Source organism: Neobacillus kokaensis (assembly GCF_014656545.1).
Classification (GTDB): domain Bacteria; phylum Bacillota; class Bacilli; order Bacillales; family Cytobacillaceae; genus Neobacillus; species Neobacillus kokaensis.
Genome location: NZ_BNDS01000002.1, coordinates 1 through 57,671 on the forward strand (window position 1 = coordinate 1; position 57,671 = coordinate 57,671).

A 57,671-nucleotide genomic window follows, 5' to 3' on the forward strand; every position below is an offset into this window, starting at 1 on the left:
AATTATTTTCACAGAAAAAAGCGCCAATGCAGCGGTAAAAATTATCGATATGATTGAAAGATCTTGCATTTTAGTCACATCCTACAAAAACTTTTTGCGTTCTTCATCAATAATAGAAGATAGAATCTCATCTTCTATTTCATCCTCAGTTTTTTTAGTTTCTGCCTCCGGTTCATCGATGCTCTTTCGTTTTACCCATTTACGAATGACAAAGGCTATCGCCGCAGCTGCAACGGCAATCACCACGAACGGGAGAATCCAGGCAGTTAAACTAAAGCCGCTTTTCTCCGGCGAAGTTAGAATTTCTTCTCCGTAAATATTGACATAATACTTACGGATTTTATCTTTATCCCAGCCTTTACTCATCATTTCGACTAAGTCCTGTTTAAAGTCTTTTGTCAGGCTGCATGTATTTGGATCACATTCATAGTGGTCCTGACCGCAGCCGCACGTACAGGCAAATTGGGAAGCAACTGCCTTAAATTCTGCCGACTTATAATCGAAATCTTTTGCCTCTGCTTGAACAAAAGAACCTTGAAAGATTATCACTATTAAGAGGATCCCAAGATAAATTTTATTCCGCATATTAAGACACCTCTTTACGAACTCCGGTGTATCTTGGAGTGACATTTCCGTATTTTCCATTCGATATGGCAAACAGCGCACCAATAACAATCATGAAGGAACCAAACCATAGCCAATTCATCATTGGATTTACTTTGACGATAAAGGTTGCTTTGCCATCATCCTCCCATGCACTCAAAACGATGTATAAATCCTCTTTCATTGATGAAATAATCGCCACTTCAGATGAAGGCTGTTCCCAATTTCCATAAAAAACTTTTTCCGGCTGAAAGGTTCCTAGTTTTTTACCATTCTTAAAAACTGTTAAATCCGCATAGACGATATCATTAATTCCTTCTCTCTTTTGATCCAGACGTTCATAATTTAGTTTATAATCCTTTACCTCAATGGAGCCGCCTAATGGAACAGTTTTCATTGTTTCTTCATCAAAGTTTTGCGAACCGATGATTCCCATTGTGATAAAAGCGATCCCTAGGTGAACAATATATCCTCCGTAGCGGCGGCGGTTTCTAATCATTAACCGGTATAGAGCTGTAAAATGCTTCTCCTTGGTCATCTTCCTTCTCGCTTTTACTCCTCGGTAAAACTCTAGGTAATGCGTAATGAATAATAGAATAATAACCCCGTATCCAATAACTGCCCACGCTTTTTGAATCCCTAACACCGCCATTAACACCATGCCAAGAACTGCTAATATAGCCGGTAACATGAAGTTTTTCTTAAGATTTTTCACAGTAGATCTCTGCCATGCTAAAAGCGGACAGACAGCCATAACAAACATCATTGATAAGAGAATTGGCGCTTCTACTTTATTAAAGAATGGCAGGCCGACGGTTACCTTTGTACCGCGAACGACTTCAGACACTAATGGAAAAATCGTGCCCCAAAACACTGCAAATGCTGCTCCGACAAGTAACAAATTGTTAACCAAAAAACTGCTTTCCTTAGACACAAATGAAGTAAATTCCCCTGCGCTTCGTTTCAGCAGGCTATATCTGCTCATCAACACATACAGCGCACCTATAACGGCAATTGCCATAAAGATTAAAAAGTATAATCCGAGATTTGAATTTGCAAATGCATGAACAGAGGTAAGGACACCGCTTCGTACCAAGAAGGTCCCAAATAATGTTAAGGCATAAGAAACGATTATTAAACTTATATTCCAAATCTTCAGCATATTTTTTCTTTCTTGAATCATTACAGAATGCAAAAACGCTGTCGCTGTCAGCCATGGCATAAAGGAAGCATTCTCCACCGGGTCCCAAGCCCAATATCCACCCCAGCCAAGCTCAACATAGGCCCATTGACCGCCAAAGATATTTCCAAGACTTAAGAATAACCAGGCAATAATCGTCCACCGTCTTGTCATTTTAATCCAGAAGTCATCAACATTTTTCAAAATCAAAGCAGACATTGCAAAGGCAAATGGAACCGCTAGTCCAACATAACCAAGGTAAAGAGTAACCGGATGAATAATCATTCCTGGATTTTGCAGCATCGGATTTAACCCTTTTCCTTCAAGCGAAACCTGGTCCAATAGAACAAATGGTTTGGCAACAAAAGCTAAAATAAAGAAGAAGAAAACCGCATTGGCCATTAGAATGGCTGAAATATATGGAACCATCGGGTTGCCCTTCATCTTCCTCGAAAAGGCAGTCATTAATGCATATAAAGTTAAAAAGAAAGTCCATAGCAATAATGATCCGGCATTACCTGCCCATAATGCAGTGAGTTTATAAATAACCGGCAGTTCGCTGCTCGTGTAATCATAAACATATTCGTATTGAAACTGGGAAGTTGCTAGCAAATAAAACATCGAGAGCATCGCCAGCGCGGCACAAATAAATAAGGAGATCATTCCACCCTTACCGCTGTTTACTAATTTTTGATTTTTTGTGCTAATTCCCAGTGTTAAAATGAGAAGTGAATAAATTGCAACTGCAAAGCCTATGTAAATGGTTGCATTAGCAAATAAATACATTTTGTCACCTTCTTATGTTTGCCGTTATTTTTCTTTCGGTGGCTGATTCAGCTTTTCCTTATGTGTTTCAGGGTCATAGTTTTCCCTATCTTTTCCTTCATATTTGGAAGGACATCTTGTTTTAACAGTTTCCGCCTTAAAGGTGTCCTTTGTGGTTGGAGAACCCTGCAGAATCGTAATCACACCTTCTGAAAAGTTGTCCGGCTTTGGCCCATTATGGATCACATGCATGATATTACCGTCATTATCTTTAACGTCGAATTTCAATTCTATTTTGTCAGGGTTCCATTTGATAGACTTTTCAATTAGCAACCCTTCAAAGGTAACAAAATCATCCTTATGCTGATCCTGCGTTGCTGACAATTCTTTCAACGTCAATTCAATGCCGCTCGAACCAGGAGTTGCAGCCATCAACAGAAAAATAATAGCCCCGGCAATGATAAAACCACCCAGCAAAACCATCGTGTTCTTTTTCAATCAACTCACCCCGTTAAATTAATTTTTTCATTTCCTCTTCATACGTTTCTTGATCCATTTTCCCTGTCAGCAGTTTTTTTCGAAGTTCCTTTTTAGCCTCGGCGGCATCTATTTTGCTATTTTTTTTGGTGGAGGCTGGCCTCTTTTTGTGATATTTATTCTTCCTTGTTACATGCGCTGTATCCTGGGAATTTGCTTTAAACCCTAAAAAAACAAAGATACCGGCAATAATGACTGCGATTCCAATAATGAAGGCACCGCCTATACCGATTAGTGGACGCTTTAAATTGTTTATTGGACCTGATGTTCCCTTTGTTATTTGGTCGGTTGCCGAACCACTGACACCCGAGTGGTTTGCGTCATTAGGCACCTGTACTTTACTCATGACCTCCATAGAGGATTCCGTCCCATCTTTTTTATAAGAGAATGTATACTTTAAGGTCCTCCCTGCTTTGATATTCTTATATTGGTAGAAAAATAGATTTTCACCGTATTCATTCTTGGAACTCTCATGTGCTTTTGGCTCCATTTGTATCTGTTTAGCGTTCATTGGCGCATAATAAATGACTTCCAGCTGCTCTATGTCGCTATTATTCTTAAACTCATATGTAAAACTCTTTATGTCCTTAACGTCAATTGTTTCGGTGTAGTATTCGATCACGAACTTATAACTCTCATTTTTTTTTATTGGTTTAGAAGGTTTCCAGCTGATGATGCCATTTTCCTTATCAACATCATATGGCCGTTGAACTTCCGGCTTATTTTCCTCAGGAAATTCTGCGACTAAAAAGGCTTCAAATCCTTTATCTTTTGCTGGAACAGAAACTTCAAATTTACCGTCAAAATCATGACCACTTTTATTGATGATGGTTCCATATTCCCCAACAAGTAATGCAGGAATATCTCTTGACGGCCAGTCGTCCGGGTAGTCAAATTCCGGCATAACTTGAATCTGCATTTCCTTGATAGGAAACTTTTCAGCAGGATAAGCGGTTGCAGCATCAGCTTTTAAAATCATTAGGTTTGACAAATAGAATGCAATAACAAATATGAACGCCCACTTCTTTTTTAGCATAGTTATCCTCCCTGCCCTATGAATCTACATTATGATCTTGCTAATTTTTTACTATAGTCCTCTTTGAAATAAATAATAATCTTAATTTATTGCTAGTGGCCAAAGGACTCTTGAACATTTTGTTAAAGGGTGAAAAACGTTACTTTTTCGTCAAAAAATAACCACAAAATGTTCACATATTCCAATAATGGAGCATTTATCCGAATAAAAAACCTGAATCCAACGAATTCAGGTTTTTTCGTACTATTTAGTTTTCTCCAAAGATCGAATATAGCGAACTATATCACTAATATCCTCTTTTTTTAATTGACGAGCGCCTTCAAGCCCCTTTAAAGACGGGCCCATTCTAGTCTCTTCCCGTCCAAAAGCAGTGGCAGTCCAAATTTGACGATCGGTCGTATACTTTAAATATTGTGGGTTCGCAAGTGCTGTTCCCATTTTTATTTTTCCTGCTCCGTCTTCCCCGTGGCAGGAAAGACAATACAAATTATATTGCCCTTTTCCGCGTTCTGGGTCACCGGTAATTGTTGTTGGTGCCTCTAACGAGATCTTCTCCGTTTGCCATTCTCTTATGAAAGACACAAGATTATGTAAATCTTCATCCGACAATTTTTTGGCATATGCAGGCATATCTGTTCCTTGTCTGCCGAATTTAACATAATTAAATAAATCTTGATTAGAAATAGAATTTAGAAAATGTTGATTATTAATCGCTGTTCCGGCTCGTTTTCCTTCACCTTTTCCCGTTCCACCATGACATGCCAGACAATTCTCATTATAGAGCCTTTCTCCTGCCGAAATAGCCTTTGATTTTTTACTGTCAAATAGCTGCCCATTAGTGACAGCATAAATGACAATAATTGCAATTGTAATATAGCTTCCAATTAGAATTTTTTTCATAGAAGGGCTCACCTTCTTATTTTGGTTCAGGCGTTGGAGTTGGTTCTCCAAAATCCTCATATTTCTTTGTTATATACTGATATATTTTCTTAGGATCTTTTCCATCCAGATGCATATCTATCGCCTCCCGGGCAATATCGATACAGACATCTCACGATATACTCATCGCATCCCATTCTTCAACGGCATTATTTTCGCCAAAATGGTCGATATAACAATCTAAATTGCTTTTATGACCGTCCTGTGCAAAGCAGCCGCAGTAACAAGGAACATTTGCTACAACTTCCGGATAGTTTGATACCATGATATATGTTTCTTTAATTTTCTCTGACGAATTCAAGACATAATCCGGCAGCGGCTTATGCTTCTTATCGAGTGTTACATTTGCCTCATTAGAACTGCAAGCTGCCACAATATGGATCATTGTCATGCAAATTATTATTAATGAGAAAAGCCTTTTCATTCTTATGTCACCCCTTCCATAATCATTATGTATTTCCATTTCATTTTAACAAATAGGAATTCGGTTAAAGCGGGCTAAATATTACTATTTCGTGAAGATTTTTGATAGAAAAAGAAAAAAACCTTAGTCCAAATAAAATGATTTGGACTAAGGTTTTTTAAACTTAGGCTCTGGATACATATGTTCCTTCAGATGTGTTGATGATTAATTTGTCACCTTGGTTGATGAAGAATGGCACTTGAACAATAAGTCCTGTTTCCATAGTGGCAGGTTTCGAACCGCCGGAAGCAGTGTCACCCTTAATTCCAGGTTCTGTTTCAGTTACTTCAAGCTCAACAGTGTTCGGCAGTTCTACTCCAAGAGTTTCGGTCTGATACATCAAGATATGAACTTCCATGTTTTCCTTTAAAAACTTTAGTTCATACTCAAGGTTTGATGCAGGAAGTTCTACTTGCTCATAAGATTCCATATCCATAAATACATGCTGATCGCCGCTTGCATATAAATATTGCATTTTACGGTTGTCGATTTGAGCTTTCTCTACTTTCTCACCAGCACGGAAAGTCTTCTCTTGAACAGCTCCATTACGAAGATTACGCAGCTTGGAACGAACAAACGCTGCCCCTTTTCCTGGTTTAACGTGTTGGAAATCCATAACCCGCCAAATACTGCCGTCTACTTCAATAGTTAACCCTGTACGAAAATCGTTAACTGAAATCATGCTTAAATTCCTCCTAAAAACATTACAAAATTATTAAATCTTTGGTTGAATGAGTAAGGACTTCATTATGGTCCTTTGTAATAAGCGTATCATCTTCAATCCGCACGCCGCCAAGCCCTGGGACATATATCCCCGGTTCACATGTTACGACCATTCCCGGTTCAAGGACTAAATCAGATTTTTTGGAAAGGGCAGGTCCCTCATGCACTTCTAGTCCAATCCCATGACCAGTAGAATGCCCAAAGTTCTCTCCAAAGCCTTTTTCAGTTATGTAGTCCCTTGTCAATGCATCAGCCTGTTTCCCTGTTAATCCTGGTTTCAGGCCATCCATACAGCGCAGTTGTGCCTCAAGAACAATTTGATAAATATTTTTTAACTTACTGTCTGGTTCTCCTACAGCAACTGTTCTGGTAATATCAGATACATACCCTTTATAATAAGCACCAAAGTCAAGTGTAACCATATCCCCTTTTTCAATAACCTTCTCTGTTGCAACACCATGTGGAAGCGCTGAACGAACTCCTGAAGCAACAATGGTATCAAAGGACGAAGATGTCGCTCCAGCTTTTCTCATAAAGAATTCTAACTCATTCGACACTTCCATCTCCGTTTTACCTGGTTGGATGAAGTCTAAAATATGTTTAAAAGCAGCATCAGCAATATCCGCAGCTTCCTTTATTATCTTAATCTCTGCATCAGTCTTAATCAAGCGTAACTTTTCAATTACTCCTGCGATTGGTACAAGTTCAGCTTTCACTTCTTCTTCATATACTTTAAATAAGGAATAAGTTATATAATCTTCCTCAAAGCCAAGCTTTTTGATTCCTAACTTTTTAACCTGTTCGGCAACTTCTTTTTGAATAGTATCTGAAAACTTAATGACCTCAAAGCCTTCGCATTGCTTTGATGCCTGTTCAACATAACGGAAATCAGTTATGAATTGTGCATGATTAGCACTTATTAACACAACACCAGCTGTACCGGTAAAATTAGATATGTAGCGGCGGTTATAAGGACTTGTGATTAACAGCCCCTCAATTCCATATTCTGCAAATTCTTTCCTTAGTTTTGCTAATTTCTCCATCGTTCCCACTCTCCTTTATCTATTCCGCAGACAGACACAATTATTTTATCACAACCATTCCTTGCCGACTAATGTCAACTTAGCTGGCCGCCTCTTTTTCCTGCTCTTTTTTATTCTGATATTCATAGTTGATGGAATAACCGATAAACATCCCATAAATGATAAATAAACAAAACGACGTAATAACAGTATTCCGATTTAATTTTAAAAGCGGTTTTATATCAGGAAAGAGCGGATGTAAAAGCAAAAATACGATAAAGAACAATATGATACCATATCCAATACCAAACCATAAGCCATTAAATCGTTTTAACAGGGCTGAATATATGAAAGCTACACCAATTGAAATAACTCCAAGAAATAGGATGGAGACAACGGTTCCCACCCAGTCGTATTTCCAGTTTCCAAGTGCCCATGGAATGAGGATAACATTGGGGCGGATTTCTGTAAAATTTAAATAATAGGTGATAAAACCGACCGAAGACCAAAAAATTCCCCCAAATAGGCCAGTCCAAAAGACCATTACAGGGAAAGCCATCGGTTTAGGATATTTAGCTGCTTCATTTTCGTTAGTCATTGTAACAACCTCCAATACATTTTCATGCCTATTATGCCCTTAGCAAACGTAACACTTGCATAAAAAAATATTTTTCGGAATTTAAATGGAAAGATTATGACAATCCTAGAGGATTTTTTGTTTTTCTAGTAGAATACAATTAAGTACATACAGATTTTACTCTCTGCTCATGTGCAACTTTGTATATAGGTTGGTGTCAAATACATGTCCAATTCTCAAAAACCAGTATACGGCGGTCAAGCCGTCATTGAAGGTGTCATGTTCGGCGGTAAACATCATTACGTTACCGCAGTTAGAAGAAATGATCATTCCATTGATTATTTTCATGTACCAAGAAAAGTAAATCCTGTCCTTCAAAAATTAAAAAGGATTCCGTTTCTTCGCGGGATTATTGCGATAATCGAGGCAAGTGGGAACGGCTCAAAACATTTGAATTTCTCTTCAGAAAGATATGACGTCGACCCAAAAGATGATCATACAATAAAAGAACAGGAAACTTCGAAATTAACTATGTACCTTGGAGTAGCAGTAATCGGCGTGATTTCCTTTATCGTCGGAAAATTGGCTTTTACAGTACTCCCAGCTTTATTAGCAGCATTAACGATACCGATTTTTCCATCACATGTGGTTCAAGTGGTCGTGGAAAGTGTGATAAAGCTATTTCTGCTACTTTCCTATATTTATTTTGTTTCGTTAACCCCCCTGATCAAACGGGTATTTCAATATCACGGCGCTGAGCATAAGGTCATTAATACGTTTGAATCCGACGTCCCGCTTACGGTAGAAAATGTTCAGGCCCATTCCAGGCTTCACTACCGCTGCGGCAGCAGTTTTATTTTATTTACTGTCATTGTAGGACTATTTGTCTACTTGCTTGTTCCGACAACACCGCTTTGGCTGCGGATTGTTGACCGGATATTGTTAATTCCAGTCGTATTAGGAATTTCCTTTGAAGTCCTGCAATTTACTAATAAATTAAGAAATGTTCCTGTACTTAAATACCTTGGTCTGCCGGGACTCTGGCTACAGCTTTTAACAACGAAGGAGCCAAATGATGAGCAGGTAGAAGTGGCTATTCTTTCGTTTCAAGAATTATTAAAAAAGGAATCAGAAACCGAATCTGGTGCGAAAAATGAAGAAATTGTCTAAATTTTTATCTTTAGTTGTTTAAAAGATTAAAAAAATGCTTATGATGCTCATAGAGGGAGGTGGCTTTCTTGAAAAATCGGACATCCGTCCTAATTGTAGGGGGACTTATTATTCTTGCCTTAATAGGTATTGTTGGTTCAATCACAGCTAACCCCGCTGGGTTTATTCAGAAAATAGCCATTATGGCTTTAATCGGATTTGCAATATTTTTTGTTGTTCGAAAGTTTTCAAATTCGAGCCCTCAAAAAAAAGATCAGCGGGCATTTTTGAAAGCTGCAAAGCAGTCAAAAAAACGACTGCAAAATAAAAGCGGTGAACCTAATTTGAAGAGTTCTTCACTTGGCCCAATAGCTACTTTAAAGAAAAACAAGAGCAAAAGGAAACCTCCTGCACATCTCACTGTTATTGACGGCAAAAAGGGGAAAAAGAAAAATCGAGCGTCACTATGAACGCTCGTTTTTTTATGGGTAAATTTTGTTAATAAGTCCACTTACTTAAAAATCGTCTGGCATGCTCCCTACCGAAATCAAAGAGAGCCTGTTTCTTCTCATCTGTTAATTTAAATTCTGTTGTTACAATTCCTTCCGTTGGTATAAAGATAATGTTTTCAGCATGTTTTTTTGAAATGTACCGTGAATCATGGGCATCCTTCATTGTTTCAAACAAGGCGCCAAACAATTCAATTCCATTATTAATTTTATGTTTTTGATGTTCATATTCATTCGCGCTTAACTTAATTCCTAATACAGGTCTCACTTTCTTTACATTATCTTTATCAAATAGCCACATCGGAAAATTACTTAACACTCCGCCGTCTACCAGAATATTGATACCGTCAATCGAGCGCATTTTTACAGGTTCAAAAAAATAGGGGATACTGCAGCTCATCCGAATCGCCTTGGCAATAGAAAAGGATTCGGGTGAAATACCATATTTACCCAAATCCTCAGGCAATACAACCATTTGACCGTTCGAAAGGTCTGAAGCAATCAAACGTAATGCTTGGGGGGGCAAATCAGAAAATGTCCTCAGTCCCTTAGCTGCCAGCTTTTCTTCTAACCAGTGCTCCAGTTCATTCCCTTTATACAGTCCTAATTTCCAATAGAGTAAAAGCCATTTTGCAAATTTAAACGGAATAATTGTTTTTCGAGGATCTAATAAATTTGTTGGGTCAAGCTCATCCACCAGCTGATAAATTTCTTTACTTGTGTAGCCTGCAGCAATTAAAGCAGCAACAATAGCCCCGGCGCTGGTCCCTGCTACTCTGACAAACTTAAAGCCGCGGCGTTCAATCTCTTCATAAGCTCCAATCATCGCAAACCCTTTTATACCTCCTCCAGAAAAAACTCCATCTATATTCATGGCAGCCACCCCTAAGATGAAAGTCATTGTTACATCTTTAAGCGGCTGCTTCCTAAAATAGTACCACGGACAAGGTAAAAATTTTGATATCAAAGCCTAAAAAGGAAAGAAGACTGAGAATTTCTGTCAGTCTTCTTGAAAACTAGAGTTCTTTTATAGTTTCACTTTCTGAAGCCGTAAAGCGTTTAAAACAACAGATACGGAACTGAATGCCATTGCTGCTCCTGCTAACCATGGTGCTAAGAAGCCGAGTGCAGCAACCGGGATGCCCAGCGAATTATAGGCAAGGGCCCAGAAGAGATTTTGTTTAATATTGGTGATTGTTTTCTTACTCATAAAAATGGCATCCGCGATACTGTTTAAATCACCGCGAATTAGAGTAATATCAGCAGCTTCCATTGCCACATCGGTACCGGTGCCGATGGCCATCCCAATGTCGGCAACAGCCAGTGCCGGGGCATCATTGATTCCATCGCCAACCATCGCCACTTTTTTTCCTTGAGCTTGAAGTTTCTTAATTTCTTCTGCCTTTCCTTCTGGCAACACCTCTGCAATTACATGCTCAATGCCAGCCTGTTCAGCAATCGCTATCGCCGTTTTCTGATTATCACCGGTAATCATAATGACATCCAGCCCCATTTTTTGAAGACGTCTTATGGCTGCTTTTGAGGTAATTTTAATGGTATCCGCAACAGCAACTGTACCGGCGTAACGACCGTTAATAGCAGTAAGCATAGCCGTCTTGCCAGCTCTTTCTAAACTATCCATTTTAGCAAGAGCTCCTGCAATTGCCACATTATATTGGTTCATGAGTTTTCTCGTACCGACTAATAATTCATTTCCATCTACGACGGCTCTTATTCCGAACCCAGGAATCGCTTCAAATTCAGTTACATCTATTAAAGTAATTCCCTTCTCTTTAATGCCTTGTACAATTGCCTGTGCAAGCGGGTGTTCCGATTGCTTTTCAGCTGAACCCACCAAGGACAAAAATTCGCTTTCTGTAAATTCTTTTTCGATCATGACATCGGTTAATACCGGCGTCCCATTTGTTACCGTACCGGTTTTATCTAATACGACGGTGGAAATACGGTGGGTCATTTCCAAGTGTTCACCGCCTTTAAATAGAATTCCATATTCCGCCGACCTTCCTGAACCGGCCATAATAGACGTTGGCGTAGCCAAACCTAATGCACAAGGACAGGCTATAACAAGGACAGCGATTAATTTTTCTAATGCCTCTGAAAAATCACCAGGCGAAACTACAAAATACCAAATAATGAATGTTAAGACTGCCAAACCAACGACAATGGGTACAAACACTCCGGAAATTTTATCAGCCAGACGCTGGATTGGAGCTTTAGACCCCTGAGCTTCCTCTACTACTTTAATAATTTGAGCTAATGCCGTATCCCTGCCGACCTTAGTTGCCTCAACTTTTAAAAATCCATTTTTGTTAAGTGTTGCACCGATGACCTCATCCCCAGTTTTTTTATCCACTGGGACACTTTCACCAGTAAGCATGGATTCATCGATGGCTGAACCACCTTCGATAATTTTTCCGTCGACCGGGATCTTTTCCCCAGGCTTAATATGAAGGATATCACCGACTACTACCTCTTCGAGCGGGATTTCCTGTTCCATTTCACCCCGTTCAACAGTAGCAGTCTTTGCCTGAAGACCCATTAGCTTTTTAATAGCCTCTGAGGAGCGTCCTTTTGCTTTTGCTTCAAACAGCTTTCCTAAAATGATTAATGTAATCAGCACAGCACTTGTTTCGTAGTACAGTTCAACTTGGTGGGCGTTTCCTGAAAGCGACAAGATTGATAAATATAAACTGTAAAAATAGGCAGCAGATGTACCTAAGGCAACAAGGACATCCATATTGGCACTTTTATTTTTCAAGGCTTTATAGGCGCCTATATAGAACTGTCCGCCAATAATAAACTGGACCGGTGTTGCCATAAGCAATTGAAACCATGGATTCATAAATATATCGGGCACCCAGATGAATGAAGTAAATGAAAAGTGACCGACCATTGCCCATAAAAGCGGGAATGAAAGAATCGCAGAAAAAATAAATTTCCTTGTTTGTTTTTCAATTTCCTTTTGACGATGATCTACGGCTTCCTTCGTATCTTCTTTTAGTTGCGCACCATAACCAAGGTTTTCAACTTTTTTTATGATGTCGTTCGTAGAAAGCGCTGAACCATTAAATTCCACAGTTGCTTTTTCCAGTGCCAAGTTCACACTTGCTTTTACAACACCATCAAGTTTGTTGAGGCCTTTTTCAATTCTTGCAGAACAGGCTGCACAGGTCATGCCAGTAATATCAAACTCCGCTTTTTCCGTTACCACATCATAGCCTAAGTCCCTGATTTTCTTTTCTAAATCCTCAACCTTTATTTGCGAAGGATCATATTTAATTGCTGATTTTTCCAAAGCTAGATTTACAGTTGCTGACTCTACACCTGTAATTTTATTTAATCCCTTTTCAATTCTCGTAGCACATGCAGCGCATGTCATACCGGAAATTTGTAAATTTGTTTCTTTCACATTTTGAGCCATGGAAGCCAACTCCTCATACCCCATATGGGTATATATTTTTGTAAAAAGAACGTGCTAGCAGCTAGCACGTCTTTAAAATATTTACTTTACATCATATCCTTGATCATCAATTGTATCTTTAATTTTATCCAAGGAAACTTTTTCAGGATTAAATTCAACAGCAACAGTTGCATCTTTTAGGTTAACCTTTACAGTATTCACGCCATCAAGTGTACCAACGCTTCCCTCTACTGCTTTCACACAATGATTACAAGACATTCCTTGTACGTTTAAAGTTACTTTTTCCATCTATATCCTTCCTTTCATAACTTAAAAAAGTAAATTATTTTTTATAACACCAATTTACCATACCCCCCCATCCTATGTAAAGAAGTTTGTTATAATTTTCATTAATTTTTTTGGCTTTTTCGAAATTAACACATTATTCGATTTAAACATGATCTTCCAATTTTAATCATTAACTTGTCCATAAATTGTACTTTTATATTTCAAGAAATACTAGTCCACTTATTTATTCATTATTATAATACTTCAATATAAGGAAAAACTGTGTCTAAAGTTACAAAATTTTATTACAAATTATTGAACCCTCAATATATCAAACGAAAACAATTATCGTCATAATATCGACAAACAATATCCATTAATTCTGCAAAATTTAGCGTTATGATTAAGATAATAAAAGAAAGGAGTTGTACGATCATGAAAAAACTTGCAGTTGGAGTTTTAAGTGCTGCGTTGGTTCTTGGAGCCGGAACAGCCGTATTGGCGGCTGGCAATAACGATTCTAATGTTGGTTTAAGCTTTGAAAAAATGCTTCCTTTTATGCAAAAAATGCATCCAGACTTCTCTAAAAAAGATTTACAAAAAATGTACAAAGCCTGTCATGGTGAAGGTGGCATGATGGAAGGAACAAACGCCAAAAATATGATGAATAGATTTTAACACTAACAAAATAATGAATTTACATTAAAAAAGAACGAATTCAATCTTTATTATCTCGATTTCCTGTCCGACAATTGGGACACGCTATCCGACAATTAAACTGCCTTATCCGACAGTTGGGGATCGCTTGGCGACAGTTCCTTCAATAAAATTTTAAAGAAAACGTGCCTAGACAGGGTACGTTTTCTTATGATGCTATTAACCGCTTTTTACTTTTTCCTGTTAGCTGGTTACCTTTTTCTAGGAAACCAGCTAAGCGAAAATGATATCATTTCAAAATCATGCAATAGAAAATCATAATGACCAATATGTTAATGTATCAAATATTCCTAAAATAAGCATAAAGATACCCGCAATTCGTTGAACAAATATGCCGATTTTCCGCCCTTTTTTCATTAACATACCACTGCCACCAAGATACCATATGATGAAAATAACAATTAATAGCGGCAAGGCTGTTCCAAGAGCGAATATGGACGGGAGAATAATTCCATAAGAGCTTGACAACACAACCGGCATTAATGTTACAAAAAACAGGATAAACATGGTTGGACAAAAAGCCAGCGAGAAACTAAGGCCGAGCATAAAAGACCCAAAACGACTTTCTCTCTTGTATTCCTTGGGTTGTTTAAACAAGTTTAATGTCCCTTTCAACTTTATTAACCCGAGCATATAGATTCCTACAATAACTAATATAGGTCCCATAATTTTCCGCAGCCATGGAAAATACAGTGTTAGATTTTGTTCAATTCCTTTACCCAATAGCCATACTAACCCACCTAAAAGAGAAAAGGCCACTACCTTTCCCAAGGTAAAGCTGAAAACATCCTTCCATACTATTTTCTTTTGAATAGAAGTGTTGCCGTACAGCGTGATTGCACTAATATTCCCGGTAAGCTGACATGGCGCAAGTGCTCCAACTAGACCTAGAATTAGTGCAAAAACAATCGGTAAGGATTCTAAGCTATTTGCCATAGTAAAAAAGGGCTGACTTAGGAAGGTACTTATTTGGCTAAATAAATTATACATAATATCACCCTAAGTTTATTTCATAGGATAAGAATATCATAAAAATGTGCAATAAGTTTGAAGATAGGAGATTGTTCAAATAAAAGTCGTTTATTGAACTACTTGCGGTGAAAGTTTAACCAATCACAGGTGGGTTATATATTACTGTAGAACTTGAAGATAGTTAAAGCACGGATCATAGTGATTCGTGCTTTCCCTTTTTGCCTATATATTGATCATTTCTTACTTTTCTTTTTGATTTTCCAAATAATCGTGATTAAAGTAATTATGAGAAGGCAGAGGATCATCATCTGAGAAAACCAGAAATACATGTGATGAAACATCATTTTCTTCCCCATCATCATCCCCATGCTAGTTGGGGGAAACCAAACCATTTTTAAGACAAATATCAAGGAAGATATCCCTAAAATAATAATCAAAATTAAAAACATGGTAGCTATTAGTCTTTCCATATTCTCACCTATTCTACTTTATATCCAATCCCCCAGACTGTTTTAACAGGCTGCTCATGTACACCAGCAGCTTTCAGTTTATCTCTAAGATTTTTAATATGAGAATCCACTGTTCGATCTTCCCCTAAAAACTCAATTCCCCAAATTAACTCAACAAGCTGCTCTCTTGTTAAAACATTTCCTTTATGTTCAAGGAAGACTCTTAATAAATCAAACTCTGTTTGTGTAAGACTTATTTTTTTATTCATGTAAATCACATCGCGAGCTGCGAGGTTCACCGAAATCCCATTATGTCTTAACAGGTTTTCCGTTTCTTCATTTAGATGCGTTCTTCGCAGCAATGCCTGAATCCTTGCTATCAATTCCTCTGCATCAAACGGTTTTACTAAATAATCATCTGCCCCTTTTGACAATCCTGACACCTTATCTTTCACGGTCCCTTTTGCTGTTAACATAATAACCGGCATATCTGTTATTTTTCGAACTTCTTCAAGTGTCTGCCATCCGTCCATGAGCGGCATCATAATATCAAGAATCATTAACTGATATTCATTTTTTATAATTTTTTCATAAGCTTCCTTTCCGTTTTCTGCTTCTTCCACAACAAAACCTTCTTGCTGTAAATAAAGCCGCAAAAGCTGGCGCATTTCAAACTCATCATCGACAAGCAATATTTTAATCATCTTTTTTCTTCCCCTTATCATACCATTTAAATTTTTAATTTTATGGTGAAAGTTGAACCTTTGTTTTCTACACTGTCAACCTTAATTTCACCCTCATGCGCTTGAACGATTTGTTTTACGACATATAGTCCCAGCCCGGTCCCCCCTGTTTTCCTGGCCCGCGATTGTTCAATACGATAAAAACGCTCGAAAATTTTCGATAACTCATCCTTTGGGATACCAATCCCTGTATCTGTAATTTTTATTTTTACAAATTCGTTTTTCATATAGGAGTTAATCGTAATCTCCCCCTGATGAGTATACTTCATAGCATTTTCTATTAGGTTATAAAGGACCTGCTCGATTCTTTTTGGATCAATTTTAATTAAAGGGATATCTCGTAAATTGGATGTTATCATCAGGCCCTTTTTTGCTATTTCAGGTTTTAGATTCGTTATTACTTTTTCAATAATTTGATTGATATTGGTCCATTCACGTTCAAGGGCGAATTCATGAACCTGCAACTTACTCATTTCAAACAAGTCATCCACTAGAATCGAAATTCGTTTTGCTTCTTGATTGATAATTTGTAGGTACTGACTCTGTTCCTCACTGCTTTTATACATTCCTTTATTTAATATGTCGCTATATCCTTTGATATAGGTTAAGGGGGTGCGAAGCTCATGTGAAACAGCCGCAAGAAACTCATTTCTACTATCCTCATAGTATTGAAGCTGCTCCCCAAGTGATTGAATGGACTTGCCTAATTTCGCCACTTCATCATCACCAATCACGGGTATTCTTTGTTGATATTTACCAAGAGACATTTTATTCGTTGCATCCTTCATCATTAAGAGAGGCTGTGCAAGCTTTTTCGACAAAATCCCGATAAATCCGAATGCGAGTAACACAATCCCTAAACTGGCAATTAGCATTAATATATTTAATACAACTACAATTTCTCTTAAGATATTTGAAGGATAGTACATATATACAAAACCCTCATTAGCTCCGATAGGTGATACGGAAATTAAATAATCGTGATGCTTCCAATCACTCTCTATCAACACTCCATTCTTCAATTTCTTTCCTTTGGGTAATAAATGATTCTCCATATCCTCATCAAGCGGTACCGATGAATCAATTACCCTCTGATTAGCATCAGTGACTAAAACCTTCGTAGTTGCCCCTTTTTCCATCCGGACAACATGCCGAATTGTTTCCTGATTATATTGTCCTTCTAGCACTAATGCGTGATTATTTCCTCTTACAAGCAAGTCCTGCTTAATATAATCACTGAATACATTAATAAAAACTCCGTATAAAATTGCTCCTAAAATGAGCAGCAAAGCAACAAATATCCCGCTGAATAGCAATCCCAGCTTCGTTGATATACTATTTATTTTGAATGATCTTTTCATTTGTTTGCTCCTTAAGTTATCGACACCAAGTTTTTCATTAATTACATCATAATAAAATAATATCGAGAATGTATGTAGAAATTATTTAATCATTGCAAAAAAGAGCACCGGATTACCGATGCTCTTTAAATCTATCTTTTTATATACGCTTAGCGCCAATGAAACGCGGCTTCCAGTATACATTGTTTGTGTAAGCGATTGATACCCCTTTTGATGAAGAAGATTGAATCATTTTGCCTTTGCCAATATAAATGGCTACATGTGTCGGCTTGCTTGCCTTATTCGGGGCAAAAAACATAAGATCGCCTACTCGTAAGGAACTAACACGCTTTCCTTTTTTATAGAACATGTCAGCTGCTGTACGTGGCAATACCTTTCCCGCTTTTCCAAAAGAGTATTTAACAAGACCTGAGCAGTCAAAGCCTTTTGGTGTAATGCCGCCCCATCTATATGGAACACCTAAATTGGCTTTTGCAACGGAGATTGCTTTGGTGTGGTAAGAAGCTGCTTCTGCTCTACCTCCAATAGCGGAAAACAATGAGCTCAGTATAATAGTCATGGCGAAAACTGCGACAATCTTTTTCAACATCTTGTTAATCCCCCTGGCGAGTTTTGTTAGCGCTATCATACAAAAAATGCGTAACATCAACGTGACAGGAAGATTACAGTTTTATTACAAATTTCGACTTTATTCCTCACTTTTCAATATATTTAAAAGGCGTGGATTTTCATCCACACCTTTTAATACATCCTATAGACCGCACTTTAATTGCGCACCGCAGTTTGTACATGTATTACAGCCGCCAATTTCTTCGACTTCTCCTTTGCGGCATACTGGGCAAGTGTTACCTACCTCAGAGCCAATAGTTACATTTGTCGAACGAAGATCACTGATGGTGTCGACAAGTACCACAGGCTTCTTTTCTTTTTCATCAAACATCGACAATTGCTCATTAGTATTTTCTTCTGCTTTAAGAGTCAATACTTGAGAATCGCGTGATCCATCTACATAGACAGTGCCGCCTTTGGCACCACCCCGGTATAAACGTTCGTAAACTTTCTCGACTTGTTCGACACTGTATCCTTTTGGTGCATTCACAGTTTTACTGATTGAACTGTCAATCCAGCGCTGGATTACACATTGAACATCTGCATGTGCTTCAGGAGCCAGTTCCATAGCAGTTACAAACCAGTTTGGCAGGTTTTCTGGATCTGCCTCTGGATGTTGATCTAGATATTCTTGAACGATGTCCGCCTTTACTTCGATGAACTTTCCAAGACGACCGCTGCGGAAATAAGAGAATGAGAAATAAGGTTCAAGTCCTGTGGATACCCCAACCATGGTCCCAGTGGATCCCGTAGGAGCAACAGTTAGCAAATGAGAATTTCTTATTCCGTTTTCTAAAATCGATTGACGGATATCTTCCGGCATTTTTTTCATATATCCAGTTTCAATAAACGCTTGTCTTAAGCGGTTTGTTTCATCCAAAGATTCACCTGTTAAGAATGGGAAGCTGCCCTTCTCCTTCGCCAATTCAATCGAAGTTCTATATGCTGTAGTAGCAATAACTTCAAACACTTGATCTACTAATTCATTACCTTCTGGTGAGCCGTATTCTGTTTCACAGTAGATGAGGAGGTCGTGTAATCCCATAACACCAAGACCGACACGGCGTTCACCAAGTGCTTGCTTTTTGTTTTCTTCTAAGAAGTATGGTGTAGCGTTGATAACATTGTCCTGCATGCGGACACCAACTTCAACTGTCTTCTTCAATTTATCAAAATTAACTGTTTTCGTTTCTTTGTCTGCCATTTCTGCTAAGTTAACTGCAGCAAGGTTGCAGACGGAAAAAGGTGCGAGCGGCTGCTCCCCACACGGATTTGTTGCAACTACCTGTTGACCATATGCCTTTGCATTCGTCATGTCATTTGCATTATCAATAAAGAAGATTCCTGGCTCTGCAGAGTAGGTTGCACAAATGTTGATTAAGTTCCAAAGTTCCTTTGCCCTAATCTTCTTGTAGACGCGTACTTTGTATCCAAGCTTTTCCCACTCGCGAACGTCGCCTACTTTATGCCATTCTTCATTATAAGTTTTCATTTCCTCTTCATTGTAGTGCTCCACATAAGGGAACCGAAGTTCATATTCACCATCATTTTCAACAGCTTCCATAAATTCTTTGGTTAAACAAACAGAAATATTTGCACCGGTTAAGAACTCTGAATTATGAACTGTGTAATTGCCGCCAACGGCTAATTTTTCTTCAGCACTAGCAATGATACTCTCGCTGAAACCGCCATTACCAGGAATATTTTTGTAATTCACGATTCCCTGATACATTGCGATTTCCTGAGTTGTAAATGGTGTAAACTTTAATTTATCTTTCGCCAGTTTTTTAATCGTTTCATCTTTTGTATTTTCAATTAAGAATCGTAGAATTCTAGGATTTTGCATCTTTGAAATAATGAATTCAATGATATCAGGATGCCAGTCCGCCAACATGATCATTTGGGCGCCCCTCCGGCTGCCACCCTGCTCAACTAAATGCGTTAATTTCGCAATGTCATCAAGCCAAGATACTGAACCAGATGACTTGCCGTTTACGCCGCGTGCCAGAGTGTTTCTTGGACGCAAAGTTGAACCGTTTGTACCGACACCGCCGCCGCGGCTCATGATTTCCATGACCTGCTTACGGTGGTCAGAGATTCCTTCGCGTGAATCGGCTACAAAAGGCATAACGTAACAGTTAAAATACGTTACATCCGTGTTTGCCCCGGCACCATAAAGAACACGGCCAGCAGGAATGAAACTCAGATTAACGAGCTCTTGATAAAACTTTTCCGTCCACTCACGCCGCTTCTCTTCCGTCTCCTCAACGGCCGCCAATCCTGTTGCCACACGGCGGGCAATCTGCTCATAGAACAGTTCTAGAGGTTTTTCAATCACATCAAGCGATCGCAAAATAACTCCTGTACTGGCTTCTTCAGTATCATCCAGTACTCCTCTAAACTCCTCTTCCACTAATACCTTTGCCTTTTTCTTCTCCCAATCGATTTCTGTAATGGTTCCTAAACCTCGTGCTGGGAATTTTGGATCCTCTTTAATCGTTAGTACAACAAAGTCTCCTTTGGTGAGGGTAATTTTCTCCGTATCTTTGAAGGTGTAGCGATCCAACATAACTAAACGCGAAACACCCTTGTGAGTTATTTTCATATCCGGGGTAACTGGGTGTACCTGGGGAAATAGGCGGATATCCTCATTCAACCTTTCAAAATCAATATTCATTTTTTGTCTAAACACAACAGACATGAGAACAACTCCTTCTAAAAATTAAATCTATTGCATTCTGCTAGATTCTCGTCTGATTATTGTATATCTAGTAGCATTAATATAATTAAGGTACCACAACTAGGTGATGAAAATCAACATATGGTGTTTTACAAAATTTCGACACCACTATATATTGTATGTTGAGCAAAAAACATTTATTTTGTCAAACCTAAAATTAAATAGATTTGAAAGAAAATAAAAGCATTACTCGATTTTTCTCTTAAAAACGAGGAATTTTAACAATTTTCGCGGCTTGCTAAAAACTAAAAGCGGCAGCGGCCGCTTCAAGTTATTACCTTTTAAAATTCCAATCTTCGTTTTCATAACGTTCGCAAGCAAGCTTATGAACGTATGCCAATTCATCCTCTGATAATTGATATGGTTCAAGGTCAATATTAAGTCCTTCTGCAAAACCTTTATAGAAAGCATCTTTTGCTTCCTCAAGCGTAATCTGCCTCTGGCTGATGGCGTTAATCGCAACCGCTTTATCTTTAAATGCTTTCTTCATCCGTTCCTTTACCCGCTCATTTGGATACTTAAACAAGCTAAACAGCTTTTCTTCATCTAGGTCCAATAGAATTGAACCATGCTGAAGAATAACACCCTTTTGCCTCGTTTGCGCGCTTCCGGCAACCTTTCTTCCTTCGACCACTAGCTCATACCAGCTGGGCGCATCAAAGCATACTGCTGAACGCGGGCTTTTTAAAGCATCCCGTTCCTCAGCTGTCTTTGGAACCGCAAAATAAGCATCAAGGCCTAAATGGTGAAATCCTTTTAATATCCCTTCCGAAATCACCCGGTAAGCCTCCGTCACCGTTTTAGGCATTTCTGGATGTTCTTCTGAAACAATTACACTATATGTTAGCTCATGCTCATGGAGGACACCTCTGCCGCCTGTAGGCCGTCTTACGAAGCCTAGAGCATGCTCTTTTACGGCATCCATGTCAATTTCTTTTTCAACCTTTTGAAAATAACCAATCGACAATGTTGGCGGATTCCAGCCATAAAAACGAATCACCGGTGGAATTTTCCCATTGCTGTGCCAATCAAGCAATGCCTCGTCAAGTGCCATATTAAATGAAGGAGAACTGTTTCCTGTATCAATAAAAAGCCATTGTTCTTTTTCCATTCAATAACCTCATTTAAATGAAATATTTTACCTTTTTAAGTCTATCAAAAACGAAAACGAATGCAAACTAGATTGTTTTGGCATTATTTTATCAAAAGAATTTTCGTCATAATTCTTTATCTTTATGTGAAGGACTTATATAATAAAAGCTAGTGGAGTACAGCTTGAAAGGAGAAAAGATTTTGAGTTCACTTTATGTTTTATTAATTATTATTGCTGCGGTTATTATTTACTCCGTTTTCACTTATTTCTATCAAAAGAAAATCGTCAAAACGGTTACCGAGGAAGAATTCCGTGCAGGTTACAGAAAGGCACAGCTTATAGATGTTCGCGAACCAAACGAATTTGAAGGCGGTCATATTTTAGGCGCACGTAATATTCCAATGTCACAGATGAGAATGCGGATGAAGGAAATCCGCCCTGATCTGCCAGTTTATCTATATTGCCAAAGTGGAATGCGCAGTGCCCGTGCAGCTCAGTTTTTACACAAAAAAGGCTATAAAGATCTTACCCAGCTGCAAGGCGGGTTTAAAAAATGGTCAGGCAAGATTAAAGCTAAGAAATAATACTTCTAGACTCTGGACGTGTTCCGGAGTCTAATTTATTTTCCAATAAAAAATAAGGGATGATTCACAATATGAATCATCCTTTGTTTTTTATACTAAGCTTGATATCTTAAGATTGGTTTACGAGCAGCAGTTGTTTCGTCAAGGCGGCCGACAACAGTTGTATGTGGTGCTTCTTGAACGATTTCCGGATTTTCTTCCGCTTCTTTGGCAATTTGGATCATAGCATCAACAAAAGCATCAAGCGTTTCTTTCGATTCTGTTTCAGTTGGCTCGATCATGATACATTCTTCCACATTTAATGGGAAGTAAATGGTTGGCGGATGATAGCCAAAATCTAGCAGGCGTTTTGCAATATCCAGCGTACGCACACCTAATTTCTTTTGACGCTTACCGCTTAAAACAAACTCATGCTTACAATGTTTATCAAATGGAAGATCGTAGAACTCTGCCAGTCTTCTCATCATGTAGTTAGCATTTAGCACGGCATATTCTGTTACCGCTTTGAGACCATCTGGACCCATGGAACGAATATACGTATAAGCACGTACATTAATGCCAAAGTTTCCATAAAACGGCTTCACACGTCCAATAGACTGAGGGCGGTCATAATCCAGTACATATTCATCCCCGCGTTTGTCAACGATTGGTTTTGGAAGGAATGGAATAAGATCAGCCTTTACCCCTACAGGACCTGAACCAGGACCGCCGCCGCCGTGTGGACCGGTAAATGTTTTATGAAGATTCAAGTGAACAACGTCAAAGCCCATGTCTCCAGGTCGAGCTTTTGAAAGAACAGCGTTTAAGTTGGCTCCATCATAATAAACCTTTCCGCCGGCTTCATGAATAATTTCTGCAATTTCAACAATATGCTCTTCAAATAATCCTAGTGTATTTGGATTAGTCAGCATTAAGGCAGCTGTATCTTCGCCTACCACTCTTCTTAAATCCTCAAGGTCAACAAGACCATTTTCATCCGATTTAACAGTAATCGTTTCAAGTCCTGCCACCGTTGCAGAAGCAGGGTTTGTACCATGGGCAGAATCTGGAATAATAACCTTGGTCCGCATCGTATCCCCATTTGCTTCATGGTAGGCACGAATCATCATTAACCCGGTCCATTCACCATGGGCTCCTGCCGCCGGCTGCAGGGTTACTTCATCCATACCGGTAATTTCTTTCAAATGCTGCTGAAGATCGTACATCAGTTCAAGTGCTCCCTGAACAGAACTTTCATCCTGAAGCGGATGAATATGTGCAAACCCATTATAGCGTGCAACACTTTCATTAATTTTAGGATTGTATTTCATCGTACAAGAGCCTAATGGATAAAAACCTGAATCTAAGCCATGATTTCTTTTTGAAAGGGAGGTATAATGGCGCATGATATCAAGCTCTGATACTTCTGGAAGTCCAGGCTCCTCTTCCCTTACATATCCATCTGGGAGAAGACCGGTTAAATCTGCTTCCGGAATATCCAATTCCGGCAGGCTATATCCGATTCGCCCTGATGTACTAAGTTCAAAAATCAGCTTCTGATCTTGATTATGCATGCAAATCCCCCAATTCTTTCACAAGAGTATCGATTTCTTCCTTCGTTCTTTGCTCTGTTACAGCAATCAGCATATGGTTAGCTAAATCAGGATAATCACGGCCTAAATCGTATCCGCCAATGATATCTTTTTCAAGCAGCTTTTGATTAACCTGCTTTACTGGATTATTTAACTTAACGACAAATTCATTGAATAAATGGCCATCATACACTACTTCAAAGCCAGCCGCTTTAAAAGCATTTTTAGCATAGTTTGCCTTTTGCAGATTGGCTGCAGCCATTTCACGAACACCGTTTTTACCAAGAGCCGTCATCGCCACAGATGCAGCAAGTGCATTCAATGCCTGGTTTGAACAAATATTCGATGTTGCTTTATCACGGCGGATATGCTGTTCACGAGCCTGAAGGGTTAGTACAAAACCACGGCGCCCTTCTTCATCTGTCGTCTGTCCGACAAGACGGCCAGGGACCTTTCTCATTAATTTGTTTGTGACAGCAAAATAACCGCAGTGTGGCCCGCCAAAAGCAGCTGGAATACCAAACGGCTGTGCATCCCCGACTACAATATCAGCTCCAAATTTTCCAGGAGGTGTTAATACCCCTAATGATAATGGATTGGAGGAGACAACAAACAACGCCTTTTGTTCATGAATAACTTCTTCCAGCTCTTTTAATGGTTCAATTCTTCCAAAAAAGTTTGGATATTGCACGATAACTGCAGCTGTATCCTTATTAACTAAATCCTTTAGTACGCTAACATCTGTAATGCCATCCTTCACCGGAACCTCAACTACTTCAAGGTATTGGCCCTTTGCATATGTTTTCAAAACGTCACGGTATTCCGGATGTACTGCGCTTGAAACAACAATCGTTTTGCGTTTTGTATGACCGGCACTTAGCATTGCTGACTCAGCAAGGGCAGTTCCGCCATCATACATGGAGGAGTTTGCCACATCCATGCCGGTTAATTCACAAATCATCGTTTGGAATTCAAAAATGGCCTGCAGCTCACCCTGTGATATTTCAGGCTGGTATGGTGTATATGCTGTATAGAATTCTGATCTTGAGATAACATGATCAACGATGATCGGCATATAATGATCGTAAACCCCAGCACCCAGGAATGACGCATTTTGTTTTAAGTCAGCGTTTTTTCCCGCAAGTTTAAACAATTCTTTCGTTAAAGCTGTTTCTGATTTTGCCGGTTTAATATTGTATTGCCCCTGGAATCTTACTTTTTCCGGAATATCACTGAACAGTTCATCGACAGTGGAAACACCAATTGTTTCAAGCATTGCCTTCTTATCTTGTTCAGTCATAGGTAAATAGCGATGTTTCATAACCTTAGCTCCCCTCATGTTTTACTTTTCTCGTTTATAAAATGGTGTTGGAATGATTTTTACTTTTAAACGTTTGCCGCGAATCTCTACCTCTAATTCCGAATCAAGTACTGCATTTTCAGATGAAATTAGAGCCAACCCGATATTTTTCTTTAGGGTTGGTGACTGTGTACCAGTAGTAACCTCCCCAATAAGCTCTTCTCCCTTATAAATAGGGTAGCCATGACGAGGAATACCGCGGTCGATCATTTCAATCCCGACAATTTTCCTTGGTACACCATTTTCCTTCTGCTTCGCTAAAGCAGTTTTACCAATAAAATCAGCTTCTTTATTTAGCTTCACGGCAAAACCAATACCGGCTTCAAGCGGGGAGATTTCCGCTGAGAGTTCTTGGCCATAAAGAGCTAGGTTGGCTTCAAATCGTAAAGTATCACGGGCACCTAATCCGCAAGGAATAACTCCTTCTTCTTTACCTGCCTCTAAAATGGCTTTCCAAATTTCAACTACATCATCTGCCTGGCAATACACCTCAAAACCATCTTCTCCAGTGTAACCGGTTCTGGATACAAGCGCCTTTTTGCCGCTAATTTCTACGTCCTGCTGGAACTTGAAGAAGCTGATGCTGCTTAAATCTGTTGAAGTAAGCTTTTGTAAGACCTTCTGGGCAAGCGGGCCTTGCAAAGCAACTTGAGCTGTTGTTTCTGAAAGATTTTTCAGTGACACATCACCTTCTATGTGTCTTTCCAGCCACTCGTAGTCTTTATCGATATTTGATGCGTTCACAACAAGAAGATAATGTTCTTCTTCCATTTTATATACAAGCAGATCATCAACAGTGCCGCCCGTTTCATAGCACATTGCGGTATATTGAGCAGCACCATTTTTGACCTTGGAAATATCGTTTGTCATCATCTTTTGTAAATAAGCTAAGCTGTCAGTACCTTTAACTTCAATCTCTCCCATATGAGAAACATCAAATAATCCAGCCTTTGTGCGGACAGCTTCATGTTCCTCTTTAATGCTTGAAAATTGGACAGGCAGCTCCCAACCGCCAAAGTCAATCGTTTTCCCCCTGTATTCCTTATAGACATCAAACAGTGGAGTACGTTTTAATTCTGTCATTCTTAAATCCCCCTTCATCTTTTACATATCCATTATTGTAAACTCTTTAAAAAGAGGTAAAGCACTTTTTCAGCTCATTTTATCCAGCTATTATTAGACTTTAAATAACTTTAAAATGCATAGAAAAAGGACAGAAAACTCCCTTGTAAAAAGGAAGTCTCTGTCCTTGCACCTGAAAGTTTAACCTAAAATGGCTTTCCCCGTGGGTGGCTGCTTTAGCAGCACTCTCCAGAGCTGCGTCAAACAAGAGTTCTTTTGCCTGAGAGATTCACAATTTCTGCTTGCTCCTTCGGCGCTACAAAAGTAGTCTCTCCCCTTGTCGTCATTCGCATTTATAATATTTTCCAATTTGGCCATACTAATTATACTTAAAAAAATAGATTTACGAATTTAAATATTTTAAACATTCAAAGCTAACTTCATCCTACCATTAGAAAGCATTTTGAGCAATAACATTTTACATAAAAGGAGCTGAAAACAATGTCCGCAGAGATTGAATTTGATTCCTCCTGGCAGGATGACTTTTTAGAACGAATAGATGACGATGGCCCTTGGGGAGATTGGCAGCTTTTTAAGCTGGCAATCGAAGTAGAAAAACATTTGGTCATCCCTGAATTTGAAGGCCTGCAGGCACCAAAACACTTACCTAATTTAACCCCGCTGCCGCATCAGCTTGAAACAGCAAAACAGGTGATAGAAAACATGAATGGAAAAGCCATTCTTGCTGATGAAGTCGGATTAGGAAAAACAATTGAGGCGGGATTAATTTTAAAAGAATACATGATTCGCGGTTTAGTTAAAAAAGTATTAATTCTTGTACCTGCTTCACTTGTCACCCAATGGGGCCAGGAATTAAACAGCAAATTTTTCATTCCCGCGATTACACAGAAAAAAAGCTATGTGTGGGAGCAATGTGATGTCGTTGTTTCCTCTATCGATACAGCTAAGCGAAACCCTCATCGGGACATTATTTACCAGCAGGACTATGACTTAATCATTATTGATGAGGCTCATAAGCTTAAAAATAATAAGACAAAAAACTATGAATTCGTGCAAAACTTAAAAAAGAAGTTTTGTTTACTATTGACCGCCACACCGATTCAGAACAGAGTAGAAGAAATTTTCAATCTTGTTTCACTATTAAAGCCTGGCCACTTAGGAAGCGAAACTGCTTTTTATGAAAAATACAAACGGGATTCACGTTCTTTAAATGACAACGAGCATTTGAAAGAATTGGTTAATAAGGTCATGATTCGTAATCGCCGTGCTGATACTGGAATTGAATGGACAAAGAGGCAAGTGGAAACAATTCCAATTGAATTTTCTCCAAGTGAACGGGAGCTATATGAGGACATATGCGGGTTGAAGAACGAAGGTGACTGGCTTGAGACAAGTGCATTCTCAGTGATGACATTACAGCGGGAAGCTTGCAGCAGCAGAGAGGCCGTTTTTTATACATTAAAAAATATGCTTCAAAGAAAGGAAAATCCATCTCAAGCATTTCAGCAGCAAATCGAGTATTTAATTAAAAAGGTGGAAGCCGTCCAGCAAAATTCAAAAGCGGAAAAAGCACTTGAATTAATCAAAAACATTAATGATAAGGTAATTATTTTCACAGAATACCGGGCCACTCAATTGTATCTGCAATGGTACTTAAAACAAAACGGGATTTCGTCTGTCCCTTTCCGTGGTGGTTTTAAACGCGGAAAAAAAGACTGGATGCGCGAGCTGTTTCAAAAGCATGCACAGGTCCTGATTGCCACTGAAGCTGGAGGTGAAGGTATTAACCTGCAATTCTGTCATCATATTATTAACTTTGATTTGCCATGGAACCCGATGAGGCTTGAGCAGCGGATTGGTCGTATTCACCGGCTCGGGCAGGAACATGATGTTATAATCTATAATTTTGCCATAAAAAACACCGTTGAAGAACATATTTTAAAGCTTCTATATGAAAAAATCGATTTATTTGAGCGGGTAATCGGCGAACTCGACGATATATTAACAAAGCTTGAGTTTGGAAATATTGAGGACCATTTAATAGATATTTTCGGTGCTTCTAGTTCCGAAGGAGAAATGCGAATTAAAATGGAAAACTTATCTTCAATGATTGAATTTGCCGAGAGTATGCAGAAAGGAGATTCACATGCAGCAGCAGGAAATTCATAACTTTCTTTTGCAATACTTTAAAGCCAACGATTGTCCAATTATAGAAAATAAACCAGGATACTTAACGGTCCAATTAACAATAGCACTTGATAAGGAGCTGATGAACCGCCCCTTTTACTGGCATTATCTAGAGAAAACCGGCGGCACACCGAATCCTATGAAATTAACCCTAATTACCAATCAGAAAGAAGCACCAGATAATCTTAAGGGAGAGATCATCCATTTTGGGTCGCCAAGACTTCATCAAATTTTTGCATCGTCAAAAAATTTAGCCAAGTATATTCGTCTTTATGAAAATCATCAGCATGGTCATCAGCAAACTCCTCTGCTCCCGTGGTTATGTTTGAATGTTAAAATATCCTACCAATGTGACCGAAAGCGTGACGAGTTTAAATCAATTGGTCTGCAGCTGATTAATGGAGCTATGGTGGAGGATTTCCACGACCGGCTCCTTAACATTCCGTTAACACCGAAAATACCGGACTATTCCTTCACCTTATCACCATTAGTAAGACCAAGAAGCGGAATAGCACGAATTGAAAACTATGTAAAATCAGAAATCATGAAGGAAGACCATACGTGGGCAGAAGAAGCTAAACAACGGTGGCAGAAGGACTTGCAGCTTCTTGACCATTTCTATGAAGACATTGAGGAAGAAAACGAAAGCTACGAAACAGAAAAAAAAGCTCTGCAAGACCAATACGAGCCAAAAATCAACATCTCCTTCATCAACGGCGGTCTTTTCTACTTAACGGATAGAGCGATATAGGGTGTCAGGCACCATGTGAAAATTCACATGGTGCCTGACACCCTTATGACTTTTTACCTATTTTCGAAATATTTTGGAAAAGATTGAAACAATCTTGCCATATAATCGTACTAACATATAGATGGATTTTGGGCGGGGTGATTAATTGTTTCGGTTTAACAGGTGTTCGGCAATGTTAACGATTATTTTGATATTATTTACCCAAATAGTAAGCGCCTGTGCACATAGGGAACAGCTAAAGGTGAAAATACCGGCAGGAAATAATAAGCCTAAAGATACCTCTCCCGCCAATGTAAGCGAATGGAAATTACCTATTTCAATTCCAGAGGGGGAATTCTACAAGTCAGCCGGCTGGCTTTCCGAATCAAAGATTCTTTTTATTACAAATCTTCAGCAAACATCTAATGTTTACCGCTATGATCTCTTATTAGGAAAAAGTGAATTGATTTATCACAGTGACCATCCTATAGTTACCTTACAGATTAGTCCATCTAAAAAGTATTTCTTGATCCATTCTGCCCCGTCATCCTATGAAGGAGTTATTACAGTCATTGATACAAATGGCAAAGAAAAGCTTAAAAAATCAATTGCGTCCTATGAATTAGCATTTGAATGGAATCCATTTGACGAATCTCAAATCCTCATATCCAAATTTGAGGAAGATTGGACCTTCCAAGTGCTTCTGATGAATTTAAAAAAATTTACGACTATGGATGTTTCTATACCGCAGCCTTTTATTAAATGGATGGCTGCAAAGCAAATTGCGTTTTTAAATTGGGAATATGACCATCCAGCACTAGATGCTCCCTTAACCAAGAAAGATTTAGAAGATGGAAAAGAGACCACATTGTTTAAAAATGTAACACAGTTTGCAGCATTTAAGGATGTTCTGATGACAGTGACTATAAATGAAGAAGATCAGTCACATGCAAATTATTCTTTTTATAATAGAACATTAAAAGAGATATTTAAGTTCTCAATTCCGCAGCTTACCAATTATTCTGATTGGTTAATACCATTTTTTGATTATACCGATACTACCGGACATTTTATCACCTTCCAGCCAATAAACAGCGGTGAAGCAGATACCTACAGAGAAGGTTTTAATCTTGTTGAATATGACCTAAGGAAAGGAATGCATCAAACGATTATGGATGGACTGGAAAACGAACCCATCACTGTATCCCCGTCAGGTAAAGCGATTCTTTACGGAAACAGCTTTGAACAAATCATTGACCTTCATGAAAAGAAAATTTATCAAATAGCAGCGGAATAAAAAAAGACTGTCGATAAGACAGTCTTTTTTTAGTGTGTTCCTGTAGGAAATCCTGAATGAATAATAGTCATGACCGTAAACCAGCCAAAAACTGCAAATGAAGCGACTCCCCAAAATGCACCTAAAAGATTTTTATTTTTTAGTGCGGTGAATCCACCAACAGCAGCAAGTATGGTTACAAGTGCAAAAATAATAACCAATCCCATGAATAATCCCCCTTTAAGGCTATCTTGCCCAATTTTTGAAGAAAATTATGTAACAATACTAAATACATTCGTTTCCTATTTTATATTTTTTTCCGTCATTTGTCGAGGGTTTAAAGGCATTCTTTATAACAGAGTTCACTTTTCATTCATGGCATTTCTTTTTCTCTTTCTTATAGATAGTGTAAAATAGGTATAAAGCGATTCTATTTGGAGGTACAAATGATGAAATGGCAGCAGCTCCCACTAGGGAGTATTCAAACCAATTGTTATATCGTAGAAAATCCTGACCGTTCATGTTTAATTTTTGATCCCGGGGGTGATGCAAAAAAGCTTATTAATCTGATTCATACTAGAGGGATAAAACCTTTGGCAATTTTATTAACTCATGCTCATTTTGACCATATCGGCGCTGTTGATGAGATTCGGGAAATGTATAAAATTCCTGTTTATGTTCATAAGCAGGAGGAAAAATGGCTGGGGGACCCTGCGTTAAACGGATCACAGTTCTTCCCGCTAATTGAACCATTAAAAGTAAAACCAGCTGACCACATTATAAACGAAGAAGGGCTCATGAAAATTGCTGATTTTGAGATGAGGGTTTATCATACACCGGGTCATTCTCCAGGAAGTTTGTCCTTTTATTTTGAAAACGAAGGTGTCGTCATCTCCGGTGATGCCTTATTCCAAGGCAGTATCGGACGGACTGATCTTCCAGGAGGTAATCAAACCCAGCTGTTAAAAAGCATCCACGATAAGCTCCTCACATTACCAGAAGATACATATGTATTATCGGGACATGGCGATGTGACCACCATTACCAATGAAATGGATAGCAATCCCTTTCTTAACGGATTTTGATGATTAAATAATAGAAAGACCCTTCTCATCGAGAAGGGTCTTTCTGGGGGATGTTCTATTCATATAATGGGAGGGGATATTGTTAAGCTACTAATTCTACAATATAATAAAGTATTCACTATGTCAATAGTGTTATTTAAGAGGAGTATGTATGATTACTTATTTACAGAACTTAATTTTAAAATCACCAAATCAATTAATTTCGTATGCAGATTTTATCGCGACAGCTCTTTATCATCCGGAATTTGGTTATTATATGACAGAAAAACAGAAAATTGGCCGGCAGGGTGACTTTATTACTACTAGTAATATTTCTGATGTATACGGGAGATTGATGGCTAAATGGTTTTCAGTTGTATGTAAAAAAAATAATTTGCCACCTAATTTTTGTGAAATCGGTGCTGGTAACGGCCGATTTGCTAAAGCTTTCTTACAAGAGTGGACAGAAAAAATAAATATGCCTCTACAATACCTTATCATTGAAACAAGTCCCTATCATAGAAAGCTGCAAAGTGAGGTACTAAATTCTTATCCGTCAGTTCGCCAAATGAATGACGTTACTGACTTGAAAAGCTTTGAAGGAATAATCTTTTCCAACGAACTTTTTGATGCATTGCCGGTTCATGTAATTGAAAAAGAAAACGGGACACTAAATGAAATTATGGTTGGTTTAAAAAACCAACAATTAGTAGAGCATAAAATTCCATTAGCGAACCAGGATATTCTTTCATTTTTGGAGAAAAATCAATCAACGTTACATGAAGGACAGCGTATGGAAATCCCCTTAGCAATGGACGTAATACTGAAGCAAATTTCTTCTAGTCTTACAAGAGGAATTGTTGTCACAGCTGATTACGGTTATACAACAGAGGAATGGCAGGACCCGAGAAGGTCCAGGGGAAGCTTGAGGGGATATTATCAACACAAAATGATTGATAATGTTTTAGTCAATCCCGGTGAAATGGATATTACCACCCATATCCACTTTGATCATCTGATTAAAAAAGGTGAACAATTTGATTTGCAATTTATTACAAAACTGAGACAAGATGAATTTTTATTGAAAGCCGGAATTTTAAAGGAATTAGAGGACCATTATGACCCAAACCCCTTTTCAGAAATAGGACGTAGAAACAGAGCCATCCGCAGCTTAATAATGCCTGGAGGAATCAGCTCATTTTTCCAAATCGTGATTCAACAAAAGGGCCTAGTGGAAATTACTACCCATCTATTTGAAGGATGAATAAAAAAACGCTGGAAAATTTCCAGCGTTTTCTCATCATTAATGTCCCCCGCCAAGCGGCATCATGAATGTAGTCCAGTATGTGAATCCTGCGAAAAAAATAGTTAAATAAGCTGCGAAAATATGTAAATACATACGCTCTGAAAGCTTTAAATAACTAAGAAGAACGAAGAACCCGGTTTGGGCTAGGAAAAGCATTGCTGTCTTATCCATGTCGCCAAGATAAAACATAACGGTAAAAATACCAGTCCAGAAACCACATACTCTAAACATGCGTTCCATATGTATCCCTCCTTTTACCCTACGAATACCATCAATACAATATTATAAGTAAAAGGCGGGGTAATGTAAATAATGGTTTCGTATTTAGTTTGTGACAAGTGCCTGATATGAGCATGCATCGCAGCCAGAAATCATATTTTCTTTTTCCAGCAGTTCAACCGAATCAAACAAGACTTCAAACATTCCTTTGAGAAATTCATGATGCATACTGCATACTGCCTCATGCTCTTCCGCAACTTCCTTAAATGGACAATTGAATATTTGGAAATAAATTTTTGTTTGATCACCGTTAGCATCAAATTCAGGATAGAAACCTGCAAGTGTAGCAGCATTTTTTAATATAGTTAGCTTTTCATCAAAATTTAATTCATCGCCAAATGACCTTTTAGCCATTTCTTGTTCAATTAATTCCGCCCCAAAACGCTTGCCTGTTAAAAACAAAGCCTGTTTTCCAGCTTCCCCAAGTGACAGCATAGTTTCAATGGCTACCTTCGATAACAGCATGTAGTCACGGAATGGGAAATGCAGCTGAATGACGTCATCAGATAAACGATACATTCTGCTCGGTCTTCCGCCTTTACCAGTTTTCTTTGTTTCTGATATAAGCATATTGACATCTTCCAGCTTCGACAAATGCAGTCTGGCTACATTTGGGTGGATATTGAAATTTTCCGCTACCTCCTGAACAGTTACCTCTTTATGACGTTTTGTAATGTATTGATAAATATAGTACCTTGTTGGATCTGATAACACGTTTGTAATTTTTAATGTTTGTTCCATCTTGGCTCACCTCGGACCCCATAATCTATTCCCATTATAATACAGCATGAAGAAAGAGGGAATGAGGTTAACAACGTAAACACTATAAGTTTAGAAAATGTTCACAATTACCGTCGATAGTTCGTAACAATTATTCCAAAATCGGGAAAATTGGGGACAAAAAAGCTCTAAGTTGTGAAAATTAAAACTTAGAGCTTCCTTTCCTAGTGGATTAGTGTTTCTTTCTACGCTTTACTTCAGAATAAACAACATATGGCAAAATCCCGAACCAGCGATACCAAAAAGAAGCTTTCGTTTGCTTTCTTTCCTGCCGCAATCGTTTCCGTTCTTCTTTTGGCTGATCAGCATATTTTACAATTGTTTGCGTCATATATTTCACATAGTCATTTGTTTTCAATGAATACACCTGCCCTTTTTACATTCAGTACAAGTATGTCCAGTTTTCTTCCTCTAAAAACAACGTTCTATTGCAATTCTGCCCATTTGATTAACTTCTTAGTGGCAATATCAAAAACACCACTCCCTACAACAGTTATTCCTGATTTTAAATGTAGTGTATAGTTAACCTTTTGGGTAATACCAGCAGGCGGCTCTGATTGATAGTTCATATCACCTTCTTGAAAATGAATGCTTCCCTTTCCTGGTATGCCCTTTTCCTCTTCCAGCATTTTCTCCATCTTTTTAACTGTTGATAAAAAATAGTATTCTTCTTTCAAGAGGGCTTCTGTTTCATGAACCAATTTTCTTTCAGAAAGAAGCCTTTCAACATTCATGGAGAAAAAAATTAAGAAGAGAATCAACAGGCATAATGTCAATGGGTAGGTAAATCCTTTTTCGTTATATTTCATGTGCCGGCCTTCCATTCCACTAATGAATAGGCAATTACTGAATGTTCTTTTCCCCATTTATCAATAACAATTACCTTAACAGCATTTGGTAAAAGTGCGAAGGAATACTTTGCAACATTTTGCAGAACAATCTCATGCCCAGTAAAATTTACTCTCCTGCGCAAGTTTGTTTCGTATTGATCATAAAGGATGGTTTCCGATCCTTTGGTAAGAATTAATTGCCCTTCTCCAGAACCTAACTTTACTTGTGTTGATAAGCGTATTTCTTTTTTTAACTGGCTGCAAAAAACCTCCCATTCCATCGCCTGCAGCTTTACCTGGCTTTCCTTTTGATCAAGGATGACATGAAAAATGGGTGTGATAAAGAAAATAATGATCATAAAAATCGTTAAAGCAAAAAGAGCCTCAATCAATGTAAATGCTTGGTCATTCCAGTTTACCGCAGATTTCAATTTGGGAGTGGCTGGTGTTTTTAGTAACACTTACGCATACCTCCTTTAGACCGCCCTCCTCTGAGTCCGACCATTGAATTTGATATAAAATGTTGTTTTGAATAAAGTTTTTATCCCCAAATCCTTTCGAATCATTTAATTTTGCCTGCATTTCTTCATACATAATCTGCCGTGCTGTTTTTTCCAGCTCAAGGGCTGAGGATTGTGCTCTAAGATCCATTAATAATGGGATAAAATAGATACAAAGCATAAACATGGCAGATAACGATAACAACAATTCCAGTAAGAAAAATCCTTCATTGTTCCGCAACATAAAATCGGCCCCTGCCAATTAAAAAGGTTAAGCGATACACTTTATTATTCGTTCGAATATAAAAGGAACCAAACTTGCTTACATTTCCATTCGGCAGAAATTTAATTGTTAATGGAATGGTCCCTTCAGTTAAATAAAAACTTTTTGAATAGCTTCGTTGTAAAAAAGGGGGAAGCTCCGTCCTCTCAGAAAGTTTATAAAAATATTGATTCTGCATAATAATAAATAATACTTCATGTTGATGGGACAATGCGTAATTTTGAGCATAATACAAGTCGGCCTGTAATTGCGTTAAAAAAGCTTCATCCTCAAGCATGGTATGTTCCGGCTTTAAAGAGAAAACTGTTACGGTGGATAAGATCATAAAGACCGAAAGAACAATAAGTGACTCCGCTAAAGTGAAACCTTTTTGGTTGTTTTTCATTATGAAGCGCTTGATTGGGCGACTGCTGTAACTTCCCCTGTTGTCTCGTCTATTTTAACTTCTTTTCCATTAGGACAGCCTTTAGTTTCATCATTAATGTAGCCTTCACTTTTTAGTAATGCTAGAGTAGGAATTTCATTTTTATCCAACCGATACGCCTGTACCTCCGCCTGAACCATCTTCACGTAAGCTTCACAGCCTTTGTTATTAATATTAGAATTATGTTTTGCAACGTTTGGAATCGTGATTATTAATAGAACAGAAATGACTAACATAACAATCATCATTTCAATCAAGGTGAATCCTTTTTCATTTTTTAATAATTTTACCTTCATTTTGTTAACCTCCAGTTTTCAAATTCCATCTAATAAATGAAACATTGGCAAAAGAATGGCTAAATACATGGACACAACAAGGAAGCCGATAAACAGGTATAAAATCGGTTGGACAGTTCTCAAGCTTTTTTCAATGATTTCTTCCATATTCACAACGCAATGCTTGCTGAAAAATAATAATTCCTGTTCTAATTTTCCATTTTCTTGACCGTGCTTTACAATCATTGGGAATTCCCTCTCAAAGAAGCAGAAAGAGGCTAAAATCGTTTCCAATCTCTCACCGGTGATCAGCTTCAATTTAATTTCCCGACCCAATTCACTGTAAAAGGGCTGTCGTTTATTTTTTTCAAAGAGAATGAGTGCTTCAGAAACGGAAATGCCGCCGGATAATAGAAAACTTAACTGAATGGAAAAATAGTGGGTAAACAGCAATTTGAGGATTCTGCCGGTTATTGGGAGGCGGGCAAGGAGTGTCCGCTGCTTCAAAACGGATAATTTACGGAAGCTGAAAAAATAATAAATTGCTGTTAACAATAGGGACAATAGCAGCATTTCAAAAACAATCGGAAAATATTCGTCAAAGGCATAGATAACTTTAGTAAAAAAATTTGCTTCTAAACCCAGTGATGTAAATAAAGTTGTAAACCTTGGCAGCAATGTTTTTTGCACAAATACAAAAAGTAATCCTGTAATCATAATGAGCAGCAATGGATACTGAAGTAATTTAAATAGTTTCTTTACATCTTTATCCCTCAAGAGCGCTAAACTGCTTCCTTCGAGCAGTGCTTCGGCAAAACTGCCATGTTGTTCAGCAAAATAAACATAGCCGATTAAATCCTGATGAAATCCTAAGCCTTCAAGTACATCATGAAACTTGTGCCCTTTCCGTAATTCAACTAAACAATCATGTAACTCCCCCTTTCGATAATCGGGTAAATGTAATGATATGGATTCAATTGCATCAGCAATTGGGTAACCCCTAGCCAAGAGCTCTCCTATTCTTCTTAAAAAGCTTGCCTGCTCATGGACCGACCATTTATGCTTCTTCATCGTCGTACACCAGCCGGTCATATTCAGATGGTTGAATATAGCCAAGTGCAATCCCTTTTTTAATTACATCTTTTAATGTCCTATAGTTTGTTTCAATCATTTCTCCCTTAGCTGCCCTCATCGCAGCAGTTAAGTTTCTTCCTGATAACAGTTCAAATACACTCGCTCTTTTCCATCTGCCTCCCGAATAACAATGTGGCGGACATTCGCCTTCACAAAATGGGCAAATTAATTCGACCAATCTCTGGGCGGTAACGGCTATTAAGGTTTGTTCTACTTCTAACCAGTTCACCCCAAATTCCCTCAGGCGGAAAACCGCGCCTTTCGCATCTCTTGTATGCATTGTTGAAAGTACTAAATGCCCCGTCAAAGCAGCACGCACAGCAATTTTAGCGGTTTCTGCATCCCTGATTTCCCCCACCATAATAATATCTGGGTCATGACGAAGAATCGCCTTTAAACCAGCAGCATACGTAACCCCTGCTTTTTCATTTACCTGTACCTGCAGGACAGAATCATAGTTTTTTTCAACGGGGTCTTCAAGTGTAATGACATTGCGGTGAAATAGGTGAGCCGTTTCATTTAATAACGAATACAAGGTTGTCGTTTTCCCGGATCCGGTCGGTCCGGTAAATATGATTAAACCGTGAGCATGTTTGAGCAGAGCTAATAATTTGCGTGTCATTGATGGGAAGAGTGATAGCTGGTGAAAAGGGATTTGATCTTGCTGCGGCAAAAGGCGAATGACAAGGCTTTCTCTGCTGTTAGAAGGAAGGGTAGATAGCCTCAGCCCCATTAATTGGCCGTTAACATCACAAACAATCGCACCGCTTTGCGGGCGTCTTCGTTCTCCGATATCCATATTCGCTGTAAATTTAAAATGGGAAATCAATCTGTCGCATTCATCTTTTGGAAGTGATAATCGTGGAATCAGTTTGTTCGTTAACCGAATTTGCACTAGGGTGTCATTCTTACGAGGTATAATGTGAATATCTGTCGCTTGGTTTCTTGCCGCATCTGTAATGATTCTGTTCGCTAAAATTTCAATCTCACTAACAATTGGAACCACCACCTTTTTGTTTTATCATAGCCTAAAATTCGACAGCCTTCTATCATTTTCTTCTTTCTTTTTAAAAAATTTATTCCTTTGTGAAAAATTTGTGTACAAAAAAACCTGCTAATGCAGGTTCGTTAATTTCCTAAGTTATTCTTGATTAGCCACGAAGCACCAATGACGCCTGCATCATTCCCTAACGTTGCGAGAGCTAATTCTGTGGAGTCCCGGACGGAAGAAAAGGCAAACCGTTCAAATTGATTTCTCACAGCACTAAGCAGGATTTCTCCGGCCTTTGAGACACCGCCGCCAAGAACGATTTTTTCTGGATTTAGAGTATTGGCAATATTCGCCAAAGTAAAACCTAAATGGAAGGCAACTTCATCTAACACTTGTATAGCTAGCAGATCGCCATTCCGGGCACAATCAAAAACATCTTTAGCCGAAATACGGCCATTGTCCTTATTTTTTTCAAATAATTCTCCTCGTGCACCATGTTTTCCAAGAGCTTCATTGGCTAATCTTACTATCCCCGTTGCCGATGCCACCGTTTCAAGGCAGCCAGATTTCCCACAATTACACGGAGCCCCGCCTACAGGAATAGATGTGATATGTCCAATTTCCCCTGCTGCACCGTTAATTCCTTGGACTATATTTCCGTTAGCGATAACACCCCCGCCCACACCCGTTCCTAATGTTACACAAACAATATCCCTTGCACCGTTTCCAGCACCCTTCCACATCTCGCCTAACGCGGCACAGTTTGCATCATTTTCAATCATAGACGGAAGGGATGTTGATTCTTCAAGGCTGGCTTGCAGCGGAAAATTACTTTGCCAGCCTAAATTGACCGCATTTAAGATAACACCCGTTTCATAATTTACAGGTCCCGGAGCTCCCATTCCTACTCCTGCCAGCTGGTCTTTTTCCCGACCAAGTTCTATTAATTTCTTAGAAATTGAATTTGCTATATTAATCGTGATGTTTTTCCCCTCATTGCTATTATCAGTAGGGATTTCCCATTTTTCAATGATCTCCCCATCCATTGTAATAAACGCAATTTTAGTTGTAGTACCGCCTAAATCAACACCAGCTATCCAGTCTTTAGCCAATTTCCCTCACCTATCTTCTTTCTTTTCTTTTGTCTTTCTCCATTTGAATTTCATGTCTTAATATCAAAAGGGCTGTCTGGAAGTCACGCGTTTCGATTAACTGCGATTTATATAGCTCTTTTAATTCCGCTTCCATTAGCTCAAGATCTGCAATTCGGTCGCCAATGTAAATAATCGTACCGAACAGTTTTAAATATTGCTGTATCTCATAGACTGTTTTCATCTAGGAGGGCCCCCTGCCTTTAAAGTTACTAGAGAGATAGTTCATCAAAAAGTATAACCCATGAATCAACCGTCCTCAAGGCAATCTTACTTGAATCAGTATATTCCATTGACTCCCTATGAAAAAAGTTTTTTTATTGTCATTTGCAGATTGTCTATCCCATATAACAGTAATAGGACAAACAGATTGAAACTTGGAAGGATGAAAACAGTCATGAAAAAAGTTTATTATCTTTTATTCGGAATCATTCTCACATTCTCTGCAATGAGTGCGATTATATATAATAATCAGCAGCCAAAAGCACTTGAAAGTATAACCTTCTTTCCAATTGATCCGAAAGTTTCCTTTACTGCTTTTGATACCTCATTAAAGCCACTCAAAAAAAATATTGTTTTATGGCAAATCAAATCTAATCTTGACCGTCATGCCTATTTACGTCAGGATGCAGGAATGCTGTATTCAAATGGCAGGCTGATTGGAAGGCTGGGCGGCTGGAAGCAGCACACAGCATCCTTAACACAAGAAAAACGTGTCCCTGTTACAGCAAGTTCTTTTCTCCAGGCCTTCACCTTTCATCATGCAGAACTTCATGAAAGAGGAGGACAAATCTTCAGTGCTCAGGCAATGTCACAGGACCACCTTTATTTAATCAAGCAAAACGCAGACAATTTCATTAGCTTTCGGTCCCCCAATACAACTAATCAAAGCAGCTGGAAAGACAGACTGGATGAACAAACTGAACGGATGCTGCGATATAGTTGGAATAAAGCTGTCAGGCACTATGCAATTCACTTAAAAGATTATCAGGCGTACCCATTAAATGAGTTTTCACAAAAAGCCAGCGACACTTTCCCCGGGTTTACCAAGGATGAAACCGCCAAAATGATAGGACGTTTATGGGAAGGTCTCTATAAAAATTATTTTCTCAGCATCACAAAACAGGATGGCAGCAAGGCAGATCCCACCGGCAGTACCATCCCGCTTATTTTATTAGCTAAAGATAAAACCCATTTGTTAGTGTTAACTGAAACAGTGAAGGGTGAATCTATTCTTCTCCGTCAGATGATTGGAGATGCTGATTAATTTCCCGGACTAAATTAGTATATGGCTTATGATTCGGCTGCAGTTTAGCAGCCTTTTCTGCATTAACCTTTGCCTCTTTAACCTCGTTTTCTTCAAGATTTATCAGAGCAAGGTTATAATAGGCTTCGTGTAATTCCGGGTTTAGCTCGACAGCCTTTTGCAAATGCAATTTAGCGTCTTTTAGCATACCTTTTTTTATTTCCGTGTAGGATAAGAGAAAGTAGGTCTTATCCGATGGATTATCGGCACTCTTCTCAAAATTCTTTAGAATCCGATAGGCTTGTTCATAATTATTTTGTTTAATATATTCCTGTGCCGACAGTAACGCGGAGGCTTCATTCTTCGATTTTACGGATGGACTAAAACCATATGAAAGTGCCCCCCAAGTAATTACCGCAGATAATATTAGAAAAATACATTGAAGCAGAATCTTTTTCTTTTTTGGAAAATACACAACTCCCGCAGCCAGGAAGCCGCCTGCTAATCCGCCTAGATGACCAGCATTGTCAATACTTGATGCTGTAAAGCTGAAAACAAGATTAATTCCAAGCACAGCTAACAAGTTCATTCCCATTGTTCGGGAAAATAATTTTGGATAAGTTACACCAAAATAAAGTAATGCCCCAAAACAACCATAAATGGCACCGCTAGCGCCAGCGGATAAATTCGGACTGAAGATAAAACTTGCAATAAATCCAATTACACCGGCAAACAAATAAATAAACAAGAAACGAACCTTACCGTAGATCCGTTCAACTGCAGTTCCTAAAAAATACAAAGCAAAAGTATTAAGTGCTAGGTGCAGAAATCCAATATGGAGAAAAATCGGGGTAAAAAAGCGCCACCATTCCCCATCATAAATTAATTGATTCACTTTTGCTCCATATTTAATCAGGGTAGAGGTATTCTTGCTTCCGCCGTTTAACTGCAGCCATAAAAAGACAGCCACTTGTATAAAAATAAATACATAAGTAAAAAATGGCTTACTATTAAAAAGAATATCACGTTCCGCTTTTACTTGGTCTACAGCCGCTGCTAATGTGCCCTGCTTTAGCGTCTGAACATCCAGGTCGGAATATTCCTCAGCGGTTGAAAATCTGGTTAAGTGCTGCAGTTTCTCCGACAAGAGATTATATCCCGTATCCATGATTCCTTGTGCAAACAAAATGGAATTAACTTTTGTTTTATTCACCTCTGAATGGACAAAGGGCTTTTCAATGCGGAATTCATATTCATCAACAGGAGGAAATTCACTTATATAAATATTCAATATCTCAAGTTCACGGCGGTTTAACTGGCGCCGGACTCCTTCTCCCTTCACAGCAGTAAACTCAATATCCCGCTGTAAAGCGTTGCTCCAATCAACATTCCCCTGCTTAAGGCGAATAATGGGAGCGGATTTATTTTCCAACTTTTCAAGCCAAAGTTCCGTTTGATTTTCAAATAATTTGATGATTCGATAACCATGGTCTGTTATACATGTATTGGCTATTTTCCAAAAGATATATTCCTCTCTATAACCCATTTCTCCCCTGCTTTCTGCAAAATAGTCTTTCTCCTATTATAGTCAAAAACTAGATATGACATGAAGTAAACAACTTCTTATTCAAAATAAAAAAACCATCTGTGGCTTTCACCAATCAGACGGTCCTCCAAAAACGGTTTGCATCATTTTGTTTTTTACACCCGGTAAACTTAAAATCGAGCCAACCGCTAGTTTGCGCAGCCAGCCTGAGGCTAGCAGCAGATTGATAATCCGAAATCTGTAGCGATAGGCAAAATACCCTATCGACCCAATCATAAGAATTGATGTCAGTATTCGAGACATTCCACATCCCTCCTGCCCTTATTCTGTGGAATTGACAAGAATTTTATCCATGACATACAAACTTTATCATTTATTTCGCTGCAGCACGGGCTCCATCGTTTTCTTTAATACTTGAACAGAATGTTCAAATTTCTCTACTTCATCCTTACCTAAATCCAGTTCAACAATCTCTCTAATTCCATTACGATTTACTACTGCAGGAACGCCAATATAAAGATCGTTTTGGCCATACTCGCCTTCAAGATAGGCGGAAACAGTAAGAACTGAATTCTCATTTTGTAAGATAGCCTTAGTTAATCTGACAAGACCCATGGCGATTCCATAAAAGGTCGCCCCTTTTCTCTCAATAATCTGATATGCAGCATCACGAACATTAATAAAGATTTCATCCAAGTCCTTTTGGTTAAAACCTTCCTTATTTTTCGTCCATTCAGAAATTGATGTTCCAGCAATGTCCGCATGACTCCAAACTGGAAGTTCTGTATCACCATGTTCACCAATAATATAGGCATGGACATTCCGGGTGTCCACATCGAAATATTCCCCTAGCAAGAACCGAAAACGGGCTGTATCTAAAATCGTTCCGGAACCAATAACCCTTTCCTTTGGCAGACCAGAAAACTTCCAAACCATATAAGTAAGAATATCGACCGGATTTGTAGCCACAACAAAAATCCCATCAAACCCGCTAGACATAATTTCCTCGACTATTCCTTTAAAAATTCTCGTATTTTTTTCCACAAGGTCCAATCTTGTTTCTCCAGGCTTTTGATTAGCACCCGCGGTAATTACAACAATGTCCGCTTTCTGACAATCGGAATAGTTTCCGTACCAAATCTTTGTCCGGGATGGCGCGAAAGGCAGCCCATGGTTTAAATCCATCGCATCTCCTTCTGCTTTCTCTTTATTTAAGTCTATTAGAACCAATTCTTCAGTAATTCCCTGATTTAGAAGGGCAAATGCATAACTTGAACCAACAAACCCCGTTCCAATCACAGCCACCCTATTTACTCGATTTAACATGGAAACTCCTCCTTTTAGTTTGAACAACATTACCTATCCTAATTAAAATTGTACACTGATTTAAAGCTTTTATTTACTATAAATAAGAGGTGTAAACAGTATCTCTGTATCAAATTTGTTATAAAGGAAAGAAAAAATGAAATACCCACATCGCTATAATGGCAGAAATTAAACCTGAAAGAAAATTAACCATGTCATTTTCAATAAACGAAATCCCTTTTATTCTCATTGTTGGCTGTCCGCAGTGCATTCTTTTTTCCGTTTCAAACCCACATTTTTTACACCTAAACAGCTGTTGATAGAAGGCACCGACCAATGTATCAACGACATTGCCGAAAAAACCAAACAGAAAGACTATACTCCCGAGCAGCAAGTCAAAATTAAAAATCCAAACACTAATCAGTGAAATCAGCAAGGAACCTAATAATGCAGCAATTGTCCCTAACCCGCTGACCGCTCCCGACGTCCCTTTTTCAACTCGCTTAAATGTACGTATGCAAAGCGGTGCCTTTTTGCTTAAACTGCCAATCTCTGAGGCCCAAGTATCTGAATTGGCACTTGCAAGAGAAACAACAAATCCAATTAGCCATATAGGGGAATTATCAAAATAATAAAGGATACTAAATAGGGCGGCAGCTCCCCCGTTTGCGAAAACTTGACGCCAATCTCTTGCCCCGCCCTTTGCTAATTTTTCCTCCATTTTTTCTTTGGCCTCACTCTTATATTTGGACCAATAACTTGAAGTAGCAAAAAACACGCCCAATATTAATAATCCTTTAAAATGGAAACCTAGATATATAGCATACCCTACTACAGCGGCCGCAATAGCTCCAGATTTACTTAATGATTTAGTTCTATAGCCGGCATATCCCAAAAGTAACATGATCACGCCCATCAAAACGGAATCTAACATAAAGTCTTAATAACTTCCTTAGGTGTAATAATTTTAGCTACAGGTAGATCATATTCCTCAATTGGAAAATCGAGAATCATTTGTTCATTAAAGGCTAATGATAGGGTATTACCTGAGTAATTTGACAAAAAGCGGTCATAATATCCACCGCCAAATCCGATACGATACCCTGATTTCGTATAGGCTAACCCCGGGACAATTAACAGGTCAATCTGCTCTGCTGGCACGATCGTTGTTAATGCAGGAATCGGCTCAAGTAAACCATAAAACACAGATTCAAGCTGAGAAAATTCAGTTAGTGTCCTAAACTCCAATTTCTTTTCCTTTGGATAACATTTAGGAACCACGATTGTCTTGCCTGATTCCCAAGACTTGCGAATAATTTGATATGTATCGACTTCCGGGGCCTTTGAAATAGTAATTCCGATTACTTCTGCTTGTTTCCAATCGTCATCTTCATATAATCTAGAGGCAATTTTATACGAGTAATCCTCATATAGCGGTGTTGAAAGCTGGGATAGAGATTCTTTCACTTGAAGACGAATGGCATTTTTATCATTCATTTTAAATACCTCCTATTTTTATGCACAAAAAAACAGCAGGAAAGCCCCTGCTGTTTATTTTGTTTCGCGGTGTACAGTTGTACGCTTTTCTCTTGGGCAATATTTCTTAAGCTCAAGACGGTCTGGGTTGTTACGTTTATTTTTGTTAGAAATATAGTTACGGTCTCCACACTCAGTGCAAGCTAACGTAATATTCACACGCATGTTTATTTCCCTCCAAACGATTAAGCTTGTTCGTTCATACGACTTTTCTATAATATCATTTTTCAAAAGGAAATGCTAGTGAATTTTTAAAAGTGCTTGCTCCATTGCAATTACTTCATTTTTATTCTTTCCAGCAATCGTCCATGTGCTGATTTTTTCAGTCTTCTGCGGACTGACTGTTATCTTTTCAGCTAGTATGCTAGCTGCCGGTCCTTTTGCCATTGGCTGATACTTTAACGTTCCGTTTTGTAAAGAGCTCCAAATTTGATTGGTATAGACATTCCACAGCGGCATTGTCGTATACTCCTTTGTTTCGGACTCATTGTGCATTAAATTAACCAAGAAAACATTTTGACCTGCGTGATGGAAAATTCGTTGATCGGTTGGTGATACAAAAGTCAAGTGGTCCTGATGGGCATTTTGAAAATGATGCATCGCCAGAATTTTGATATCCTTTGATTGATGACTATGATTGCTGACAAAAATATTAAAAAAGTGAATTTTAGAATGAAGGTGTTTTTGTTCTACCTTTATGATGAGCCCTTCTTCATATATAACCTTTTCCATTCGATTTTGCAGCCAAAAATATTTTCCGTTCACCCATATGCCAGGGATATATTGAAGCTTTCCGATAGAAGCCAGCCGTTTTGAAAACTGTTTTATTTGCTGTAATTCAGTCATATTTATCATTTGTAATTACACCTTTTCAATGTATTAAGTAATCCCGTTAATATTTACTCGTGAATTCAATATTGTATCCTCCATCACCCTGCTGGTGTCAGCTGCAATTCGCCTCCAGCCATATAGACTTCTTGCCGCTCGACCCCCATTTTTGCCAATTTCGTTCGCGACCTTTGCGTTAATCGTCAGAAATGAAATTTGTTCAAGTAAACTTTCAGCATCGCCAGGGTTTATGAGCAAGCCTGTTTGCAGATGTCTGACAATCCCTTTGATTCCGCCAGCATTGGATACGATTACTGGTTTTTCCTGAATCATCCCCTCAAGGGCCACAATTCCAAATGGCTCATACAAGCTTGGTATCACCATCATTTCACAACCCTGAATAAGAACATCTCGTTCCTTATCCGTTATATATCCGATAAATACCACATATTCTCCTAATTTTCTTTCCTCTACCTGACGCCTATAGATGTCAAGCATCGGCCCTTTTCCAGCAATAATGAAGAGGAACTTTTGCCCCTTTTCCATGGCAATTTCCGCTGCCTTTATGATGGTTTCAAAACCTTTTTCCTTCACAATTCTACCAATTGAAAAAATATATTTTCGCTTTGGCAGATCCGAAAAAACAGCTGCAGCCTTCCCTTCAATATAGGGAGGTTCGATACCATTTGGAATAACCGCTAATTTTTTCTCCTCGACCTGAAAAATCGACATCAATGATTCCTTCATAAAATAACTGCAAACAATTATTTGATCTGACGATTCAATTAATGATTGTTCTTTATCATGAATAAATTGCTGTATTTCAGTATGAATCCCATTATTTCTGCCATGTTCGGTTGCATGAATCGTACTCAGCAAAGGTATGCCTGTTACCTCCTTTAGGGCGAAGGCTGCCGTACCAACAAGCCAGTCATGAGCATGAATTAAGTCAAATTTGACTTCGTCCGCTAACTGTTCTCCCTTAAAGGCCATGGCTAAATTAAGTCCGCCTATCCATGTAAGAAAATGATCATCGTGATCATTGATTGGCTTCACCCGGTGTACATGTACTCCATCTGCCCTTTCATATTCCGGCAGAACACCGTTACCTGCTGATAACACATGAACTACATGTCCTTCATGAGCTAAATGAACCGCAAGACCAAATACATGTCTTGAAAGCCCGCCAACGACATTCGGAGGGTATTCCCAACTAAGCAGCAAAATGTTTAACTTCTGCTTATGTACCAATCCTTGTGACAGGTTAATTTTTTCTGACACCGCGTTAGCCATTTTTCTCCTCCAAGTCTTTTTCTCCGCCATAATAGCTGTAGGTGCTTACATGATCTTTCCATTTCGGAGGCCTTGCTTCATATCGCAGCATTTCCAGCTGATCATGGCTTAATAAATTGCCAGACAGTTCAAGTTTTGGAGTTTGCACACAATTGGATCTAAAGAGAGGAAAAAAGCCAGAGGCCGGTAAAAGAACACCTAATTCTGCTACAAAGCTTCGATTCGCTGCTAACCCTTTCACAAACCAATGTCCATTTTGGTATGGCACGGTAATTTCATAAAAATGGTGGGCATTTGTTCCATCGAAGATTAAATCGGTTACATCATAAATTCTGATTACCGAAACGAGTTCTGTGAACCTAACATTAAAATAAGATTGAATTACTTTATTAGCTATTGCAGAAATATCCCAAAAGAGAACAACTTTTGAAGCTGTTACCAATCTTGTATTTAGTTCGCCCTTCGAAGCTACAAAGGAGTGCTGTTCCATCCTTTCTAAAGAATTCTCCACTTCTATCTCTGACAAACCGCTTTCTCGAATACTTTTACTTTCCTCACTTGCTGCCCATTTATTCCAGCGATATTGGACCTTACCAACCGTCGTATTTAGTTCGGTTGCAATTTTCCGAAACGAAAGCCCGTCCTTTCTTAATTTAATAATGTCTTTAATCATGGTTTCCTCCGTCTCCTAAACAATTAATATATGTTTAATTTAGAAAAGTATGAAAAATACCTTGTGATTTAATGGTACCATTACATCGGAAGGCATACAATAAACGCAATTTGTCGGATTTTGCCCATCCTTTATAAATGTAGTTTTTAGGCTGGGAAATTTTTTAGGAAAAATAATTTCATTGGACAAACGATAAAAAATGACATGAAAATTAAGGATTAATAAGTAGAATTCGACAAAAAAAGATGAGGACAAATTGTCTCATCTTCTGGCTGTTCCTGTTGTTTAGGCATTGAGGTTGTATCGTTTGCCTGTTTCTAGGTAAACAACATTCTCTGCTATGTTCGTAGAGTGGTCTGCCATTCTTTCAATAAAACGACATACGAATGCTAACTGAATAATTTGGTTGGTGAAGTCTGGATTTTGCGGGATATAAGTTAGAAGCTCCTGAACCAGCTCCCCAAACATTTTATCTACCTGATCATCCTTTTCCGCACATTTTTGTGCCATCGCTGAATCTTCTGAGTAAAATGCGGTAATGGCATCAGTTAACATTTCTAACGCAATTTCCATCATATGAGGAATATCAATTAGTTCTTTTACATGTTTCTCATTTCCAATATGAACTGCTGATTTTGCGATATTTACAGCAATATCTCCTAACCGCTCCACTTCTGATGAAACTCTCAAAGCTACATGTAATCTTCGCAAATCTTTCGCAACCGGTGATTGTCTCGCAATCAGCATTAATGCTTTTTCATGGATTTCATACTCCAGATCGTCAATTACATTATCTCCATTAATAACACTATGGGCAAGTTCGATATCTTGGTTTAATAGAGCAAGCATGGCATTCTTAATGGCCGTTTCAGCTTCGCCTGCCATTTTTAATTGCATTGATTTTAGTTCTTTTAAACTTTCATCAAAATTAGATCTAGTATTCATGAACATCACCCAAATCTTCCTGTAATATAGTCTTCCGTCCGTGAATCCTTTGGCATGGAGAAAATTTTAGCCGTATCATCACATTCAATTAATTCCCCCATTAAGAAGAAAGCTGTCTTATCAGAAACCCTTGCTGCCTGTTGCATATTGTGTGTCACGATGACAATTGTATATTTCTCTTTTAACTCAAAAATCAGTTCTTCAATTTTCAAAGTAGAAATTGGATCCAATGCTGAGGTTGGTTCATCCATTAACAAAACATCCGGCTTTGTCGCTAAGGCTCTTGCTATACATAATCTTTGCTGCTGTCCACCTGATAATCCGAGCGCCGGTGCAGATAATCGATCCTTTACCTCGTCCCATAGCGCCACATCCATTAAAGCTTTGGTGACAATTTCATCAAGATGCTTCTTTTTCTTGATTCCATGGATTCTCGGGCCATAAGCTACATTATCAAAAATCGATTGTGGAAATGGATTTCCCTTTTGAAAGACCATGCCAACATGTTTTCTCAATTCTACCAAGTCTGTTTTCGGATTTAGGATATTTTGACCGTCAAAATTGACTTCCCCGGTAATTTTGACACTCGGTATCATTTTATTCATTAGATTAAGGGTCTTTAAAAAAGTTGACTTCCCGCACCCTGAAGGACCAATCATGGCCGTTACTTCTTTCTTCTGAATGGGAAAGTTAATGCCCTTTAAGGCATGGTGATCACCATACCATAGATTAAGGTCTTTTACATCAAAGATATCTCTTGTTAATGTCTGGATCGCCATTTATTTTCCCCCTTATCCGAAACGACCGGAAATGTATTCCTCTGTCTTTTGAACAGATGGATTGGTGAAGATTTTTTCAGTATCATCATATTCAATTAAATCACCGCTCAAAAAGAACGCTGTTTTGTCAGAAATTCGGGATGCCTGCTGCATATTATGAGTAACAATAATAATCGAGTAATCCTTTTTTAAATCAACAATTAAGTCCTCAACTTTTGCATTTGAAATAGGGTCGAGTGCAGATGATGGTTCATCAAGCAGGATAACAGTTGGTTTCATGGCAATTGTTCGGGCAATGCAAAGCCGCTGCTGCTGTCCGCCAGAAAGGGATAAAGCCGATTTATGAAGCCTGTCTTTCACTTCATCCCACAATGCCGCTTTTTGTAAACTTTCTTCAACTATTTCATCTAACACGCTTTTCTTTTTCATCCCTGCAAATTTAAGGGCATGAGTAATATTTTCATATATGGACTTTGGAAAGGGATTTGGCTTTTGAAACACCATCCCAATTTCCTTGCGTAATGCCACTACATTAATATCATCTGACAAAATATTGAGATCTTCGTACAGGATTTCTCCTTCAGCTCTTGCTCCAGGAATTAAGTCATTCATCCGATTTATGCTCCGTAAAAAGGTGGACTTTCCGCAGCCTGATGGGCCAATTAATGCAGTTACGTTGTTTTTTCCGATGTCCATCGAAATCCCATTAACCGCACGCTTTTCCCCGTAAAAGATTTCTAAATTCTTTACCGTTAAAATATGTTCCGGCTGAAATTCCCTATACTCTTGAGCCGTTACATCCAAGGTTATTCTCTCCTTTATGGCTGTCACCATCTGACTCCCACCTTTTTATTTAGTTGCGGTTACACGCTTATGAATAATACTTCCAATCCAGCGGGCCCCTAAATTAAATATTAATACTGATATGACGAGGACTGCAGCAGAACCGCTGGATACTGCCTCTACATCAGGAATTAACCCTTGTGTATTTACAGACCATATATGAACCGCCAGCGTCTCGGCCGGGCGAAAAATATTCAATGGAGATTGTTCAGAAAAAGGATTCCAGTTTGCATAGTCTAGTCTTGGTGTCGATAATCCAGCAGTAAATAGCAGCGCTGCAGCTTCACCAAATACCCGGCCAGAAGCTAATATAGCCCCTGTTAATATCGATGGAAAGGCCGTAGGTAAAATAACAGTTTTAATCGTATGCCAATGAGTAATACCCAAAGCTAGACTAGCTTCTTTTAAATCACGAGGTACAGCACGGATGGCATCTTCCGTCGTACGTACCATTGTTGGCAGGTTAAACACCGTTAACGCCAAGGCACCACCTAAAATTGTATAGCCCCAGCCTGTTGTATTAACAAAAACTAATAAACCAAACATCCCAATGACAATTGATGGCAAAGACGATAACACTTCAATACAAGTCCGAATCAAGTCTGTTACTTTTCCTGGCTTGGCATATTCGGCCATGTAAATCCCGCCGCCTATCCCGATTGGTACTGTAATCAGCATTGTAATGAAAAGGATATAAAACGAATTAAATAATTGGTCGCGGATTCCTCCGCCTGCCCGCACATTACTCGAAGGGGTTGTTAAAAAATCAAATGAAATATATTTTAATCCGTTAATAAAAATATAGAAAAATAGTCCAGCAAGAATAGAAACGATTATAATTGCGATGGCTATAAAAGCCCCTGTCGCTATGCGGTCGGCTGTTTTACTATTCATCGTACTTTCCTCCTAGATGATAGATAACGAATGAGGAGTATGAATGCAAAGGACATGATTAATAATATTAGACCCATTGACCAGAGCGTATTATTCTCCACGCTGCCATATGTGGTGTGTCCCATATTTAACGTAATAATAGTTGTTAATGTTGCCGATGCATCCAAAATACTTGACGGCAAATTCCTTACGTTACCGATTACCATCTGAACGGCTAAAGCTTCACCAAATGCCCTTGCCATTCCAAGAATAATCGCGGTTAGCAATGAAGGCAAAGCGGCAGGTACTAATACTTTTCGAATGGTCTGCCATCTTGTTGCACCTAAAGCTAACGATCCTTCACGTAGATGGTTTGGGAGCGAACTCATTGCATCCGTCGCTATGGTGGTAATGGTAGGTAATATCATGATGGCAAGAACGATAGTTCCAGAAAGTAAACTAAAACCCAAGCCGCCAACATGTTCTCTAATAAATGGAACTAAAACAGTCAGTCCAATAAATCCGTATACGACGGATGGAATACCAACGAGCAGCTCTACCACTGGCTGAAGGATTTTTCTTCCCCATGATGGAGCAATTTCTGTCATAAATATTGCTCCGCCAATCCCTAGTGGAGCAGCAATAAGTGCAGACAAAAAAGTTACCGCAAAAGACCCAAAAATAAACGGAAGAACACCATATGCCGGGTTCGCTTTATCAGTTGGATTCCATTTTGTACTTGTTAAAAATTCTATAATACTAATGCCGTTCTTGGTAAAGGATTGAAGCCCTTTTGTCCCTAGGAAAATGGTAATCGCAATCGTGGCTGATATCATCAAAACTGCACACAAAATGACCATTATTTTTCCGCGAAATTCCCCATCAAGACTGCTTTTCTTTGATTTAAGCAGCCTCTCTCTTGCAGGAAGAAGCTTTTCCATATTAAACCAAACTCCTCTTAAATACGTCATAATAGGGTAAACGCCTACTGCATTTACCCCATATTTTTAAATTTTCATCGGTTGTTGATATTAGATATCTTTTTGATTCCCCTTAGCATCGCGTTCAACCTTCATTTTAGTCACAGGCAGATATCCTTGTTCTTTTAAAAGAGTGTTCTGGATATCATCTGACATTAGATAGTCTAAGAACGCTTTTGCTAGTCCTTCTGCTTCACCTTTTGTATACGAATGCTGGTAAGCCCACACTGGGAATTTACCGGATTGTACATTTTCTTCAGTTGGTTCCACACCATCAATCGCAAGTGGTGTCACAGAATCATCAGTGAAGTATGAGAAAGCAAGGTATCCAATAGCACCTTCTGTTTCATTAATAATCTTTTTGACTGTATTAGATGAATCCTCCGTAATACCTTCAGCAGGTGTCGCCCCATCAAGTGCAAATTGATTGAATACTGCACGTGTCCCTGAAGAGTCAGGACGGTTTACAAGAACAATCTTTTGATCGGCTCCGCCAAGTTCTTTCCAGTTCGTGATTTTGCCAGTGAATACTTTAATTAAATCTTCTTTTTTAATATCTTTAATACCAACTTTAGGATTAACGGCAGCAGTCATACCTACAACCGCTACTTTATGGTCAACAAGCTGGTCAGCTGGAATACCTTCTTTTTCTTCAGCAAAAACGTCTGAGTTACCGATTTGCACAGATCCTTCAGCTACTTGCGAAAGGCCTGTACCAGAACCGCCGGCATTGACTTGAATATCTACTTTAGGATTTTCAGCCATAAATTCTTCGGCAGCAGCTGCCACTAATGGCTGCATTGCTGATGAACCAGAAATGACGAGTGAGCCAGAAAGTTCATCAGTTTTTTTATCTGCATTATCTTTTTTATCTGTTCCATTAGAAGCTCCGCCTCCACATGCAGCCATAAATACCATTAACGCGGCTAATACTGTTAGCAGGCTTAATTTTTTTAAACTTTTCATTGCTGTATTCCCCCTAAGGTTATTGTTATGTTTATGTTTGTCTGCTTTACATGTTTTAGAATAAAGGAAGACTGTAAAGCTTGTTTTAATGAATTGTAAAGGTTTTGTAAATAAATATTGAGTTTTTGTAAATCACTTTATTAACATTACTATCATCTTTTGCAAAATTCATTCAAACTATGTATTTCCTTAAACAAAAAACCTGCCTCCAATTCGAGACAGGTTTTTCAAAATTATTATTGATCGGACTGATTTGTATCATTATTTTCTGGATTTTGTTCTTCCGATTTTTTTCCTTTATCTGTTTGCCGTTCTTTCTTTAGGTCAAAATAAGCATCCATGACTTGTTGACCGATTGTATTATTTATAGAAGGGCCACTTCCCTGATATGCCCACGGTACTACAACCGCCATGGCCACTTCCGGATTATTATATGGGGCAAAGCTGACAAGACTTAAGTTCATAACTGGTGTTCCCCATCTACTGCGTTCAGAACCGTAATAAAACGCTTGAGCTGTCCCTGTTTTTCCGGCAGGATCATAGGACTTTCCTTTAAAATAGCCAGAAGCTGTACCATTACTGGTCTGCATGACCATGTGGAAGCCTTGTTGCACCCTCTTAATCCATTCATCTTTCATGTCAAGTCGGTTTAATACTTTAGGTTGAATCTCTTCGATTACTGGACCTAATTCCTCCTTATCCATGACTGGTTCGCGGATTTCCTTGACGACATGCGGCTGCATCCGATTACCGCCATTAGCAATCGTCGAAACATATTGTGCAAGTTGGATCGGTGTATACGTGTCATACTGTCCGATGGCAAGGTCCATCAGTTTACCAGGAAGTGTTTCGGAACCTGGGTAACCGGTCATCTCATTAGGCAGGTCAATTCCAGTTCTTACGCCAAGGCCAAACTGACTGAATGATTTTCTGATAGTATTAAAGGCTGCCGAATTAATATCTATTGGTTGATTATACACATAATGTCCCCCGGCAATTTTAAGTACCGTTTTAAACATATAAACGTTCGATGACACTTGAAGTGCCGTTAGGTCATTTATATTTCCAAAGTTTCTCCACGATTTTTTTGCCGGTGTATCTTTAATTTTTACTGGTGCGTCCAATAAATAATCATTTGGGTGTATCACTCCAGTTTTATACCCTGTTAATATTGTTGCTCCCTTCACGGTAGACCCAACATTATAAGAGGTTGTAAACGTTCCTTGGGCATAGTCCTGCATTTCGAGTTTACCCGTCTCTTTATCCCTGATGAGCTCTTTTCCAGCAAGAGAGAGGATTTCACCCGTATGCGGATCCATTAAGACAACAAAGGCGCGATCCAATAAACCAGTACTGCCATATTGTCTTTTGGCTTTCCACATTTCATCCTCAATAATATTTTCAACCTTTTTCTGAAGCTCGGCATCAATTGTTAAGACAAGGTCTTTACCACGCTGACCTTCTGAGACGACTTCTTGTGATAAGACATTTCCAGCTTTATCTGTTTTATTAATCACCTTTGCCTTTTGTCCATGTAATACGTCTTCGTATTTATATTCAAGATAACTTTTACCGACACGGTCATTACGGCTGTAATCCTTTGCCATATATTTTTCAAGACTTTCTTTTGGAAGCCCTTCTTCTGATGAAGAAACTTTTCCTAAAATGGTTTTTAACGTATCACCAAATACATATTTTCGTTCCCAGTCAGTTGTGGTGTCAACACCAGGAAGGTTTTCCAAATTTTCACTAACAGCCGCAAATTCTTGTGGGGTTACATCCTTATTTTTAACAATTTGCGGGGCCAGCGCATAGCCGCTGTTCATTTTTTTAAAAATTGCTATAGCTTTGATTTCTTCTTTTGTATAATGATTAATCTCAGATTCTTTGATTCTATCAAGCTGCAAATTATAGATTTTCTTATAATCCCATTTTTTATTGTCATATAAAGACCATTCTTTTTCCGTGATTAGCTCCTTTGCTTGCTCAGGATTTTTTATGATCCAATAGTCTTTTTTATCGCGGTCTCTAACTTTTTTAGTGTCAACATCCATGATTTTGGCAAGTTTCTCTGCTGTCTTCACCATTTCCGTTTGACTTGTATTTTGATATTTTGTATAGGTAATCGCGTTCAACGGGGTATTATCCACTATAACTTTACCACTACGGTCAAACATTTTTCCACGCGGTACTGGATTGCTGACAGTAATATCTTCCGTCCGCTCAATTTCCCGTTTAAAATCATCACCAAATACAATCTGTATCTCACCAAGACGAAGAATTAATATGGAAAACAATAAAAACACAACAAAGAATAACATGTTCAAGCGAAAAGGAACATGTGACTTTTTCTTTTTTTTCTTTTTATTCAATGTTGATCAACACATCCTTTTCAAAGCATTTTCATAACCATGTTCTATTTTAGCTGATTAAGCAGCTTTTTTCTATGAAGAACCCTTGCCAATTTTTTTATAATAGGAGAATAAAGAAAATAGCGATGAGCTCTTTTAACTCATCGCGTTGGTATAGGTAAAGAAATTCGTTTCATGAAAAAATAAATGATTGTATGTCCAGCGCCCAAAACTAACAACAGGATGGGTATACTTTTTTCTTCATTGAATAAAGTGATCGCTACAAGAAAAGCAAGAATTGATACCACCCTGCCAATATTCAAGAAAATCTCACGGACAACGATGTATTCAATTCTCATCTCAGCTGCCTTCCACCCTAAACCGATCACATCATATGTAGTTGAAATATAAGGAACGAGGAGAAGCGGATAGGCAATGGCAATAATACCTGCATAAATTAATAATTTTGCATAGGTAACTTCCCAGACAATTAAAATGACAGCGGCATAAAGCAGTATTCCGCCAATGAGAATCGCCTTTTTACGGAAATTCTTTTTAATAAGTCTCGAGGCGAGAAAGTAAGCAATAAATGAGATTCCCGAATTCAACAGCCCGTATGTACCTAGGGCCATTTCGCTGCCCGTGGATATATAAACAAATACTGAGATAACAAATAGAAACGTTCCTTCTCTTAATCCTTGAAAGAAGTGGGCGTTTGTAACAAGACGCCAATTTTTATTTTGTTTTCTTTCTTCAAAGATTCTTATAAAACAGTAATCTCCATGTGCCGGCCGCGGCTTCAACGAAAAGCTCAAGAAAACGGCTAATGCAAATAGTGATAAGGATAAACCAAATACAATCGTATAACCGGTAAACTTCTCGAATCTTGTAATGATAATTCCGGCGGCTATAGGGCCAATCATTCCTCCAAAGGAAGATAAAATTCCCAAAAACCCGTTAAAAAAATCCCTAGTTTCCGGTTCCGTAATTTCAAAGGTTAACACATTGTAAGCAAGCCAATAAAAGCCGTAACCTATTCCTAGAAGGCCGCCTAGAACTAGTAAAAAATCCGCTGCCCTTGTACCAGTTATTAGTACAGAAAGATAAAAAAGCGCCAAAAATATAACACCAATTCTTAGAACAATAACCCGGTCAATTTTTTTTGCCCACCGCCCTGCCAAAATAAAGGTTAAAGGCTGCAGCACAACAACTGCCAAATTATACAGAGCCAGGTCCGAATACTTGCCCGTTTGTTTCCATAAGTAAATGTTCACAAATGTATTCGACAGTGCCACACTTAGTGAATATAAACCACCGATAAATAGTAATAATGATAAGTCTTTTGTTAACTCGACATCACCTAGAAATTTAAACTTTTTTGCCATCAAAAACTCCCCTTTTTCTTAACAGGTAGTTTTCAACAAGGCCATTGTTCTTATTCACATTTAAGGGAAATAAAAAAAGACAGCCGAGGCTGCCTTTTTTATTTAAGGATTAAATTATTTTGCTGCGCTGTAAAGTTTAGCAACTTCATCCCAGTTTACTACATTCCAGAATGCGCCAATGTAGTCAGGGCGTTTGTTTTGATATTTTAAATAGTAAGCATGCTCCCACACATCAAGACCAAGGATTGGAGTTTTACCTTCCATCAAAGGATTATCTTGGTTTGGAGTGCTTGTTACTTCTAATTCGCCGTTGTTTACAGCAAGCCAAGCCCAGCCGGAACCGAAACGAGTTGTAGCTGCCTTTGTAAACTCATCTTTGAAGTTTTCGAAGCTGCCAAATTTGCTGTTAATCGCATCA

At 38.6% G+C, this 57,671-nt stretch carries 62 protein-coding genes and 1 riboswitch (1 of these 63 running past the window's edge); of the genes, 10 read left to right on the forward strand and 52 right to left on the reverse strand.

The window, feature by feature from the left end; translation table 11 throughout:
- Window positions 1–81: 81 nt before the first annotated feature.
- From IE222_RS02430 to IE222_RS02475, 9 genes are all read right to left on the reverse strand, one after another.
- Window positions 82–585: a cytochrome c-type biogenesis protein CcmH gene (locus IE222_RS02430; RefSeq protein ID WP_191269385.1), complete on the reverse strand. Its 504-nt coding sequence runs from the start codon at window positions 583–585 to the stop codon at window positions 82–84.
- Window position 586: 1 nt separating this feature from the next.
- A complete protein-coding gene (locus IE222_RS02435; protein WP_191269387.1) occupies window positions 587–2,569 on the reverse strand; it encodes a heme lyase CcmF/NrfE family subunit in 1,983 nt (660 codons plus the stop codon).
- A gap of 24 nt (window positions 2,570–2,593) precedes the next feature.
- Entirely contained in the window at window positions 2,594–3,046 is a 453-nt protein-coding gene (locus tag IE222_RS02440) for a cytochrome c maturation protein CcmE (protein ID WP_191269389.1), read from the reverse strand.
- 13 nt (window positions 3,047–3,059) lie between these two features.
- Window positions 3,060–4,121, reverse strand: a complete 1,062-nt coding sequence (locus IE222_RS02445; RefSeq protein WP_191269391.1) for a DUF4352 domain-containing protein — start codon at window positions 4,119–4,121, stop codon at window positions 3,060–3,062.
- Window positions 4,122–4,364: 243 nt separating this feature from the next.
- Window positions 4,365–5,021, reverse strand: coding sequence for a c-type cytochrome (locus tag IE222_RS02450; protein WP_191269393.1), 657 nt, complete (start codon window positions 5,019–5,021; stop codon window positions 4,365–4,367).
- 16 nt (window positions 5,022–5,037) lie between these two features.
- Entirely contained in the window at window positions 5,038–5,484 is a 447-nt protein-coding gene (locus IE222_RS26830; RefSeq protein WP_370465003.1) for a PCYCGC motif-containing (lipo)protein, read from the reverse strand.
- A gap of 163 nt (window positions 5,485–5,647) precedes the next feature.
- Complete coding sequence (gene efp / locus IE222_RS02465; RefSeq protein WP_191269400.1) at window positions 5,648–6,205, reverse strand: elongation factor P; 558 nt, start codon at window positions 6,203–6,205, stop codon at window positions 5,648–5,650.
- Between the two features lie 22 nt (window positions 6,206–6,227).
- On the reverse strand, window positions 6,228–7,289 hold the full coding sequence (locus tag IE222_RS02470) for a M24 family metallopeptidase (protein WP_191269402.1): 1,062 nt from the start codon (window positions 7,287–7,289) through the stop codon (window positions 6,228–6,230).
- 79 nt (window positions 7,290–7,368) lie between these two features.
- Complete coding sequence (locus IE222_RS02475) at window positions 7,369–7,866, reverse strand: YqhR family membrane protein (RefSeq protein ID WP_191269404.1); 498 nt, start codon at window positions 7,864–7,866, stop codon at window positions 7,369–7,371.
- 204 nt (window positions 7,867–8,070) lie between these two features.
- Here IE222_RS02475 and IE222_RS02480 point away from each other — a divergent pair, with 204 nt between their 5' ends.
- Together IE222_RS02480 and IE222_RS02485 are read left to right on the forward strand one after the other, a co-directional pair.
- The gene (locus tag IE222_RS02480; protein ID WP_191269405.1) at window positions 8,071–9,015 is read left to right on the forward strand and encodes a DUF1385 domain-containing protein; all 945 of its coding nucleotides are present in this window, start codon (window positions 8,071–8,073) and stop codon (window positions 9,013–9,015) included.
- Window positions 9,016–9,074: 59 nt separating this feature from the next.
- Complete coding sequence (locus IE222_RS02485) at window positions 9,075–9,464, forward strand: SA1362 family protein (protein WP_308435576.1); 390 nt, start codon at window positions 9,075–9,077, stop codon at window positions 9,462–9,464.
- Between the two features lie 28 nt (window positions 9,465–9,492).
- On the opposite strand, the gene IE222_RS02490 is transcribed toward IE222_RS02485, so the two are convergent.
- From IE222_RS02490 to copZ, 3 genes are all read right to left on the reverse strand, one after another.
- The gene (locus IE222_RS02490) at window positions 9,493–10,377 is read right to left on the reverse strand and encodes a patatin-like phospholipase family protein (protein WP_191270160.1); all 885 of its coding nucleotides are present in this window, start codon (window positions 10,375–10,377) and stop codon (window positions 9,493–9,495) included.
- Window positions 10,378–10,530: 153 nt separating this feature from the next.
- Complete coding sequence (locus IE222_RS02495; RefSeq protein WP_191269409.1) at window positions 10,531–12,945, reverse strand: heavy metal translocating P-type ATPase; 2,415 nt, start codon at window positions 12,943–12,945, stop codon at window positions 10,531–10,533.
- Window positions 12,946–13,026: 81 nt separating this feature from the next.
- On the reverse strand, window positions 13,027–13,233 hold the full coding sequence (gene copZ, locus IE222_RS02500; protein WP_191269411.1) for a copper chaperone CopZ: 207 nt from the start codon (window positions 13,231–13,233) through the stop codon (window positions 13,027–13,029).
- Between the two features lie 414 nt (window positions 13,234–13,647).
- Here copZ and IE222_RS02505 point away from each other — a divergent pair, with 414 nt between their 5' ends.
- Complete coding sequence (locus IE222_RS02505; protein ID WP_223282557.1) at window positions 13,648–13,890, forward strand: hypothetical protein; 243 nt, start codon at window positions 13,648–13,650, stop codon at window positions 13,888–13,890.
- Between the two features lie 294 nt (window positions 13,891–14,184).
- Here IE222_RS02505 and IE222_RS02510 read toward each other — a convergent pair whose 3' ends face one another.
- The 6 genes from IE222_RS02510 to lipM all read right to left on the reverse strand — a co-directional run bounded on the left by IE222_RS02510 (window position 14,185) and on the right by lipM (window position 21,914).
- On the reverse strand, window positions 14,185–14,919 hold the full coding sequence (locus tag IE222_RS02510) for an urease accessory protein UreH domain-containing protein (protein ID WP_191269413.1): 735 nt from the start codon (window positions 14,917–14,919) through the stop codon (window positions 14,185–14,187).
- 460 nt (window positions 14,920–15,379) lie between these two features.
- Entirely contained in the window at window positions 15,380–16,054 is a 675-nt protein-coding gene (locus IE222_RS02515) for a response regulator transcription factor (RefSeq protein WP_191269415.1), read from the reverse strand.
- Window positions 16,055–16,080: 26 nt separating this feature from the next.
- On the reverse strand, window positions 16,081–17,454 hold the full coding sequence (locus IE222_RS02520; RefSeq protein WP_191269417.1) for a sensor histidine kinase: 1,374 nt from the start codon (window positions 17,452–17,454) through the stop codon (window positions 16,081–16,083).
- A gap of 139 nt (window positions 17,455–17,593) precedes the next feature.
- Entirely contained in the window at window positions 17,594–18,043 is a 450-nt protein-coding gene (locus IE222_RS02525) for a C40 family peptidase (protein WP_191269419.1), read from the reverse strand.
- Window positions 18,044–18,205: 162 nt separating this feature from the next.
- Window positions 18,206–20,764, reverse strand: coding sequence for a vitamin B12-dependent ribonucleotide reductase (locus tag IE222_RS02530; protein WP_191269421.1), 2,559 nt, complete (start codon window positions 20,762–20,764; stop codon window positions 18,206–18,208).
- A 313-nt stretch (window positions 20,765–21,077) separates the two neighbouring features.
- Window positions 21,078–21,914, reverse strand: a complete 837-nt coding sequence (lipM, locus tag IE222_RS02535; RefSeq protein ID WP_191269423.1) for a lipoate--protein ligase family protein — start codon at window positions 21,912–21,914, stop codon at window positions 21,078–21,080.
- A 182-nt stretch (window positions 21,915–22,096) separates the two neighbouring features.
- On the opposite strand from lipM, the gene IE222_RS02540 reads away from it, so the two are divergent.
- The gene (locus tag IE222_RS02540) at window positions 22,097–22,480 is read left to right on the forward strand and encodes a rhodanese-like domain-containing protein (protein WP_191269425.1); all 384 of its coding nucleotides are present in this window, start codon (window positions 22,097–22,099) and stop codon (window positions 22,478–22,480) included.
- 95 nt (window positions 22,481–22,575) lie between these two features.
- On the opposite strand, the gene gcvPB is transcribed toward IE222_RS02540, so the two are convergent.
- Genes gcvPB through gcvT form a run of 3 tightly spaced genes read right to left on the reverse strand, consistent with a single transcriptional unit; the run spans window position 22,576 to window position 26,494 of the window.
- Complete coding sequence (gene gcvPB, locus IE222_RS02545) at window positions 22,576–24,033, reverse strand: aminomethyl-transferring glycine dehydrogenase subunit GcvPB (protein ID WP_191269427.1); 1,458 nt, start codon at window positions 24,031–24,033, stop codon at window positions 22,576–22,578.
- On the reverse strand, window positions 24,026–25,372 hold the full coding sequence (gcvPA, locus tag IE222_RS02550) for an aminomethyl-transferring glycine dehydrogenase subunit GcvPA (protein WP_191269429.1): 1,347 nt from the start codon (window positions 25,370–25,372) through the stop codon (window positions 24,026–24,028). The genes gcvPB and gcvPA overlap by 8 nt, the downstream gene beginning before the upstream one ends.
- A gap of 21 nt (window positions 25,373–25,393) precedes the next feature.
- Entirely contained in the window at window positions 25,394–26,494 is a 1,101-nt protein-coding gene (gcvT, locus tag IE222_RS02555) for a glycine cleavage system aminomethyltransferase GcvT (protein ID WP_191269431.1), read from the reverse strand.
- Window positions 26,495–26,731: 237 nt separating this feature from the next.
- A riboswitch (glycine riboswitch) is annotated at window positions 26,732–26,820 on the reverse strand.
- Window positions 26,821–26,974: 154 nt separating this feature from the next.
- On the opposite strand from gcvT, the gene IE222_RS02560 reads away from it, so the two are divergent.
- The 3 genes from IE222_RS02560 (at window position 26,975) to IE222_RS02570 (ending at window position 30,708) form a co-directional block, all read left to right on the forward strand.
- A complete protein-coding gene (locus tag IE222_RS02560; RefSeq protein WP_191269433.1) occupies window positions 26,975–28,663 on the forward strand; it encodes a DEAD/DEAH box helicase in 1,689 nt (562 codons plus the stop codon).
- On the forward strand, window positions 28,641–29,432 hold the full coding sequence (locus IE222_RS02565; RefSeq protein WP_191269435.1) for a YqhG family protein: 792 nt from the start codon (window positions 28,641–28,643) through the stop codon (window positions 29,430–29,432). Before IE222_RS02560 ends, IE222_RS02565 begins: the two co-directional genes overlap by 23 nt.
- A gap of 172 nt (window positions 29,433–29,604) precedes the next feature.
- Window positions 29,605–30,708 (forward strand): YqgU-like beta propeller domain-containing protein, encoded by a 1,104-nt coding sequence (locus IE222_RS02570; RefSeq protein ID WP_191269437.1) that lies wholly within the window; start codon window positions 29,605–29,607, stop codon window positions 30,706–30,708.
- A gap of 29 nt (window positions 30,709–30,737) precedes the next feature.
- Here the strand turns inward: IE222_RS02570 and IE222_RS02575 are convergent, their stop codons facing one another.
- On the reverse strand, window positions 30,738–30,914 hold the full coding sequence (locus tag IE222_RS02575; protein ID WP_191269439.1) for a DUF2759 domain-containing protein: 177 nt from the start codon (window positions 30,912–30,914) through the stop codon (window positions 30,738–30,740).
- A gap of 222 nt (window positions 30,915–31,136) precedes the next feature.
- Here IE222_RS02575 and IE222_RS02580 point away from each other — a divergent pair, with 222 nt between their 5' ends.
- Window positions 31,137–31,772 (forward strand): MBL fold metallo-hydrolase, encoded by a 636-nt coding sequence (locus IE222_RS02580; protein ID WP_191269441.1) that lies wholly within the window; start codon window positions 31,137–31,139, stop codon window positions 31,770–31,772.
- 151 nt (window positions 31,773–31,923) lie between these two features.
- On the forward strand, window positions 31,924–33,015 hold the full coding sequence (locus IE222_RS02585) for a class I SAM-dependent methyltransferase (protein WP_191269443.1): 1,092 nt from the start codon (window positions 31,924–31,926) through the stop codon (window positions 33,013–33,015).
- 39 nt (window positions 33,016–33,054) lie between these two features.
- Here IE222_RS02585 and IE222_RS02590 read toward each other — a convergent pair whose 3' ends face one another.
- The 12 genes from IE222_RS02590 to IE222_RS02645 form a co-directional block, all read right to left on the reverse strand.
- The gene (locus IE222_RS02590; RefSeq protein ID WP_191269445.1) at window positions 33,055–33,297 is read right to left on the reverse strand and encodes a DUF2626 domain-containing protein; all 243 of its coding nucleotides are present in this window, start codon (window positions 33,295–33,297) and stop codon (window positions 33,055–33,057) included.
- Between the two features lie 84 nt (window positions 33,298–33,381).
- On the reverse strand, window positions 33,382–34,077 hold the full coding sequence (locus tag IE222_RS02595) for a helix-turn-helix transcriptional regulator (RefSeq protein ID WP_191269447.1): 696 nt from the start codon (window positions 34,075–34,077) through the stop codon (window positions 33,382–33,384).
- A gap of 211 nt (window positions 34,078–34,288) precedes the next feature.
- Window positions 34,289–34,474: a YqzE family protein gene (locus IE222_RS02600; RefSeq protein ID WP_191269449.1), complete on the reverse strand. Its 186-nt coding sequence runs from the start codon at window positions 34,472–34,474 to the stop codon at window positions 34,289–34,291.
- Window positions 34,475–34,541: 67 nt separating this feature from the next.
- Window positions 34,542–34,925, reverse strand: a complete 384-nt coding sequence (gene comGG, locus IE222_RS02605; RefSeq protein ID WP_191269451.1) for a competence type IV pilus minor pilin ComGG — start codon at window positions 34,923–34,925, stop codon at window positions 34,542–34,544.
- Window positions 34,922–35,407 (reverse strand): competence type IV pilus minor pilin ComGF, encoded by a 486-nt coding sequence (comGF, locus tag IE222_RS02610; RefSeq protein ID WP_223282558.1) that lies wholly within the window; start codon window positions 35,405–35,407, stop codon window positions 34,922–34,924. The genes comGG and comGF overlap by 4 nt, the downstream gene beginning before the upstream one ends.
- Window positions 35,352–35,690 (reverse strand): hypothetical protein, encoded by a 339-nt coding sequence (locus tag IE222_RS02615; protein ID WP_191269453.1) that lies wholly within the window; start codon window positions 35,688–35,690, stop codon window positions 35,352–35,354. The genes comGF and IE222_RS02615 overlap by 56 nt, the downstream gene beginning before the upstream one ends.
- On the reverse strand, window positions 35,674–36,114 hold the full coding sequence (gene comGD / locus IE222_RS02620; RefSeq protein WP_191269455.1) for a competence type IV pilus minor pilin ComGD: 441 nt from the start codon (window positions 36,112–36,114) through the stop codon (window positions 35,674–35,676). The genes IE222_RS02615 and comGD overlap by 17 nt, the downstream gene beginning before the upstream one ends.
- Window positions 36,114–36,449: a competence type IV pilus major pilin ComGC gene (gene comGC, locus IE222_RS02625; RefSeq protein WP_191269457.1), complete on the reverse strand. Its 336-nt coding sequence runs from the start codon at window positions 36,447–36,449 to the stop codon at window positions 36,114–36,116. Before comGC ends, comGD begins: the two co-directional genes overlap by 1 nt.
- 18 nt (window positions 36,450–36,467) lie before the next feature.
- Window positions 36,468–37,499 (reverse strand): competence type IV pilus assembly protein ComGB, encoded by a 1,032-nt coding sequence (gene comGB / locus IE222_RS02630; protein ID WP_191269459.1) that lies wholly within the window; start codon window positions 37,497–37,499, stop codon window positions 36,468–36,470.
- A complete protein-coding gene (gene comGA, locus IE222_RS02635; protein WP_191269460.1) occupies window positions 37,486–38,571 on the reverse strand; it encodes a competence type IV pilus ATPase ComGA in 1,086 nt (361 codons plus the stop codon). The genes comGB and comGA overlap by 14 nt, the downstream gene beginning before the upstream one ends.
- A 119-nt stretch (window positions 38,572–38,690) precedes the next feature.
- Complete coding sequence (locus tag IE222_RS02640) at window positions 38,691–39,665, reverse strand: ROK family glucokinase (RefSeq protein ID WP_191269462.1); 975 nt, start codon at window positions 39,663–39,665, stop codon at window positions 38,691–38,693.
- A 10-nt stretch (window positions 39,666–39,675) separates the two neighbouring features.
- Window positions 39,676–39,888: a YqgQ family protein gene (locus IE222_RS02645; RefSeq protein ID WP_191269464.1), complete on the reverse strand. Its 213-nt coding sequence runs from the start codon at window positions 39,886–39,888 to the stop codon at window positions 39,676–39,678.
- A gap of 213 nt (window positions 39,889–40,101) precedes the next feature.
- Here IE222_RS02645 and IE222_RS02650 point away from each other — a divergent pair, with 213 nt between their 5' ends.
- On the forward strand, window positions 40,102–40,971 hold the full coding sequence (locus tag IE222_RS02650) for a hypothetical protein (protein WP_223282559.1): 870 nt from the start codon (window positions 40,102–40,104) through the stop codon (window positions 40,969–40,971).
- Here IE222_RS02650 and IE222_RS02655 read toward each other — a convergent pair.
- From IE222_RS02655 to IE222_RS02740, 18 genes are all read right to left on the reverse strand, one after another.
- Window positions 40,934–42,496 carry a rhomboid family protein gene (locus IE222_RS02655; RefSeq protein ID WP_191269466.1) on the reverse strand — a complete coding sequence of 521 codons (1,563 nt, stop codon included), beginning with the start codon at window positions 42,494–42,496 and terminating at the stop codon, window positions 40,934–40,936. The two genes, IE222_RS02650 and IE222_RS02655, sit on opposite strands and share 38 nt — an antisense overlap.
- A gap of 108 nt (window positions 42,497–42,604) precedes the next feature.
- Window positions 42,605–42,799, reverse strand: a complete 195-nt coding sequence (gene yqgO, locus IE222_RS02660) for a protein YqgO (protein ID WP_191269468.1) — start codon at window positions 42,797–42,799, stop codon at window positions 42,605–42,607.
- A 66-nt stretch (window positions 42,800–42,865) separates the two neighbouring features.
- The gene (locus IE222_RS02665) at window positions 42,866–43,822 is read right to left on the reverse strand and encodes an L-lactate dehydrogenase (RefSeq protein WP_191269469.1); all 957 of its coding nucleotides are present in this window, start codon (window positions 43,820–43,822) and stop codon (window positions 42,866–42,868) included.
- A gap of 118 nt (window positions 43,823–43,940) precedes the next feature.
- On the reverse strand, window positions 43,941–44,735 hold the full coding sequence (locus tag IE222_RS02670; protein WP_191269470.1) for a DUF92 domain-containing protein: 795 nt from the start codon (window positions 44,733–44,735) through the stop codon (window positions 43,941–43,943).
- Window positions 44,729–45,298, reverse strand: coding sequence for a 5-formyltetrahydrofolate cyclo-ligase (locus tag IE222_RS02675; RefSeq protein ID WP_191269471.1), 570 nt, complete (start codon window positions 45,296–45,298; stop codon window positions 44,729–44,731). The genes IE222_RS02670 and IE222_RS02675 overlap by 7 nt, the downstream gene beginning before the upstream one ends.
- A 54-nt stretch (window positions 45,299–45,352) precedes the next feature.
- The gene (gene rpmG, locus IE222_RS02680; protein WP_082692947.1) at window positions 45,353–45,502 is read right to left on the reverse strand and encodes a 50S ribosomal protein L33; all 150 of its coding nucleotides are present in this window, start codon (window positions 45,500–45,502) and stop codon (window positions 45,353–45,355) included.
- A gap of 75 nt (window positions 45,503–45,577) precedes the next feature.
- Window positions 45,578–46,192: a hypothetical protein gene (locus IE222_RS02685; protein WP_191269472.1), complete on the reverse strand. Its 615-nt coding sequence runs from the start codon at window positions 46,190–46,192 to the stop codon at window positions 45,578–45,580.
- 24 nt (window positions 46,193–46,216) lie between these two features.
- Complete coding sequence (locus tag IE222_RS02690) at window positions 46,217–47,458, reverse strand: glycosyltransferase family 4 protein (protein ID WP_191269473.1); 1,242 nt, start codon at window positions 47,456–47,458, stop codon at window positions 46,217–46,219.
- Entirely contained in the window at window positions 47,451–48,131 is a 681-nt protein-coding gene (locus tag IE222_RS02695; protein ID WP_191269474.1) for a DUF4912 domain-containing protein, read from the reverse strand. The genes IE222_RS02690 and IE222_RS02695 overlap by 8 nt, the downstream gene beginning before the upstream one ends.
- 285 nt (window positions 48,132–48,416) lie before the next feature.
- Entirely contained in the window at window positions 48,417–49,076 is a 660-nt protein-coding gene (gene phoU / locus IE222_RS02700) for a phosphate signaling complex protein PhoU (protein ID WP_191269475.1), read from the reverse strand.
- Between the two features lie 5 nt (window positions 49,077–49,081).
- Window positions 49,082–49,855 (reverse strand): phosphate ABC transporter ATP-binding protein PstB, encoded by a 774-nt coding sequence (gene pstB, locus IE222_RS02705; protein ID WP_191269476.1) that lies wholly within the window; start codon window positions 49,853–49,855, stop codon window positions 49,082–49,084.
- Window positions 49,856–49,867: 12 nt separating this feature from the next.
- On the reverse strand, window positions 49,868–50,689 hold the full coding sequence (gene pstB / locus IE222_RS02710) for a phosphate ABC transporter ATP-binding protein PstB (RefSeq protein WP_223282560.1): 822 nt from the start codon (window positions 50,687–50,689) through the stop codon (window positions 49,868–49,870).
- Between the two features lie 15 nt (window positions 50,690–50,704).
- Complete coding sequence (gene pstA / locus IE222_RS02715) at window positions 50,705–51,592, reverse strand: phosphate ABC transporter permease PstA (protein WP_191269477.1); 888 nt, start codon at window positions 51,590–51,592, stop codon at window positions 50,705–50,707.
- On the reverse strand, window positions 51,589–52,512 hold the full coding sequence (gene pstC / locus IE222_RS02720; RefSeq protein ID WP_191269478.1) for a phosphate ABC transporter permease subunit PstC: 924 nt from the start codon (window positions 52,510–52,512) through the stop codon (window positions 51,589–51,591). Before pstC ends, pstA begins: the two co-directional genes overlap by 4 nt.
- Before the next feature lie 90 nt (window positions 52,513–52,602).
- Window positions 52,603–53,517, reverse strand: a complete 915-nt coding sequence (locus IE222_RS02725) for a phosphate ABC transporter substrate-binding protein (protein WP_191269479.1) — start codon at window positions 53,515–53,517, stop codon at window positions 52,603–52,605.
- 236 nt (window positions 53,518–53,753) lie between these two features.
- Window positions 53,754–55,889, reverse strand: a complete 2,136-nt coding sequence (locus IE222_RS02730; RefSeq protein WP_440590003.1) for a peptidoglycan D,D-transpeptidase FtsI family protein — start codon at window positions 55,887–55,889, stop codon at window positions 53,754–53,756.
- Window positions 55,890–56,029: 140 nt separating this feature from the next.
- Complete coding sequence (locus IE222_RS02735; protein ID WP_191269480.1) at window positions 56,030–57,253, reverse strand: MFS transporter; 1,224 nt, start codon at window positions 57,251–57,253, stop codon at window positions 56,030–56,032.
- Between the two features lie 114 nt (window positions 57,254–57,367).
- Window positions 57,368–57,671, reverse strand: the 3' end of a protein-coding gene (locus tag IE222_RS02740; RefSeq protein WP_191269481.1) for a superoxide dismutase. The gene runs 305 nt beyond the window's last position; only the last 304 of its 609 coding nucleotides appear in the window; its start codon lies beyond the right edge, outside the window — the gene reads right to left on this strand; its stop codon occupies window positions 57,368–57,370.

Coding starts and splice junctions, on each gene's coding strand:
- yqgO (WP_191269468.1), bottom strand. CDS start 42,799: ATGTCTCGAATACTGACATCAATTCTTATGATTGGGTCGATAGGGTAT.
- IE222_RS02510 (WP_191269413.1), bottom strand. CDS start 14,919: ATGTATAATTTATTTAGCCAAATAAGTACCTTCCTAAGTCAGCCCTTT.
- IE222_RS02675 (WP_191269471.1), bottom strand. CDS start 45,298: ATGAATGATAAAAATGCCATTCGTCTTCAAGTGAAAGAATCTCTATCC.
- IE222_RS02530 (WP_191269421.1), bottom strand. CDS start 20,764: ATGTCTGTTGTGTTTAGACAAAAAATGAATATTGATTTTGAAAGGTTG.
- IE222_RS02690 (WP_191269473.1), bottom strand. CDS start 47,458: ATGGCTAACGCGGTGTCAGAAAAAATTAACCTGTCACAAGGATTGGTA.
- rpmG (WP_082692947.1), bottom strand. CDS start 45,502: ATGCGTGTGAATATTACGTTAGCTTGCACTGAGTGTGGAGACCGTAAC.
- IE222_RS02655 (WP_191269466.1), bottom strand. CDS start 42,496: ATGGGTTATAGAGAGGAATATATCTTTTGGAAAATAGCCAATACATGT.
- IE222_RS02565 (WP_191269435.1), top strand. CDS start 28,641: ATGCAGCAGCAGGAAATTCATAACTTTCTTTTGCAATACTTTAAAGCC.
- pstA (WP_191269477.1), bottom strand. CDS start 51,592: ATGAATAGTAAAACAGCCGACCGCATAGCGACAGGGGCTTTTATAGCC.
- IE222_RS02645 (WP_191269464.1), bottom strand. CDS start 39,888: ATGAAAACAGTCTATGAGATACAGCAATATTTAAAACTGTTCGGTACG.
- IE222_RS02670 (WP_191269470.1), bottom strand. CDS start 44,735: ATGTTAGATTCCGTTTTGATGGGCGTGATCATGTTACTTTTGGGATAT.
- IE222_RS02575 (WP_191269439.1), bottom strand. CDS start 30,914: ATGGGATTGGTTATTATTTTTGCACTTGTAACCATACTTGCTGCTGTT.
- IE222_RS02560 (WP_191269433.1), top strand. CDS start 26,975: ATGTCCGCAGAGATTGAATTTGATTCCTCCTGGCAGGATGACTTTTTA.
- IE222_RS02595 (WP_191269447.1), bottom strand. CDS start 34,077: ATGGAACAAACATTAAAAATTACAAACGTGTTATCAGATCCAACAAGG.
- copZ (WP_191269411.1), bottom strand. CDS start 13,233: ATGGAAAAAGTAACTTTAAACGTACAAGGAATGTCTTGTAATCATTGT.
- pstB (WP_191269476.1), bottom strand. CDS start 49,855: ATGGCGATCCAGACATTAACAAGAGATATCTTTGATGTAAAAGACCTT.
- IE222_RS02585 (WP_191269443.1), top strand. CDS start 31,924: ATGATTACTTATTTACAGAACTTAATTTTAAAATCACCAAATCAATTA.
- phoU (WP_191269475.1), bottom strand. CDS start 49,076: ATGAATACTAGATCTAATTTTGATGAAAGTTTAAAAGAACTAAAATCA.
- IE222_RS02475 (WP_191269404.1), bottom strand. CDS start 7,866: ATGACTAACGAAAATGAAGCAGCTAAATATCCTAAACCGATGGCTTTC.
- pstC (WP_191269478.1), bottom strand. CDS start 52,512: ATGGAAAAGCTTCTTCCTGCAAGAGAGAGGCTGCTTAAATCAAAGAAA.
- IE222_RS02590 (WP_191269445.1), bottom strand. CDS start 33,297: ATGGAACGCATGTTTAGAGTATGTGGTTTCTGGACTGGTATTTTTACC.
- gcvPB (WP_191269427.1), bottom strand. CDS start 24,033: ATGCATAATCAAGATCAGAAGCTGATTTTTGAACTTAGTACATCAGGG.
- comGD (WP_191269455.1), bottom strand. CDS start 36,114: ATGAAAAACAACCAAAAAGGTTTCACTTTAGCGGAGTCACTTATTGTT.
- IE222_RS02695 (WP_191269474.1), bottom strand. CDS start 48,131: ATGATTAAAGACATTATTAAATTAAGAAAGGACGGGCTTTCGTTTCGG.
- IE222_RS02480 (WP_191269405.1), top strand. CDS start 8,071: ATGTCCAATTCTCAAAAACCAGTATACGGCGGTCAAGCCGTCATTGAA.
- comGC (WP_191269457.1), bottom strand. CDS start 36,449: ATGAAGGTAAAATTATTAAAAAATGAAAAAGGATTCACCTTGATTGAA.
- IE222_RS02470 (WP_191269402.1), bottom strand. CDS start 7,289: ATGGAGAAATTAGCAAAACTAAGGAAAGAATTTGCAGAATATGGAATT.
- IE222_RS02490 (WP_191270160.1), bottom strand. CDS start 10,377: ATGAATATAGATGGAGTTTTTTCTGGAGGAGGTATAAAAGGGTTTGCG.
- gcvPA (WP_191269429.1), bottom strand. CDS start 25,372: ATGAAACATCGCTATTTACCTATGACTGAACAAGATAAGAAGGCAATG.
- pstB (WP_223282560.1), bottom strand. CDS start 50,689: ATGGTGACAGCCATAAAGGAGAGAATAACCTTGGATGTAACGGCTCAA.
- IE222_RS02495 (WP_191269409.1), bottom strand. CDS start 12,945: ATGGCTCAAAATGTGAAAGAAACAAATTTACAAATTTCCGGTATGACA.
- IE222_RS02525 (WP_191269419.1), bottom strand. CDS start 18,043: ATGTTGAAAAAGATTGTCGCAGTTTTCGCCATGACTATTATACTGAGC.
- IE222_RS02735 (WP_191269480.1), bottom strand. CDS start 57,253: ATGGCAAAAAAGTTTAAATTTCTAGGTGATGTCGAGTTAACAAAAGAC.
- IE222_RS02580 (WP_191269441.1), top strand. CDS start 31,137: ATGAAATGGCAGCAGCTCCCACTAGGGAGTATTCAAACCAATTGTTAT.
- IE222_RS02450 (WP_191269393.1), bottom strand. CDS start 5,021: ATGAAAAAAATTCTAATTGGAAGCTATATTACAATTGCAATTATTGTC.
- gcvT (WP_191269431.1), bottom strand. CDS start 26,494: ATGACAGAATTAAAACGTACTCCACTGTTTGATGTCTATAAGGAATAC.
- comGG (WP_191269451.1), bottom strand. CDS start 34,925: ATGAAATATAACGAAAAAGGATTTACCTACCCATTGACATTATGCCTG.
- IE222_RS02435 (WP_191269387.1), bottom strand. CDS start 2,569: ATGTATTTATTTGCTAATGCAACCATTTACATAGGCTTTGCAGTTGCA.
- IE222_RS02615 (WP_191269453.1), bottom strand. CDS start 35,690: ATGTTGCGGAACAATGAAGGATTTTTCTTACTGGAATTGTTGTTATCG.
- IE222_RS02665 (WP_191269469.1), bottom strand. CDS start 43,822: ATGTTAAATCGAGTAAATAGGGTGGCTGTGATTGGAACGGGGTTTGTT.
- IE222_RS02515 (WP_191269415.1), bottom strand. CDS start 16,054: ATGATTAAAATATTGCTTGTCGATGATGAGTTTGAAATGCGCCAGCTT.
- IE222_RS02505 (WP_223282557.1), top strand. CDS start 13,648: ATGAAAAAACTTGCAGTTGGAGTTTTAAGTGCTGCGTTGGTTCTTGGA.
- IE222_RS02725 (WP_191269479.1), bottom strand. CDS start 53,517: ATGAAAAGTTTAAAAAAATTAAGCCTGCTAACAGTATTAGCCGCGTTA.
- lipM (WP_191269423.1), bottom strand. CDS start 21,914: ATGGAAAAAGAACAATGGCTTTTTATTGATACAGGAAACAGTTCTCCT.
- efp (WP_191269400.1), bottom strand. CDS start 6,205: ATGATTTCAGTTAACGATTTTCGTACAGGGTTAACTATTGAAGTAGAC.
- comGB (WP_191269459.1), bottom strand. CDS start 37,499: ATGAAGAAGCATAAATGGTCGGTCCATGAGCAGGCAAGCTTTTTAAGA.
- IE222_RS02445 (WP_191269391.1), bottom strand. CDS start 4,121: ATGCTAAAAAAGAAGTGGGCGTTCATATTTGTTATTGCATTCTATTTG.
- IE222_RS02685 (WP_191269472.1), bottom strand. CDS start 46,192: ATGATAAATATGACTGAATTACAGCAAATAAAACAGTTTTCAAAACGG.
- IE222_RS02570 (WP_191269437.1), top strand. CDS start 29,605: ATGTTAACGATTATTTTGATATTATTTACCCAAATAGTAAGCGCCTGT.
- IE222_RS02650 (WP_223282559.1), top strand. CDS start 40,102: ATGAAAAAAGTTTATTATCTTTTATTCGGAATCATTCTCACATTCTCT.
- IE222_RS02520 (WP_191269417.1), bottom strand. CDS start 17,454: ATGAAAAGATCATTCAAAATAAATAGTATATCAACGAAGCTGGGATTG.
- IE222_RS02430 (WP_191269385.1), bottom strand. CDS start 585: ATGCGGAATAAAATTTATCTTGGGATCCTCTTAATAGTGATAATCTTT.